Origin of the sequence: Oxobacter pfennigii (assembly GCF_001317355.1) — a bacterium.
Lineage (GTDB): Bacteria > Bacillota > Clostridia > Clostridiales > Oxobacteraceae > Oxobacter > Oxobacter pfennigii.
On record NZ_LKET01000014.1, the window covers coordinates 115,343 to 156,803 of the forward strand.

General features: G+C 39.0%; 39 protein-coding genes and 1 riboswitch (1 of these 40 only partly in view). Of the genes, 11 read left to right on the plus strand and 28 right to left on the minus strand.

Features of this window, described 5'->3' with window-relative positions; all coding sequences use genetic code 11:
• The 12 genes from OXPF_RS01435 to OXPF_RS01490 form a co-directional block, all read right to left on the minus strand.
• On the minus strand, positions 1-861 hold the 5' portion of the coding sequence (locus OXPF_RS01435) for a trans-sulfuration enzyme family protein (protein WP_054873433.1). It extends 291 nt beyond the left edge of the window; 861 of the gene's 1,152 nt are visible here — the first part of the coding sequence; the start codon lies at positions 859-861; its stop codon lies beyond the left edge, outside the window.
• 144 nt (positions 862-1,005) lie between these two features.
• Positions 1,006-1,120, minus strand: a riboswitch (SAM riboswitch).
• Between the two features lie 153 nt (positions 1,121-1,273).
• Positions 1,274-1,720: an RrF2 family transcriptional regulator gene (locus OXPF_RS01440; protein WP_054873434.1), complete on the minus strand. Its 447-nt coding sequence runs from the start codon at positions 1,718-1,720 to the stop codon at positions 1,274-1,276.
• Positions 1,721-1,875: 155 nt separating this feature from the next.
• Entirely contained in the window at positions 1,876-2,754 is an 879-nt protein-coding gene (gene nifH, locus OXPF_RS01445) for a nitrogenase iron protein (RefSeq protein WP_054873435.1), read from the minus strand.
• Position 2,755: 1 nt separating this feature from the next.
• The gene (locus OXPF_RS01450; RefSeq protein ID WP_054873436.1) at positions 2,756-3,124 is read right to left on the minus strand and encodes a NifB/NifX family molybdenum-iron cluster-binding protein; all 369 of its coding nucleotides are present in this window, start codon (positions 3,122-3,124) and stop codon (positions 2,756-2,758) included.
• Positions 3,125-3,239: 115 nt separating this feature from the next.
• On the minus strand, positions 3,240-4,337 hold the full coding sequence (locus OXPF_RS01455; protein WP_054873437.1) for an ABC transporter substrate-binding protein: 1,098 nt from the start codon (positions 4,335-4,337) through the stop codon (positions 3,240-3,242).
• 29 nt (positions 4,338-4,366) lie between these two features.
• Positions 4,367-5,158, minus strand: a complete 792-nt coding sequence (locus tag OXPF_RS01460) for an ABC transporter ATP-binding protein (RefSeq protein ID WP_054873438.1) — start codon at positions 5,156-5,158, stop codon at positions 4,367-4,369.
• Positions 5,152-6,156 carry an ABC transporter permease gene (locus OXPF_RS01465; RefSeq protein ID WP_083479638.1) on the minus strand — a complete coding sequence of 335 codons (1,005 nt, stop codon included), beginning with the start codon at positions 6,154-6,156 and terminating at the stop codon, positions 5,152-5,154. Before OXPF_RS01465 ends, OXPF_RS01460 begins: the two co-directional genes overlap by 7 nt.
• Positions 6,157-6,173: 17 nt before the next feature.
• Positions 6,174-7,700, minus strand: coding sequence for a nitrogenase component 1 (locus tag OXPF_RS01470; protein ID WP_054873439.1), 1,527 nt, complete (start codon positions 7,698-7,700; stop codon positions 6,174-6,176).
• Positions 7,701-7,711: 11 nt separating this feature from the next.
• Positions 7,712-9,052 (minus strand): nitrogenase component 1, encoded by a 1,341-nt coding sequence (locus OXPF_RS01475; RefSeq protein WP_054873440.1) that lies wholly within the window; start codon positions 9,050-9,052, stop codon positions 7,712-7,714.
• Between the two features lie 40 nt (positions 9,053-9,092).
• Positions 9,093-9,986, minus strand: coding sequence for a radical SAM protein (locus OXPF_RS01480; RefSeq protein ID WP_054873441.1), 894 nt, complete (start codon positions 9,984-9,986; stop codon positions 9,093-9,095).
• Positions 9,987-10,004: 18 nt separating this feature from the next.
• Entirely contained in the window at positions 10,005-10,952 is a 948-nt protein-coding gene (cysK, locus tag OXPF_RS01485) for a cysteine synthase A (RefSeq protein WP_054873442.1), read from the minus strand.
• A gap of 299 nt (positions 10,953-11,251) precedes the next feature.
• Entirely contained in the window at positions 11,252-11,575 is a 324-nt protein-coding gene (locus OXPF_RS01490; protein ID WP_054873443.1) for a hypothetical protein, read from the minus strand.
• A 310-nt stretch (positions 11,576-11,885) separates the two neighbouring features.
• Between OXPF_RS01490 and OXPF_RS01495 the strand changes: the two genes are divergently transcribed.
• The gene (locus tag OXPF_RS01495; RefSeq protein WP_083479639.1) at positions 11,886-12,704 is read left to right on the plus strand and encodes a helix-turn-helix domain-containing protein; all 819 of its coding nucleotides are present in this window, start codon (positions 11,886-11,888) and stop codon (positions 12,702-12,704) included.
• Between the two features lie 128 nt (positions 12,705-12,832).
• Here OXPF_RS01495 and OXPF_RS01500 read toward each other — a convergent pair whose 3' ends face one another.
• A complete protein-coding gene (locus OXPF_RS01500) occupies positions 12,833-13,174 on the minus strand; it encodes a helix-turn-helix domain-containing protein (protein WP_083479640.1) in 342 nt (113 codons plus the stop codon).
• A gap of 175 nt (positions 13,175-13,349) precedes the next feature.
• Between OXPF_RS01500 and OXPF_RS23575 the strand changes: the two genes are divergently transcribed.
• Together OXPF_RS23575 and OXPF_RS22945 are read left to right on the plus strand one after the other, a co-directional pair.
• On the plus strand, positions 13,350-13,523 hold the full coding sequence (locus OXPF_RS23575) for an aspartyl-phosphate phosphatase Spo0E family protein (RefSeq protein WP_423230551.1): 174 nt from the start codon (positions 13,350-13,352) through the stop codon (positions 13,521-13,523).
• Positions 13,516-14,019: a CBO0543 family protein gene (locus OXPF_RS22945; protein WP_341441725.1), complete on the plus strand. Its 504-nt coding sequence runs from the start codon at positions 13,516-13,518 to the stop codon at positions 14,017-14,019. The genes OXPF_RS23575 and OXPF_RS22945 overlap by 8 nt, the downstream gene beginning before the upstream one ends.
• Before the next feature lie 199 nt (positions 14,020-14,218).
• Here the strand turns inward: OXPF_RS22945 and OXPF_RS01510 are convergent, their stop codons facing one another.
• The 5 genes from OXPF_RS01510 to OXPF_RS01530 all read right to left on the minus strand — a co-directional run bounded on the left by OXPF_RS01510 (position 14,219) and on the right by OXPF_RS01530 (position 20,055).
• The gene (locus tag OXPF_RS01510; RefSeq protein WP_054873445.1) at positions 14,219-16,510 is read right to left on the minus strand and encodes a xanthine dehydrogenase family protein molybdopterin-binding subunit; all 2,292 of its coding nucleotides are present in this window, start codon (positions 16,508-16,510) and stop codon (positions 14,219-14,221) included.
• Positions 16,494-16,961, minus strand: a complete 468-nt coding sequence (locus OXPF_RS01515) for a (2Fe-2S)-binding protein (RefSeq protein WP_054873446.1) — start codon at positions 16,959-16,961, stop codon at positions 16,494-16,496. The genes OXPF_RS01510 and OXPF_RS01515 overlap by 17 nt, the downstream gene beginning before the upstream one ends.
• Positions 16,952-17,749, minus strand: coding sequence for an FAD binding domain-containing protein (locus tag OXPF_RS01520; protein WP_054873447.1), 798 nt, complete (start codon positions 17,747-17,749; stop codon positions 16,952-16,954). Before OXPF_RS01520 ends, OXPF_RS01515 begins: the two co-directional genes overlap by 10 nt.
• Positions 17,750-18,003: 254 nt before the next feature.
• Complete coding sequence (locus tag OXPF_RS01525; RefSeq protein ID WP_054873448.1) at positions 18,004-18,810, minus strand: TIGR00266 family protein; 807 nt, start codon at positions 18,808-18,810, stop codon at positions 18,004-18,006.
• A 180-nt stretch (positions 18,811-18,990) separates the two neighbouring features.
• The gene (locus OXPF_RS01530; protein ID WP_054873449.1) at positions 18,991-20,055 is read right to left on the minus strand and encodes a hypothetical protein; all 1,065 of its coding nucleotides are present in this window, start codon (positions 20,053-20,055) and stop codon (positions 18,991-18,993) included.
• A 273-nt stretch (positions 20,056-20,328) separates the two neighbouring features.
• Here OXPF_RS01530 and OXPF_RS01535 point away from each other — a divergent pair, with 273 nt between their 5' ends.
• The gene (locus OXPF_RS01535) at positions 20,329-21,360 is read left to right on the plus strand and encodes a DUF3231 family protein (protein ID WP_054873450.1); all 1,032 of its coding nucleotides are present in this window, start codon (positions 20,329-20,331) and stop codon (positions 21,358-21,360) included.
• A 52-nt stretch (positions 21,361-21,412) separates the two neighbouring features.
• Here OXPF_RS01535 and OXPF_RS01540 read toward each other — a convergent pair whose 3' ends face one another.
• From OXPF_RS01540 to OXPF_RS01555, 4 genes are all read right to left on the minus strand, one after another.
• Positions 21,413-22,789 (minus strand): uroporphyrinogen decarboxylase family protein, encoded by a 1,377-nt coding sequence (locus OXPF_RS01540; protein ID WP_054873451.1) that lies wholly within the window; start codon positions 22,787-22,789, stop codon positions 21,413-21,415.
• A 46-nt stretch (positions 22,790-22,835) separates the two neighbouring features.
• Entirely contained in the window at positions 22,836-24,164 is a 1,329-nt protein-coding gene (locus OXPF_RS01545; protein WP_054873452.1) for an MFS transporter, read from the minus strand.
• A gap of 52 nt (positions 24,165-24,216) precedes the next feature.
• Positions 24,217-25,530, minus strand: a complete 1,314-nt coding sequence (locus tag OXPF_RS01550) for an MFS transporter (RefSeq protein ID WP_054873453.1) — start codon at positions 25,528-25,530, stop codon at positions 24,217-24,219.
• A gap of 98 nt (positions 25,531-25,628) precedes the next feature.
• A complete protein-coding gene (locus tag OXPF_RS01555; RefSeq protein ID WP_054873454.1) occupies positions 25,629-26,462 on the minus strand; it encodes a MerR family transcriptional regulator in 834 nt (277 codons plus the stop codon).
• Positions 26,463-26,863: 401 nt separating this feature from the next.
• Between OXPF_RS01555 and OXPF_RS01560 the strand changes: the two genes are divergently transcribed.
• The gene (locus OXPF_RS01560) at positions 26,864-28,117 is read left to right on the plus strand and encodes an MFS transporter (protein ID WP_054873455.1); all 1,254 of its coding nucleotides are present in this window, start codon (positions 26,864-26,866) and stop codon (positions 28,115-28,117) included.
• Positions 28,118-28,171: 54 nt separating this feature from the next.
• Here OXPF_RS01560 and OXPF_RS01565 read toward each other — a convergent pair whose 3' ends face one another.
• The 5 genes from OXPF_RS01565 to OXPF_RS01585 all read right to left on the minus strand — a co-directional run bounded on the left by OXPF_RS01565 (position 28,172) and on the right by OXPF_RS01585 (position 34,480).
• Positions 28,172-29,557 (minus strand): MFS transporter, encoded by a 1,386-nt coding sequence (locus OXPF_RS01565; RefSeq protein ID WP_054873456.1) that lies wholly within the window; start codon positions 29,555-29,557, stop codon positions 28,172-28,174.
• A 161-nt stretch (positions 29,558-29,718) separates the two neighbouring features.
• A complete protein-coding gene (locus tag OXPF_RS01570; RefSeq protein ID WP_242854292.1) occupies positions 29,719-30,807 on the minus strand; it encodes a uroporphyrinogen decarboxylase family protein in 1,089 nt (362 codons plus the stop codon).
• Between the two features lie 172 nt (positions 30,808-30,979).
• Positions 30,980-31,606, minus strand: coding sequence for a corrinoid protein (locus OXPF_RS01575; protein WP_054873458.1), 627 nt, complete (start codon positions 31,604-31,606; stop codon positions 30,980-30,982).
• Between the two features lie 43 nt (positions 31,607-31,649).
• Positions 31,650-32,702: a uroporphyrinogen decarboxylase family protein gene (locus OXPF_RS01580; protein ID WP_054873459.1), complete on the minus strand. Its 1,053-nt coding sequence runs from the start codon at positions 32,700-32,702 to the stop codon at positions 31,650-31,652.
• A 332-nt stretch (positions 32,703-33,034) separates the two neighbouring features.
• A complete protein-coding gene (locus tag OXPF_RS01585; protein ID WP_054873460.1) occupies positions 33,035-34,480 on the minus strand; it encodes a PucR family transcriptional regulator in 1,446 nt (481 codons plus the stop codon).
• A 415-nt stretch (positions 34,481-34,895) separates the two neighbouring features.
• Between OXPF_RS01585 and OXPF_RS01590 the strand changes: the two genes are divergently transcribed.
• Genes OXPF_RS01590 through OXPF_RS01610 form a run of 5 tightly spaced genes read left to right on the plus strand, consistent with a single transcriptional unit; the run spans position 34,896 to position 40,591 of the window.
• Positions 34,896-36,824 carry a peptidase U32 family protein gene (locus OXPF_RS01590; RefSeq protein WP_054873461.1) on the plus strand — a complete coding sequence of 643 codons (1,929 nt, stop codon included), beginning with the start codon at positions 34,896-34,898 and terminating at the stop codon, positions 36,822-36,824.
• Between the two features lie 12 nt (positions 36,825-36,836).
• Complete coding sequence (locus OXPF_RS01595) at positions 36,837-38,108, plus strand: aspartate aminotransferase family protein (protein WP_054873462.1); 1,272 nt, start codon at positions 36,837-36,839, stop codon at positions 38,106-38,108.
• Positions 38,109-38,136: 28 nt separating this feature from the next.
• Entirely contained in the window at positions 38,137-39,084 is a 948-nt protein-coding gene (locus OXPF_RS01600) for an ABC transporter substrate-binding protein (protein ID WP_054873463.1), read from the plus strand.
• A 14-nt stretch (positions 39,085-39,098) separates the two neighbouring features.
• Positions 39,099-39,854: an ABC transporter ATP-binding protein gene (locus OXPF_RS01605; RefSeq protein WP_054873464.1), complete on the plus strand. Its 756-nt coding sequence runs from the start codon at positions 39,099-39,101 to the stop codon at positions 39,852-39,854.
• Positions 39,851-40,591, plus strand: coding sequence for an ABC transporter permease (locus OXPF_RS01610; RefSeq protein ID WP_054873465.1), 741 nt, complete (start codon positions 39,851-39,853; stop codon positions 40,589-40,591). Before OXPF_RS01605 ends, OXPF_RS01610 begins: the two co-directional genes overlap by 4 nt.
• Before the next feature lie 39 nt (positions 40,592-40,630).
• On the opposite strand, the gene OXPF_RS01615 is transcribed toward OXPF_RS01610, so the two are convergent.
• Positions 40,631-41,035 (minus strand): VOC family protein, encoded by a 405-nt coding sequence (locus tag OXPF_RS01615; RefSeq protein ID WP_054873466.1) that lies wholly within the window; start codon positions 41,033-41,035, stop codon positions 40,631-40,633.
• Positions 41,036-41,249: 214 nt separating this feature from the next.
• Between OXPF_RS01615 and OXPF_RS01620 the strand changes: the two genes are divergently transcribed.
• A partial coding sequence (locus OXPF_RS01620) for a DNRLRE domain-containing protein (RefSeq protein WP_152967671.1) occupies positions 41,250-41,461 on the plus strand: 212 nt, incomplete at its 3' end.

A 41,461-nucleotide genomic window follows, 5' to 3' on the forward strand; every position in this document is an offset into this window, starting at 1 on the left:
TTCATCATGCCATGGCAATCCAACATAATAAACCTTCTCTACTTCATTATTTTCATGCAGCCATTTTGCTATCTCAAGGGCATTATTCTGCTGTTTATCCATCCTTATCGCAAGAGTTTTTATCCCCCTTAGTATAAGCCAGCTGTCGAAAGGAGACAAAACAGCTCCGGTGGATTTTTGTATAAACCTGAACCTTTCAATCAGTTCTTCATCATTTACAACAATTAATCCCGCCAGCGTATCATTATGCCCTCCAAGATATTTAGTACCGCTGTGTACTACTATATCAACTCCAAAGTTTAAAGGTTTCTGATAATATGGCGTTAAAAATGTATTATCTACTATGGTCAGTATGCCTTTCTGCTTTGCAGTTTTTACAACTTCCGCTATATCAGTAACCTTCATCATTGGGTTTGATGGGGTTTCAATTAAAATCGCCTTTGTATTATTTTTTATTCCTTGTATCATCGTTTCTAAATTACTGGTATTCAGATATGAAGTTTCTATTCCATACTTCTTGTATATTTCTTCAAATAGCCTGTAAGTACCTCCATAGAGATCATCAGATATAATAATATGATCACCTGCAGAAAATATGGTAGCTATTGCTGTTATAGCAGCCATCCCTGTTGAGAATGCCAAGCCTTCTTTACCCGACTCAAGCTTTGCGATTGTTTTTTCCAATTCTTCTCTTGTCGGGTTTTGAAGCCTTGAATAATCATATCCCGTACTCTGATTCAAACCAGGATGCCTGAATGTAGCACTCTGATAAATGGGAAAACTTATGGCTCCTGTTTTTTCATCATATCCTTTATATCCATGTACAACTTGCGTATCAATACAATAATAATCCTCTTTCATAGTAAACTCCTCCTGCATATTTGTAATTTTATTTCAATCATTGATATTCTTTTATAGTTTTTATTGGATAAAATTAAAAACCTCCTTCACCAATAATTATGGACGAAAGAGGTTAATAAATTTCCACCATTTTGTTACTATCCTCTCTCATCTTCCACTTAAATTAATCAAGCGTAGGAATTGGCACCTTTTCAGATAAATGAATCTGAAGGTTGCCGAGGCTTCATCGGGCCAGTCCCTCTGCCTCTCTTGATGAGAATTGTTCAAGTATTTAATTTTTCTAATGTTATCATTATAAATATAATGTGTCAAGCAGAATTAACTATAATACTGTTCTATATAAATTCGCAATGAAACTTTTTGCATTGATTAATAACTGATGCGCAGCCCAAAACACATTACATATACACAACTAAATGAAAAACATATATCCTTGATCTGTTCTATATTTTTCTATCTCATCTGCTAAATCATACAAAGTTATTCCTTGCAATGCAGTTTTAACCGCATCATCCAGAGGATCGAAAACTGATCGCCGTAAAGCTGTTTCAATTTCAGGAAATCCAGGCGAAACAGTCTCTTCCGTTCTTTCAAAAAGAGTAAGTTCCACTGCTGTCAGAATATCATAAACAGTTATTTCCTGAGGCACCCGGGAAAGCTGATACCCTCCCTGGGCTCCTTTTACAGAATTGACCAAGCCTCCTCTTTTCAGCAGTGAGAAAACCTGTTCCAAATATATTTTGGATATCCCTAACCTTTCTGAAATACTAATTATCGTAATATATTCACCGTTGTTATATAATTGAGCCATGTTTATCAAAGCGATAATCGCATAACGTCCCTTTACAGATATCCTCATATGTTAAATCTCCATTTCATACTTATACTTTATCTATTTGATAATATTTGAAAAAAATATCCTTGTCAATAGTATAGCCACCATGGAAAATTCTAAAAACCCAATCCCCATAGTCAGGAATTTATTTTTTCATATATGAAATGATAGATAGTGCATTATATATTGCTTGAAAGCTCGGGTCTTATAACTCCTGTTTCCAGAGCTAAAAGATAATCCGCCCATTTTGAAGCCCAATCCCTCAGTTCCTGTACTCCTAAAGGTTCCGGTGATTTTGAATCTGTGTGGTTTGCGATTTTATTTGCAAGGCTTAAATAAACCTTAGCCTGTTCTGAACCCGGTGCTGCTTCAATGGTGGTTTTCCCCTGAAGCTCACATTGAGTAACCGTGACTGAACGGGGTATATATTCCACAACCTGGGTTTTAGTCTGGGTGATAAAATCATCGACTATTTCCCTTGCATAAGGAGCGTTAATGGAATTTGCAATAACACCGCCAAGCAGTGCACCGCCTGAATTGGAATATTTTTTTATACCTTTGAAAAGGTTGTTTGCAGCATAAATAGCCATAAAATCAGCAGATGAAACGGTAAATACATGCTCGGCTATTCCTTCCCGTATTGGTACGGCAAATCCTCCGCATACGACGTCTCCCAATACATCATATATGACAAAATCAAGATCCAGCTCTTCAAATATACGCTGCTGTTTAAAAAGTTCCACTGCAGTTATAATACCCCGTCCTGCGCATCCTACACCGGGAGCAGGACCGCCGGCTTCAACACAATAAACACCGTTAAAGCCCTCATGTATTACGTCATGGGCATTTACCGTACTTTTTTCTCTTAAGGTATCAAGTACTGTGGGTATATAAGTGCCGCCCCTTAAGGTATTGGTAGAATCGCTTTTAGGGTCGCATCCGAATTGCATTACTTTATATCCCATTTTAGAAAGGGCAGCTGACAAATTTGAAGTAGTGGTGGATTTACCTATACCGCCTTTACCGTAGATTGCAATCTGAGTAATTTTTTTTGACATGTCATTTTTCCTCCATATAAGAATGATTTGTTTTGATAAAGTAATTTGTTAGTTTTGTTAAAGCATTTTCAATATAATCAGGCTGCTCGAAAACTGATATTTTGTTTATTTCCAGGGCTCTTTTCACGCCCATTCCGACCCTTGCAACCAGCACTGCCGTACAGTCTGAAAGCGCATTTATAACATATGAAAGTTCTTCATTCTTATGTTCCCCATTTGCGCAAAGAGGTGTAACAATACGTCTTTCTATATACTCTCTGGAGCCATCGGATTTGATATCGATGATAAAAAAATCCTTTGCCCGTCCAAAATGTTCATTTATCACTTTTCCGTCTGTACTGGCAACTGCCACACGCCATTTTCCGCCCATGAGAACCGCCTCCATAGAGTTAATATTTTAAATTAAATTTGATGCGCCACCCGATTTTTCTATGGACGGCGCATCTAATTCAGTAAAGGAGGTATATTGTAAAGTCAGATATTATTTATTTATATTCTTCAGGTATGCCGTCCAGTGCTGTAAAGCTGTTTTTATGAAGATTATCCACATCAACACCTGCATCAAGCATTCCTACTTCCTGAAGTTGTTTTGCAGTTATACCGAAAGCATCATATGCACCGCTTACTGAAGGAATATAATTAAATGTCTTTAACACTTTTGCATTTACTTCAGCATCTCCGGCTACCCATTTATTATCTACCTGTATTTTAGCTGCTTCATCCTGATTTTCCTGTACCCATGCGCTGGCCTTCTGCATAGCTCTGGTATATTTTGCGGCTATATCAGGATAATCAGTTACAATATTTTCCCGTACAAATGCTGAGCAGCAGTATTGATCCTTATATGGTGCATCAAGGGCTGAATCAAAGACTACATTCAGGTCATATTCATTGGCAGCGATTGTAGCTGTGGGATCATTCATGGCAATGGCATCAACTGCTCCGTTTTCAAGTGCGATTGGTAAATCTGTGGTGCTGTATACTACGAATTCTACTTCGGAATTCTGAACGCCGACACCAATTCCATTATCAGCCAATACGCGCTTTGTGAATATAATGGGGCTGCTGGTCATGCTTGGAACTCCTACTTTCTTTCCCTTGAAATCAGCCGGGCTTGTAATTCCTGAATCCTTTTTAGCCAGTACCTTGTCGCATCCGGTGTGCAATCCTGTAGTAATTTTTACCGGTAATCCGTTTGAAAGGGGCTGAACCAAGCTGGCAAGAAGACTGAAACCGGCATCAACCTGATTGGCTGTTACCGCATCAAAAATTGTTCCGGGGGCTAGCTTGGTAAGTTCAACCTTTAAGCCCTCTTCCTCAAAATAACCCTTTTCATATGCCATATGCAAAGGGGCTTCGCACAGACTTCCGCCATAACCTATTCTTAATACAAAATCCTTACTCTGGTCGGCTTCAACTGTGGGAGCAGGTGTACTGCTGCCTGGTGTGGCAGTTGAACCAGAAGGGGTCTGGTTTGAAGAACAGCCGGCAAGAACTGTCATCACCAAAGTGATGGCAAAGAGGGGTATAAGCAGCAACCTTCCTCTTTTTCTTTTAGTCACAGAGCTTTTCTTTGTAATCATTTTCATTCTCCTCTTCTTTTTATAATAATTTAAAGGTAATATTGTATTTCTTCTGTTTTTCCCGCAAAATTGAGAATTTTTAATATCTTAGCTCTTAAGTTTAAAAAGTCAGGTAAGTCCCTTCCGCGGGGCCGGCTTATATCTACCTGGATTATACTTTCGATTTTAGCGGGCCTTGGTGTCATAACAAATATCCTGTCGCTTAAATAAATGGCTTCATCTACATCATGGGTTACCATTACAGTAGTAGTTCCCCTCTCCTGCCATATCTTTATAAGCTCATCCTGCATATTCATCCTGGTGAAGGCATCCAGCGCTCCAAAAGGCTCATCCAAGAGCAATACCTTGGGATGATTGACTAAGGCCCTTGCAAGGGCTGCTCTTTGAGCCATACCCCCCGATAACTGGTGAGGATAGGATTTTTCAAAGCCTTCCAGGCCTACAAGCCGTATAAAATCCAATACTTCATTTTCCTTATCCTTGTATATGTTCCTGACTTTTAAACCAAAAGCTACGTTTTCATAAACATTAAGCCATGGAAAGAGAGTAGGATCCTGAAACACAAGACCTCGCTCATAACTTGGTTGCGTAATGGGTACATTATCCAATGTGAATTCCCCTTTATCCGGTTGGGTAAGGCCTGCAAGGAGCCTTAAAAATGTGGATTTTCCACATCCGGATGGCCCTATAAGGGAAATGAATTCTCCGGCTTTTATATCCACTGCAACATCCTGCAATGCTACCACCGGCTGTCCGTCCTGCTGAAGGAAGGTTTTTCGAATATTTTTTGCTTTTATGCTGCCATTCAGTTGTTCTACCATTTAATAACCCCCTTCTGCCATCCTAATACTCTGTCACGGACTTTAAACATTAAGGTTATGATAAACGAGAAAGTAAAAGCTATTACCATTAGACCTGCATAAACATTGGCATATGAGAGCATTTCCCTCTGCCAGTTTATATACCAGCCTATACCGAATTTTACTCCCAGCATTTCTGCTGTCATTAAAGTAATGAAGGAGGAGCAAGTACCGTTGAAGATGCCTATAAAAATACTTGGCATGGCATCGGGCAGTGCAATCTTGAAAATTTTCTGCAAGGTACTTGCTCCAAGAGTACTGGACACTTCAAAGTAAGCATTTTTTACATTTGATATTCCAGAGCTGGTTAATACCGTTGTAGGAAACCACACAGCAAGAGCTATTAAAAATACGCTGGCCTGAAAGGAATTTGCAAAAGATACCAACGCAATAGGCACCCAGGCTGTTGAGGGTATAGGTCCTAAGATCTTAATAAGGGGGTTTACCCAATAACTCCAGCCCTTGCTCCAGCCTACAAGTATTCCTGTAGTTATACCTATGGTTGCTCCTAAAATATATCCCAGGCCTAAAAGCCTTCCGGAATAAGCAAGGCATTTCAATATGAATTGCCATTCTTCCATAAAGACCTTTAATATTCTGTCAGGATTTGGAAAATATATTGCAGGAAGCAGCATAAGCTTCAAGGTTACGAAATTCAATATATTTAAAAGTGCTATCACTGTTGTTATAAACCAGGATTTATAGGCATATTTTTCTCTTACCTTTTCATTAAACAGCGATAAAAGAGCCAGACCCAAAGTTATCCCAATTGTAATAATTAAGGCTATAGTAAAATAAGGCAGCGGCTTTTGAGTATAACGTGGGCTGTTTGGCATCAGAAGGTGAACTAAAAGCGCCAACAAAGCGCTGAAAGTCGGGAGCAATGTCTTAATATTAAACACTATAGCCGGGTTCTCCCTGGATGTCACCGCAATGCCGGTATTACTGATGTCAGACATAATACTTCCTCCTTTCTTTATACTGCGTCCTGGCTTTTGATATAAGTGAATGGATCCTTTTCATACCATTCCTTTTTATATGGAAGCAAGGTGTTCTCTGCAAGCTTTTTATTGAACTGGCTGTTCCTCACTATCCTGTTCAGCCTTCTTGCCACTTCGAATGTTCCCGAATAACCCAGGTAATTGTACCCTGGTCCGAAAAGGGGCAAAATTGGAAGGCCGTATTTAGCTGAAATATTGTTTCCGCCGGTATGGGTGATAAAAACATCGGGTTTCAAAAGATTGATTAAATTTGATTGTTCAAAGGGCTGGTTTGTTGCCACATCTATAACCACATCTTCTACATCTTCTAATGCTTCGAATATGGGTTCTATAAATTTATCAAAGTGATGGGCTTTAAAGCCTACAACCTCCATTCCAAGATCCTGTATTATTTCGGCTGTTGCCACAATACGAACCTCTCCTCCGGCTAGGAATACTTTTTTCCGGGAAAGTATCTTGCGATAAGGTTCAAGACTTTTATCAAGAAGCTCATTTTCATCTTTTATCAATAGATGTGCTTCTTTTTCAAGACCAAAATATTCTGCGATTTTTAAAATCCAGCGGTCTGTATTTTTTCTGCCTATGGGAATAGTATCTATAAGGAAAGGTATATCGTATTTTTCCTTTAAATGTTCAACGAAATAGTCATCATGGGTACCGCAAATACTTACATTTAACGAAGTTTCCAGTGAATACTCAAAATCTTCGGGTTTTGCATAGCAAGGAATAAAGTTAACATTTAATCCTATGGCATTTAACAGTCTTTGAAGCTCCAGTTCATCTGCTCTGCTCATGGATGAAACATTCAAAATATTTACATTGCGGCTTATCCTGTACTGCTCCTTTAGCTTTTCAAAGTCAGGTTCGGCAATATATTCACGCCTTTCGGGCTTTCTTATATAATTTTTAAGAATTCCATGATATACTGCGTCATAAGCTGTTGCCATTACCTTTGTCTTAAAACCTTCGCAATGTATGGGTACAATAATTGATGCAGTCTGAGTTTGAAGGTCTGCCAGTATGCTGTCTATATCATCACCTATTAATGCAGGTACGCAGCCATTAGCTACGATGATTGTATCCGGCCGGAATTCTTTGTCTGCATAAAGAACCGCTTCTCTTAGCTTTCTTTCTCCTCCACCTATTACATCGGCTTCATCCAGATTAGTGTTAAGCCATACAACTCCGTCTGCCTTGGGATCCCTTAATTGCTTGAAGGATTTGTTAACTCCCACATTGCTTATGCTGCAGGCTCCGCAGCCTATAGGCGAGTGCATTATAATAACGGCGTTGCGTAATGTGTTCAAAATTGCCAAACTCAATGTAAACTGACATCCCTGAGTTTGGGAAAAGCGCCTTCCTGCAAGGTTCAAGCATCCGGTTTCTGAGAAGCAACCGCCTTTTGAACATTTAATCATTTCATCAACTGTTCCGCCAAAGGCAATGTTGGCCTTCAATCTGTCTTCACGGGCCGGTGCTGATTTTGCGTTTAAATAATTCATACAAGTCCCTCCTATCTACCTGCAACAATAATACTTAATAAATCTTCAGTTATACTCAATGCCCCGTTAAATCCTGCATAAGTCCGGTTTAATACAACCCTGTTTGTAACGGGATAAGATAATGTCAAAAGAGGAAATCCAAACTCTGCCGATAAATCTCTCTCAAATACGCTTCCCACTACCACTGCAGGATTAAAAGCATCGTAATAGCGGTCATTTCTGTTTTGAGGCCAAATTTGCGCTATATATTTTTTAACCGATGATGCATCAGTATCAAATTTTACAACGGGTGAAATCCCAGACTCCAGATTTTCAAAACGCTTTAAAAGCTTTTGCTTTTGATTGTCATCCAGAAAATCTGTTATAACAACAAGCTCGGGAATCCACCCCAATTCATCTGATAAAAAACGGGTAACTGCCGGAGCATAATTCCCATCACTGACTACAACGGCATACCGCTGCAGATCTATGTCATTATAAATGTCTGCAATTCTTTCAAGGTAATTATAATAAACTGATTTTTCTTCCTTTATCACAGACTGTGTTAAGGATTCATCCAAGTCCAAGGCTTTAGATACATTGTTTAAGAAAGCCTCCGTTGCAATTGCTCCAATAGGAAATTCTGTTGTAATATAAGGAACATTGTGTACTTCTTCAAATTCTCTTGCCACACTTTCCCCATATACATCAGATACCACTATATTCAAGCTGGCTTGACCGGAATTTTTAATATCGTCAAGGGTTTCACCCTCTCCGAAAAAAGTGTTTACTTTAAGACCTAATTTTGAAAGGAGTCTTTTAATTTCTCTTAAATTTCCCTCCCAGAATACATCCTGTGCCGGAACAATACCCAATACATTTACCGACTTAGGTACTTTTACACTGGTTTTAAAAACATATTTTTTAACCAATGCACTTAATACAAGTTCATATCCTGTAAAGGAATTCCCTCGGAAACTTGGAGTATGAACTGCAATTACTAATTTTTCCGAATCTAAAAATTCAGAGGCAACAGAATCTAAATCATCACCTATCATCTCAACCATACAGCCAGTAAGTATGAGATATATATCTCCGTCCATGATTTCAAGGGTGGTGGCTATTTGTTCACGCAGCCTATCTTCCCCGCCGAAAACAATGTCTCTCTCCACCACATTGGTGCTTGATAAAGAAAGCCCTCCACAATATCCTCCGCCTAAATACCCGGCACCGGGATTAATGGCATTATGCAGATTGTGGCCGCAGCCTGCCGAAGCGTGAATAACAGGTATAGCCCTGGGTATTGCCCTTAAAGTAGCAAGAGCACCGCCTAATGCACAGGCATACCGCGGTCTGTCAACAAATTTGCTCAATTTTTCTCTCCTCCATTAAATAAAATAATCAATTGCTTCTTTAACCATGTGAAAAAGTTTGTTCCAGTCCTCCGTACTCATAGAGAAGGCCGGATAAATCTCCCTTTCCCGGTATGCCGCAGGCATCTGCCCGGCAGTGCTGGCAATGCCGGAATACCGGCAGGTATTCTTCAGCATCTATACGCGCTTTGTTGAGTTCACCGCAATCGGGTGAAGATACACAATCCATCTCATATTGAGGAATCAAAGGAATAATATTAACTATTGAAGCTCCCAATCCTTGGACAGTCTTTGCTATCTCTTTTATATGAAAATGGTTTATTCCAGGAATGAGCACAATATTTATTTTGATCATGGCTCCCAATTCAGCCATTTTTCTTATACCTGCTTTTTGTGCATTGATCAGCATATTCATAGCTTCTATCCCCTCATAAACTTTTCCATCAATTAATACATAAGAGCAAATTTTCTCCAAAACATAAGGGTCCACAGCATTAACTGTAACCGTAACGGTTTTGACTCCCGCATTCCATATATCCTCTGCATATCTTTCTAGCAAAAGACCATTGGTGCTTAAACAATTTATAAGCTCCGGATGGCGTTCATGAATAAGATTGAAAGTCTTTATGGCATGCGGCGTTGCCAGAGTATCACCAGGACCTGCTATACCTGCAACGGTAATTTCGGGGCAAAGCTTTAATGATTTATCCACTATCCCAATTGCTTTTTCAGGTGAAAGCAATTCTCTCGTAACCCCGGGGCGCTGTTCAAATTTATTAAAGCTCCTCTTGCAAAATTTGCATTGTATATTACAAACAGGGCTCACGGGAAGATGCACCCTGCCGCTTGTCATATTGGCCCCGCCGCTGAAGCAGGGATGGCGGTTGGATATATTTTCGAAGCGTTTATCAATTTCAATATCAAAGCATGCCATAATCTAACCTTCTTTACACTAGAATTTTCTTTCCAAACTATTGAATAATGGCGTAGATAAATATCTCTCCCCTGTATCGGGAAGCAGAACCACAATAATTTTGCCTTCAAATTCCGGCCGCTTAGCAATCTGAGTAGCTGCAAAAGCAGCGGCACCAGAAGAGATACCAACAAGAATCCCTTCAATTTGCGCCAGAGCCTGGGAAGTTTCATATGCTTCCTCTGTCCTGACCTTGTATACTTCATCATAAATTTCAGTATTTAAAACTGTTGGAACAAAACCTGCGCCTATTCCCTGGATTCCGTGGGAACCGGGAGCTGAACCTGAAAGTACCGCAGAATCAAAGGGCTCTACTGCTATAATTTTTATATTGGGATTTTTTTCTTTGAGTGCTTCACCAACACCGGTAAGTGTACCGCCTGTGCCTACACCTGCTATAAAGGCTGCAATTTCTCCGTTTGTATCACTCCATATTTCTTCAGCAGTTGTTTCCCTGTGAATTTTTGGGTTGACCGGATTATTGAACTGCTGGGGAATAAAAGAATTAGGTATTTGAGATGAAAGCTCTTCAGCCTTTCTTATTGCACCTTTCATCCCGTCTTTTCCGGGAGTAAGCACCAATTCAGCATTGAGAGCTTTTAGAAGATTGCGCCTTTCTATACTCATGGTTTCCGGCATGGTTAAAATCAATCGATAACCTTTGGAAGCCGCCACAAAGGCCAGTCCGACACCGGTGTTGCCGCTGGTAGGCTCGATGATAACCGTGTCTTTGTTGATTATTCCTCTATCTTCAGCGTCCTTTATCATAGCATAAGCTATCCTGTCCTTGACGCTGCCCAAGGGATTGAAATATTCAAGTTTGGCTACAAGCCGTCCCTTTATGCTCTGTTTCTTGTTATAATCCGTTAATTCCAATAATGGCGTGTTACCTATCAGATCAGTCAATTTGGATGCTATTCCTGCCATTAATTTTTCCCCCAATCCATTAAATATTATTTTATATATATGTTTAGTATGTTTTGATTTATATTGTATTATATTCTGCTATGAAGATGATGTCAACAATTATTGCATACTTTTCTTATATTTTTTATATGTTTTCAATTTTGAAAAAATTATAACGAAACGCAAAAAATCCTCTTGCCATTTTAAAGAGGATTTTTACGTTTTTTAAAAATATAACCCTATATAATTATTTATGAGAAATAAAATTGTCAAAACTGCAAAATATGTGGTATTTGAAAGCTTTAAAGAAAAGATATAGCTTATGTCCTCCATAGCCTTTCTATTTTTTTCATAGCCTCATCCCGTAGTTTGGTATGAACATTGCTAATCCTGATGCCATCAATCAATCCTTGGCGGTATAATATTTTTTCTGCTATTAAATCCCGCTCACCCCTGGTATCTTCCAGTTCTTCTAATATTTCATGATATTCAACAGGTAATTCTTTATAAATCTCTTTAAGCATTTTTAAGATCGATACAGTAAATTCTTTATATCTTCTGTTGTTTTTTGCAGTATCATTTTGAATGTCATGTACTCTATTATCTGTCGTTTCAATTAAGAACCTGTAAAAATTCCTTACCATAACACTAACCTCCTTTTTATAGCATCAACTTGTGTTTATATAAGTACGGCAGATGCATTTGTTTAAAGCTATTTCATGCAATTAAATCCATATTTCATTTAACAATAGATTTGATTTTTACACTAAAATTCAGGAGAAAATATGTTATACGAACCGTTTATGTATACTTCCAATACATACAAATTATTTATTCATCGGCTTTAAAGTAATATATTAATGGTTTCAAATTAATTATAAGTTTGCTATGCAAACATGTCAATAAAAATATTTGCAAATTTTTAAATTTAGGTTTACAATGTAAACAGAGGTGATGTATATGAGCACCATTGGAGAAAGAGTTAAAGAAATAAGGACTGATTACAATTTGACTTTAGACAAGTTCGGTAAGGAAACTGGTTTAAAAAAATCAGGCCTTTCACTTGTTGAAAAAAATGAAAGGTCATTAACGGAGCCTGTACTAAAAAATATAGTAGAAAGGTTCTGCGTTAATGAACAATGGCTTAAAGACGGTATTGGTGAGAAATATAGCATTGAAAAGAAAAATAAAAAAAATATTTTGCAAAATGAGCTAATTATGTCAACATTTCAATTGAAAAAAGACATTACAGAGCTTTTTAACAAAATGAAGGGGTTTGACGACGATGAAGTTCAAAGAATCCAGGATTCCCTGGAAATGCTCGCCCGGATATTCAGCTGCCCTGTAGATAAAAATTTACGTTCGGGTTTTTTAACCTGCATGTTTGATTTGCTACTTAATCTTAAACAGTTTGTGGATTTGCTGTTATCCTATGGCATAGATACCGGCACTTTTCAGGAAGCAATTACAAAATATATCAATGCTTTTAATAATTCATTAGTTAAATTTGCTGAATTATTTATACATGATTTTCAATCATATGATTTTAAGACACCACTAACATATAGTGACATGCATAACAATAAGAGAATAGTTGAAGGAGATGAACTGGAATTTTTAACGTTATATAATTCAATGCCTGAAGCTGAAAAAGACAATCTAAGAGCCTATTTAAGGATACGCGATGATATAAATTCAATTGCTTTCGAAAGACAATCAGACCCTTTAGAAACTGTTACGGCTCCAGAACACTACGAAACAGAACCAGAATAAAATGGCTATTTAAAGATAGTGGTTGCTTTCAAGTCAGTACAGGGAATCAAATTTTAAGATTAACTTATACATTTGAAAATCCTATTCCTTAAGCCTTAAAAATAACACAAGCCTTTTGGTTGTCACCATCAGGCTTGATCTTTTTTGCATTTCCAATCGTATAAGGTTTCTGCAAAGCTAATAAATTCCTTTAAACTCTCTGCACTTAAACAGTTCATCTTATTCATTAAAACAGACAACTTACTGTCAGTTGAAGGCCGCAAGTCTCTGAATAAATCTTCCAATGTAATTTCAAGTGCAATTGTGACTTTTTCCAAGCTTTCAATTGTTGCACTTGCTTGACCACGTTCAATTTCCCCCATAAAAGATCGGCTCACTGTAGCCCTATCGGCTAATTCTTCCTGGCTCCAGCCGCGTCCATTCCGTAAATCTCTAATCCTGTTGCCAACAATTTTCTTAATGTCTCCCATCATTTCACCCCGCTTATACACAAAATACATTGTATAACATAATGTTTCAACCCTGTATAGAGGTTTATAAATGAGATATTTACATTCTATAGCTGTTGACACTATTAAATATTTTCCTTATACTTGTATTAAAGTGTCTGTATTTTTCTAAAGATAAATGGAAGGAATCGTAAATATGATTACTATTACCGAGAAAGCAGATACACTAAAGCGTCAATTAAATTCTCTCATAAACGACAAAAATTTAACTAATCCCTTGATACTAGAAATAAGCCGGGAATTAGACAAAATTATAGTAGAGATTTACAATTCCAATAATCAGGAAGGTGAAATTCTTCGACGTGACTAACATACAATTCATAGGGATTTATAAAGATATAAGCAAAGAGTCTTTTGTATTAGCATTATCATGGATTATAACTTCAGGACTTCTATTATTCTTTGTTTCTAAAACCAAAATCCGGCATGCCTGGTTAATTTTTTTATTTAAACAATTTATAACATGGATATTTGGATTACTGGTTGTAGAATTTGGTTTGATAGAATATCCTGTCCGGATTTTCGAACACGCAAGCAAAACAAGTTTTTCGTTCGAATACTTCGTATATCCTGCAATCTGCGTTATATTCAATCTTCATTATCCTGAAAAGAAGAATTGGCGGAGACAATTAATGCATTATTCCTATTATTGTACGGCAATAACAGTAATTGAGGTGCTTATTGAAAAAAATACAGACCTTATTGCCTATATACATTGGTCGTGGTCTTTAACATGGATAACCCTATTCATAACATTTTTTGCCTCGCAAGAATTTTATATTTGGTTTTTTAAACCTAAAAATTAAAAAAGCCCCACATTGGGCGGCTGGACTTCTCTCTGGGCTTATCATCTTGTACCCGGATGTTTTTTATAAACAATACATGTTGTGGTAGTATCAATAATGCAGCCATTCTTTCATATAAGTTCCTAGGTTTATTAATATGCCTGTAAACAATAAATCAGTGAGAATCTAAACATAAAGAGTTAGATTCTCACTGATTTATCTATTTGATCTTAGTAAGACTATCTGCCATTCCTGTAAATACCTTTTCGGGAGTAATGGGAAGGCTTCTTATATTAACGCCCACAGCATTATAAACTGCCGCTGCTATGGCAGGCGGCGGTGTATTAATTACAACTTCACCTATGGATTTAGCGCCAAAGGGCCCGGTGGGCTCATAGCTTTCCTCAAAAGCCACCCTAACACTGTTTATATCCTTCCTGTTAGGAATTTTATACTGCATGAAGGAATCCGTGTCCATTTTGCCTTTGAAATTATATTTGACATCTTCGTACATGGCCATGCCTATTCCCTGAACCAGGCCTCCTTCAGCCTGTATTCTTGCAAGCTTTGGATTAATTACCGTTCCGCAGTCAATTACTGCCGCATAATCAATCAAATCCACTTTGCCCGTTTCCTTGTCCACTTCAACTTCGGCAAAGCCTGCAACAAATGGGGGAGGAGAAATGGGACTGCCGTAAGTGCCGCTGCCCATTAACTGCTTTGAATCCGGTCCGACTATGACTCTTTCTGCAATGCTTTTAATAGTTATAAATTCTTCCTTACCAATTACCCTTACAGCATCATTCTCAAAATCCACCTCGCCAACAGTCACACCTAACAATTTTGCCCCGGCTTCCTTTATCTTTGAAACAAGATCTTCTGAGGCTCTTACAGCAGCCATTCCTGTAACATAAGTTGTGCTGGATGCGTAGGATCCCGGATCAAAAGGAGATATGTCGGTATCGGCAGAATGTACTGTTATATTTTCCATTGAGGTATCCAATATTTCCGCTGCCATCTGTGAAAGGATGGTGTCACTGCCCGTACCCATATCTGTTGCCCCTGTAAAAAGGGTATAATTCCCGTCATCGTTAAGTCTTATTTCAACGGTTGCCGTATCCACATTGGCTATACCCGAGCCCTGCATGGTGACAGCCATGCCAACTGCCCGCACAACGTTTGGTGATACTTCCCGGGATGGAAATTTCTCATTCCAGCCTATCATTTTCTTACCTTCCTCAATGCATTTATCCAGTGAGGAGCTTAATAAGATTTCATCGTAGGCTATATTTTTTTCTCCCGCCTTCATAATATTCTTAAGCCTTATTTCAGTTGGGTCCATATTAAGCTTTGCTGAGAGCTCGTTTATAGCGCTCTCCAATGCAAAAGCTCCCTGGGTTGCGCCATATCCCCTTAATGCTCCTGCCGGCATTTTATTGGTATAAACCACATAACCTGAAAATCTTGCGGCAGCGGTTTTATTATATAAAGGAAGAGTCTTTTCTCCCGAAACAGAAAAAGTGGTGGGAGCATGCTCTCCGTAAGCACCCTGGTCTGACAATCCTTCAATATCTATTACCTTTATGGTACCGTCCTTCATGGCTCCAAGCCTGACTTTGAGCCTCATGGCATGTCTGCTGGTTGTGGCAGAAAAAGTCTCTTTTCTGTCGTATATTATAATAGCCGGCTTTCCTGTCTTCATGGTAACAAGGCTTGGAAAAATTTCAACCGAAGCCGTTTGCTTTCCTCCAAAACCTCCGCCTATCCTCGGTTTTATAACCCTTATTTTGCTGGCAGGAATACCCAAAGCTCTTGAAACATGCCTTTTTACATGGAAGGGTATTTGGGTTGATGACACTATGACCATCCTTCCTGCATAATCATAGCAGCTGTAAGCCCTGTAGGTTTCCATCATGGCGTGGGCCTGAGCTTGTGTATAATAGGTATTTTCTATTACTATATCACATTTTTTCAGTTCCTCTTCCACATTGCCAAATGTTGCATTTGTGGAACACACTATGTTCCTTTCCTTCTCCATACCGATTTCAAAATTGCAATGTACATCATCCTCGGTATGGACTATTGCCTCATTATCCATGGATTCCTCAAAGTTAAGGACGGGTTTTAACACCTCGTATTTAACCTTAATAAGCCTTAAAGCCTTTAGGGCTGTTCTCTCATCTGCGGCTGCCACAATGGCAACCTCATCCCCAACATACCTTACAACTGAATCCAGTATGAGCCTGTCATAGGGAGATAGCTCGGGATAAGTTTGTCCTGCCAGGGTAAACCTTACATTGGGCACATCTTTGTATGTCAGTATGCATTCTACACCTTCAATTGCTTCGGCGGCTTTAGTATCAATGGATATTATTTTTGCATAAGCATGGGGGCTTCTTAATATCTTTATAACCAGCGCATCCTTCGGTGCCATATCCTCAGTATATACGGGCTTTCCTGTTGCAAGGGCCATACCGTCTATTTTTGTATAGCCTTTACCTACTGCCTTCATTTTGCCCCACCTCCAGGTACTTTTTTACCGCTCTTAGCTGACCCATATATCCTGTGCATCTGCATAAGTTTCCGGATAAATAATGCTTTATCTCATCATCAGTGGGATTTTCAAGCTCCTTTTTCATAGCTATGACGGTCATGACAAAGCCGGGGCTGCAGAATCCGCACTGTTCAGCACCTTCATTGGTAAAAATTTCAGCAAACTCCGCTGCTTCCTTTTGAAGGCCCTCAATAGTCACTATATCCTTTTTATCTGCCCTGAAAGTTAACAATGAACATGACAATGCTGGCTTCCCATTTATCCACACAGTACACAATCCGCAGCAGGAAGTATTACAGCCTCTTTTAACGCTTAAGTATCCAAGCTTTCTTAATGTGTCCAATAAAAATTCGTCGGCTTTTATATCAAGGCTATGCTTTTTGCCGTTTATGTTAAGCTCTATCTGCATTGAAGTACCTCCTTAACTGTCCTTTTTACAAGCACCTTGCTTAAAGCCCTTCTGTATTCTTCAGTTGCTCTCATATTGCTTCCATATGTCAGTTCCTCCGATGCAATTCCCGCTGCTTCATCAATGAGCTTTTCATCTAATTCTTTATTTAATAAAAGAGCTGAAGCCTTATCTGCAATCTTTGCACCTTGGGGTCTGGCGCCTAATACAATTCTCCAATTGTCATCCAAGCAGGATACCGCTGCGTTTAATATAGGGTAATCGCTTGAAGAGTTTCTAAAGCTTGTATATACCGCTATTCTTCCCTTCTTTTTAATGTATATTTTAGATAGTATATCCTTCTCATAGGACTTTGAAAGAAATTCCTCAAAAAGCATCCTTCCTCCCTTATATAATTCAACTTCCGCATCCAAGGATAAAAGGGCTGTATTAAAATCCGAAAAACCGTATTTTGAAAACACTGTAGCTCCTGCAGTTGCTATATTTCTTAATTGTATTCCTATTATATTTTTTACCGACTCCCTTAAAATCCCGTTGAAATAGCTATTTAAAAGGGAGCTTGTCTCAATTTCTCTTAAGGTTGTCGATGCTCCTATCTCAATAAAGTTTTCATCTTCCTTTATATAGCTTAAATCAAGACTTGAAAGATCCACGCCCGTTTCAATTCTCTTATTACTTAATTTAAGAAATGCGCATCCGCCCAGCATTGTATTATTTTTTTTAGATACAAGTATTTCATAGGCTTCCTTAAGGGTTTCAGGCTGGACTACATTATTAATTGTAAACACTGTACGCTCCTCCTTTTGCTCACAAATAAGGATAAACAATCTGTATTTTTTCAAATCGTTTATCCTTATAATTTCCCGCTTCAATTTATCTTCATGGCTATCATATCATAATTGCATATACCTGTCGAATATTTTGTATTGTTTTATAGTGCCAATGTCCAATAAAATTCACCAGTGAAAACCTCCTAAGTATGTGTGAAAAATAACCTATTAAGAACCTGCTGGCTTATAATAGGTTATTCTAATATGTTTCATTAATCCCTGCCTAAGAAATTTTTGAATCCGCCCAGGCTACCTAATGGATTGGTATCGCTGCTACCTTTGCCGTTTTTTTTAGCTGATGCATATAAGCGATTTGCAAAACGGCTGAAGGGCAATGACTGAAGCCAAACGTGTCCGGGACCTGTCAAAGTGGCTAAGAATAATCCTTCGCCTCCGAAAATGGCGCTTTGAATATTCCCGGCAAAAGTCACATCATAATTTACACCGGCAGTCATAGCAACCAGGCACCCTGTATCCAGCTTCATGGTTTCTCCTGCCTGCAGCTCTTTTGATATGATGGTGCCTCCTGCATGAAGAAACGCCAGGCCGTCACCTACAAGACGCTGCATTATAAATCCCTCTCCGCCGAAAAAACCAGCTCCAATATTTTTCTGGAAAGCTATTTCAACGGCAATGCCTTTGGCCGCGCAAAGGAATGCATCCCTCTGGCAGATTATCTGCCCGTTATACTCGCTCAAGTCCAATGATATAATTTTCCCGGGATATGGAGCTGCAAAAGCCAAGGATTTCTTTCCGCCACTGGTATTGGTAAAGGTAGTCATAAAAAGGCTTTCACCAGCCAGCACCCTTTTTCCGGCCCCCAGCATCTTATCCATAATGCCTTTTCCCTTATCTTGATCCGATCCGTCCCCAAAAACTGTATCCATTTGTATGGTGCTGTCCATAAACATCATGGCGCCTGCTTCTGCAACTATTGTCTCACCTGCATCAAGTCCAATTTCAACAAATTGCATATCATCTCCATGTATTTGATAATCAACTTCATGAGCTTTACGCATCAACAATTACCTCCCTTATTTTGGGCATTATTAATTTTATTATATATATAATTATTGTGTACAGTATAGTTAAAATTGCTTAACAATCTGATAAAAAATTGCTTTCTTAAAATTAATATGATTTTTCCTTTAAATTTATTTGTAAATTAACTGCATAAAAATAGCCCATAAAGGGCTATTTTACCAGCTGTATTTATATGTTTTGCCGTCATAAGTTACATAGTAATTTTTATTATCGGCATCTTCGGCTCTTCCTGTGATTTTTGCATTTTCATAATCTGTATCTTCTATTTCATCTCTTATTTTATCTTCCACGGCTGCCATCAGATCTTCTATCCTTTTTTTGCTGGTATTAGTATCAAAGTCAGTTAATTTCTCAAAATCATCGGCATCATCAAAATCAAGGTATATTTTATAGCTCAGGCCGGTTTTATTACCGCTTAAAGTAATGGACACTCCTATATCATCTTTAAGGTAATTGTCCCTTCTGCTTTTAAAATAAGTGTTTAGGTAGGCCTCGACATCCGAAATTAACATATCATTTTCCATGGCAAGGAGTTTTTCTAAGACGCTATTTTTCTGATAAACAGTCAATATATTAGCCTTGACCATGGAATCCAGTATTTTTTCTATAGAAACCTTGTCTTTATCCTTTGCATTCTTACTTGCTTCCATAATAGCTTCGCATATGGCTTTTTCATGCTCAGGCGTTATCACGCCATATTTAATCAAGCTGCTGAATGGATTGAGATAATGCTTTGAATTTGTTTTTTTAGCCTGGCCATAAGGCAGATTATACTGCTGATTGTTCCAGGTACTGATTATCAGATTCTTCTGGGCAATTGTTATTACGTCATCGTCCACCAGGATCTCTAATATATCCTCTACAGAGCTTCTCTTTTCTTCTTCCAATGCTTTTTCAATTTTACTCTTTTGAGAATTTGTTAATATCCCTGAATCCACAAGTTTTTTAAGTACATCAGGCAAGGTATTCTTCTGATTATTGTATGGGTAGTAATTAAACCAGTTGAACATTCCATTCCCGTAATACCATTTGTTCCATCCGTGAAAGCCGTTCCAGTTAAACCAGAAAGCATTGCCCTTATTGTAGTTGTTAAAATGATTTATGAAGGGGCTTCCTTTGTAGGTCTGCTTAAAACCCTTCTGCTTGGCAAAAGCATTAGATGAGAATAAAAATACACATAGGGCAACAGCTGTTATAAGGGTTATCTTCCCTTTTTTCATATACATTCCACCTCCCATTAATTCTTAAATTTTATTTTTCATCTTTAGTGGATTTGTACAGCTTGTGTTTCATATATACTATACGGGTGGAACTATAAATAAAGCATGGTAGAATGTAACAAAAGTGTTACTAAAGTGTAAACCAATAATGAACTGCGGTTGGGTTTTTAAATGTACTTGTAAAAGTCACAAAAGATTAAAACTTTTATGTATAGTCGCTCTATATTTCAAACATCCTAATTTATAGAGAAGCTGTACAAAGGAGGAAAATCCTTGGATAATGTCAGTCATGATACCAAGAACATAAATCTTACATCCGTTGAAGTCGGAGCGTTATGGAATACCTACATGGTGGAATCACTGGTGCATCACACATATGCTTATTTTCTTAAGCATGTTGATGATCCTGATATTAAGAAATTTTTAAAGCATTCACATGATACTACCAGAGAGCACCTTAAACTTTTAGAAGCACTTTTCAAAGAAGAAAAGCTTCCGGTTCCCAGAGGCATTACTTCTGAGGACATCAATCCCGATGCGCCAAGATTGTTTACTGATAAATACTATATTTACTTTGAGGAGCATATGTCAAGATTTGCATTGACAAGTTACAGCCAGGCTTATGCCCAATGTTCCCGTCTTGATATAAGAGAATTATTCAAAACCCAGTTCGTTGAATTACTGATTTTAGTAAATCAGTGGGTAACTGAAGTTGCATTATCCAAGGGAGTATATATAAGGCCCCCTTATGTACCTCTGCCAAAGGAAGTTGACTTTGTAAAAAGGCAGAATTTCTTTTCGGGTTTCTTTGGTGAAAAAAGATCGTTGACTGTTCTTGAGATTACCCATCTTTTTAATAATGCAGACACAAACTCCATAGGAACTACGCAAATGACTGCATACAGCCAGGTGGCAAAATCTAAAGATATACGGGATTATTTTATAAAAGGAAGGGATTTAGCAAAAACTTTTTATAAAAACTTCGTAGATGTTCTAATCTCCGAAAATATTCCTATTCCCCCCAGCCACAACAGTGAAATAACAGACAGTATAGAATCTCCTTTTTCTGACAGGCTGATGCTGTTTCACGTTAATTTACTAAGTTCTGCCGGTTTAAGCTCCTATGGTATGGCTATTACAGGAAGTCCCAGGAACGATTTATCAGCCCTTTACGGCAAGGCTGCAATTGAATCGGCAGCCTATGCAAAGGAAGGTGCCAGCCTTATGATTGAAAAAGGCTGGATGGAACAGACGCCTACAGCCCCTGACAGGGATGAACTTGCTAAGCTTGTTAAAAGCCATTAAAAAATATATCCCCGGGTTTTTACAACCAGGGGATATATTTTTTAATAGTTAATCAAATCAGAAGATTCATATAGAATTTAAACATTTCATCATCCAGAGATTCGAAATTGGCCTTTGCAAATTCGGGAGTATACGGATATTTTTCTTTGAATTCTTCCCAATTAAAGATGTATTTTGATACAACAGGTGTGGGCTCAAATTTGAAGCCTTCACTGTTTAATGGAGTGCCGAAGCTTTCTCCTGCATTTTCGTATACCGCATAGTCCCGGATGAATTCCGAGAGGGCGATATAATTTTCCATATTGATATCGTTAAGTACAATGGCACCTTTATCAAAACCAAATAAATATCCGCCGCCCGGCATCATTATATCCAGAAGCTCTTTAGCCTTGTCAATGCACTGTTGCTTAGTTCCGCTCTTAAGAAGGTTAAGAGGATACAGGCCTCCGATTATGAATTTCTTGCCCAACTTGTCCTTAATAGTTTGGGGGTCACCGTATTCAAAACGCAGAATTGTTCCTGCCGGTAGCTCTGTTAAAATATCCAGGTACCTCATCCAATCATGCTCGCAGAAGGCGCTGACACGGGCTCCGACTGCAGCCAGCTGCTCTAACATCCTTTTATATGTCGGCAGCCATACTTCAACAAAATCCTTTTCTCTCATGTATGTGGGCATATGGAGCGGAGTGGATACGCTTCCCTGAGGAGCAGGATTTGCAGGCATTGCAAATTTAAGCATCAAGGGATACAATGCTTCGCAGGCCTCAGCAACTTTATTTCTGTTTCTTCTTATATCCTTTGATATTCCGGAGAAGCTTCTTAATTGGTCGGCTAAAAAATCATAGGGTGCTGCGCTGAAACCCCCTGAACCTCTGGGAGGACCGGGGTAATACCCTTTTTTCGCAATCAAGCCTTGAAGTGTTGCAGCTACAGCAGCACTGTCCCTCCTTAAAGAAGCTTGAGCCATTGGTATTACTCCTGCAGCCTTTGCGGTATTATCGGAATTCAACGCCTTATATTGTCTGGGAATTACCCTCTCTAAGAGGCAGGCATAAGCATCTTCTATCAGGTAATCATAATCCTCTTCCATCATACCTACAACTTCAGGATGCTGCATAAAGCCGCTTCCGCTCATTACAAAGGACTGGGATTCCAGAATGGAATAAAAAGAAGGAATTCTGCTTGCGACTGACATTCCGGGTACAGGGCACACGTCGGAATATATTTCATCGCATACTTTTTCAGATACTTCGGCTAATTGTGAGAAATCATATTGTATATCGAATATATTTAAATTACCATATTGAGCCAGCATATTGTTGGACATTCTAAAAGCGTCCACCGGCAGCCTCTTGGGGATTTTGTTATTGTAGAAATCATCATAAAGTGAAATTCTCTCCTGCTGTAATTTTTTTACTTCGCTATCCATAATCATCCTCCATTTTATAAATATTTTAAAGCACTTAACCTTATATTTATTGGCTTGCAGCTGCGTTCTTTAATTCCTCAGCAGTTTTCTTCTTGGTGACAAAAAATCCTACAAGTGAAAATGCTGTTGCAATCATACGCAATGCAACTGCTAGCACTATAGCCCAGTAATATCCGCCGGTTGCATCCTTTATAAATGCACCAAAGAAGGGTCCTAATGTAAGCCCTAAACCAACGGAAAATGAATTCAATGTGGTCATTATTTTACCTATGTTCTTTCTGCCGAAAACCCAGGGTACTGCCGCATAATGAACCGTTCCTTCACCGCCCATGGCTAAATTAAAGAGGAAGCCTGATACCACCAGATTTATTGGGCTTGTATACCCCATGAAGAATATAGCCATAAAAGCGCCTGAGGTGAAATACATCAAAGGAAGCGTTATAAAGGGGCCTCCCAATTTATCAGTAAGATAACCCCACATTAATTTACCGAAAAGGCCTGTAAAAGCCACTATAGATAAATATCTGGGAACCATTGTGGATACTATGACATCCTGGGCCATGCCGCCCTTTGTAAGGCCTTCCATTATTATCAAGGATGCGTTTGCCGTAAACAGCCTGTTTGCAAAGGCAGAGCAAATAAATCCCCCGAAAAGAATCCAGAACCTGCTGTCGCGTATGGCTTCTGTGAAGGTATACTGCTTTTGCTCAACAGCCTTTCCCGGTGTTCTCGATTTAGGCACCCATCCTGCCGGTTTCCAGTCCGGTGATGGAGTTTTCCAGAATAATACCCCTACAAACACCATCATTATAAATCCTAAAAAGCCCAATAGGAGAAAAATTGCTTTTGTGAAGCCCATGGATTTGATTAGTGATGCTGCTAATGGAGATGTAAACATAAGCCCCAGACTCATGCCCGCACTGGCAATTCCCAGTGCCGTTCCCGTTTTATCCGGGAACCACTTTGCAACGGTGCTTGTGTAAGACCCGCTGAACATACCCGAGCCAAAACCTGTTAAAAAGCTCCCTACATACCAGAAATACATGGCTGTATTCCAGGAGCTCTGAGTGAACATTCCCGTCAAAACCAAAAATCCTGACAGGGCAGTTACCGATGCTAAAGCAAAGGGAATCTTCGGGCCGTATTTGTCTAAAAAGAATCCGGCTACAGGCGGTCCCATTATCATGGAGCCAATACCTATAAAGGTTGCTGAAACTACTATACCTGCAACAGTCTCTAATTTAAAATAAGTTTGAATGTGAGGATAAAACAAAGTCCACAAGCCTGTCGTTGAGAAACATGCAGCAATTACAAAGGCTGAAATGGGATAAAACCACCTCTTGTCCTCGCCGATTCCTTTAGTTAAAAAAGACACATTTAATACCTCCCTGTAAAATATAGCAATAATTGATTAACTGGGATCGTTTTTAAGCTGTCTTTTTTGCTGCAGCGTCCATTTTTCTTGTTACAAAGAAACCTGTCGTTGCAAATGATGCCGCTATCATACGTAAAACTACGGCAACCACCAGCGCCCAGAAGTATCCTCCCAATGCATCTCTAATGGAAGCACCTGCAACTCCTCCTACAGTAATTCCAATACCGACAGAGAAAGAATTTATTGTATTCATTATTTTACCTATATGCCTTCTGCCAAAAATACTTGGAACGGCAGCATAATGCAATACCGGCTCTCCGGCAAGAGTGAAGCTCAGTATTGCCGCAACGGCGAATATGAATGAAGAGCTTGTATAACCCATATAAAATACCCATATCATAACGCCGGATATGAAATAAACAATGGGCAGAGTTCTGAAAGGCCCGCCCATCTTATCCATCAGCCAGCCCCAGGTAAATCTTCCTATTAAGCCTCCGAAGGCATTTATTGAAAGATAAGTAGGTACTACCATTGCTAAAATGTCAGCCCTCTCCATGCCTGCTTTTGTCAAACCTTCGATTATAATCATGCTGGCATTTTGTCCGAACAATGTATTGGCAAAGGCCGAGCATAAAAATCCTCCGTATAGTATCCAGAACCTCTTGTCACGGACAGCCTCGGGAAGTGTAAATTGCTTTTGCTCCTCAACTACTTTTCCCGTTGTGGGAGATTTAGGTATCCATCCTGCAGGCTTCCAATCGTTATCGGGCATCTTCCAGAATATACATCCCAATGCAAACCAGAAAAGTCCCAGAAGACCTAATATAATGAATACAGTTCCCGAGAAGCCGCTGCTGGCTATAAAAGATGCGGTAAGAGGAGACATGAAAATAGTGCCTGTACCACCGCCGGCAACAGCAATTCCCATTGCAGTACCCACTCTGTCGGGAAACCATTTGGCTACGGTGGATGTATATGTGCCGCCAAAGAGTCCGCCGCCAAAGCCGCAGAAGAAACCTCCTATATACCAAAGAGGCAAAGCGTTTGACCAGCTTGGTTGCTTTAATACTGTGGATACAATTGCATATCCGGTAAAATAGAATACTGCCGCCAAAGCCAGCGGAATTTTTGGGCCATATTTGTCCAAAATATAGCCGGCCACCGGAGGACCCACAACCATGGTGCCTAATCCGGTAAATGTGGAGATAAGGACTATAGTCGCAACATTTTCAAGCTTGAAATGAGTCTGTACGTGGGGATAAAACATACTCCACAATCCCCCCGCCATGAATGCTGCCATGAAAAAAGCCGAAATAGGGTAAAACCACCTTTTGTTTTCACCTACACCCTTAAGTAAAAATGACATAGTAACCCTCCCTCAAAATTAATAGGTATCAAAAAAATAATAAACCTTCCAGTAGCTGGAAGGTCAATATACAATTACGATTATCATTTAATTAGCATTTATTTTTTCTTAACTGCTACTGAAAACTTTGTTAGATATCCGCCTGAAACGGTATTGTTCATTATATTAGCTACACCCTGTATAGAAGTGTCACTATCTGCAATAAATCCGTCCTTTTCTATATGGTCTAAAAGCATGTCAAAATATTTAAAGGAAGAGCTTCGGCTGTCATTGAAAAAAATCTCGGCATAGGTTCCTCGAGGCTGCGTGGTCATGACGCTTTTATCCTTTGAATTGAAGTCATTTACCCATATATATGCCCCATTATATCTATCGTAAATTCTCTGCTGAAAATCTGATTTTGACATAGATAGCACCGCTTTTTGCAGTAAAATATTTTTTACCTGGGAGATTTCTTCAAGTTTTTTAAGCGCTATCTGATAATCTACTCTGCTTTTTATATCCATATTCACACGAATTATCTGCCGGCTTTGATATTCGGTATATTTGACCTTTTCCAATTCATTTATTGATGCTGCCTTCTTAAAATCGCTGATATACATATTCAAAAATTTCCGCATTTTAATAAGCTCTTTTATTTTATAATTTAATGTCTCTTTATGGTTTTCCAATTGATTAGAAAAACCGGATAAGTCTGCATCCTTGTATTTTTCTATAATTTCCTTGCTGGACACGCCGATTATCTTAAGCTGCTTTATTAAATTAAGCCTAGGAAACTGCCTTGTGGAATAGTAACGATATCCGGACTTTTTATCTTTTACGTTGGGAGGGAATAATCCTATTTCATCCCAATAGCGTAAGGTTTTGACGGGTATGTTATGTAATTCTGCCACTTCACTTATTGTGAGTCTGTCATTTACCCAATTATCCATATTATTACACCCTTTCTATACGGATTAATTGTTAAGCAATGATAATATTACGCAATAATTACATAAAAAGCCTATTAAGATCTGAATAAAATTAGTGTGAAGGATTGTGAATGGAAATTTCGATTTAAGGCTCACTCATAAGCCTTATACCTCATTATTAATAAACTCATTAAGAATATTTTACATGATTTTTACATTAATTTAAAGCATGTACAAGCATATCTTATTTTATTTATATCTTATAGAGATGATGCGCTCAATATAAAGAGCTACTATTTCTGCTTGCTATGACTGATGCACTGAAAAATATGTCAACAGGATTTATATAGACTTTTTAAATTGAAGTGATATTATTGAAATAGTTGTTTATTAGCTAAACTGTTTCGGGAGAGTGATATCCGGTGGACACCAATGCTGTAACAACAAAATTCAAAAAGGCTTTTCCTGCTTTAACTCATAGGAACTTTCAGTATTACTGGTTCGGACAATGCATTTCCATGATCGGCACCTGGATGCAAAGAACTGCACAGCTGTGGCTGGTTTACACATTAACCAGTTCACCCTTGTTACTTGGTCTAATCGGCGTGGGGCAGTTTGCCCCTGTACTGCTGTTTACTCTTTTCGCCGGAGTTTTGGTTGACAGATACTCTAAGAAGAAAGTAATCATTATTGCCCAGATTGCGCTTATGGTTCAAGCCTTCCTTCTGTCCCTTCTGGTGTGGAGCGGACATGTACGGTACTGGCATGTGTTTGTCCTTGCTTTAATTTCCGGAATGGCAAATACCGTAGATATGCCGGCCCGCCAATCGTTTATTATTGAACTTGTGGGGCGTTCTGATTTGACCAACGCCATATCTTTAAACTCAAGTGTTATGAACCTGGCCAGGATTATCGGCCCGGCAGTGTCAGCTATACTGATGGATCGTTATGGAGCAGCTCTTTGTTTTTTATTAAATGGTTTGAGCTTCATACCGGTAATTTTCGGTCTTGCCATGACTAAGCCCATAGTCAGCAATATTAAAGCCGTCCCCAAGAAAATGCTGGCCGACATTTGGGACGGACTTAACTATATATTTACCCGGCCTATATTGCTTATGCCTGTTTTAGCCGTACTCTTTGTAGGAACTTTTTCAATGAATACCAATATAATATTCCCTGTCTTTTCGGATCAGGTACTGCACCAGGGAGTACGCGGATATGGGCTGCTGCTGTCTGCCATGGGTACCGGTTCTTTAATCTCCGCCCTTGTGCTGGCTGCCCGGGCCCAGGTCCGTTCCTCCCCTCAGCGTAAAACCATATATATCAGCGCTTTCTCAATTGCCTTTTTCCAGATTTCAACGTCCTTTATTAAAAGCCTGCCCCTGGCGCTTTTTAATGTACTTCTCCTGGGTGCTGTTAACATAGTGTTCATGAACTCGGCAAATTCCATGATACAACTTAATTCCAGCGATGAATACCGTGGCCGTGCCATGAGTGTTTACACCCTGTGCTTTGCCGGAACCACTCCTTTAGGAAACTTATTTGCCGGCAGTATTATGCAGAAATTCGGCTCTTCCATGGGCTTACTCATGTGCGGTATTGCCACTGGTTTTCCCATGCTCATTTTGCTTTATCACTTCTATAAAAGTGAAAAAAAAGAAGTAACAGCAAAATAGCATGGCTAAAATCCATTACCTCTTTTTTATCCAGATTTTGATCTAACTTATCCTTTATGCCTGAGCTGCAGCTTTGCGGGCATCTATTTCAGCTTGTAATTCCTGAACCTTATCCCTTGTCAATTTGTAACCTATATAAATGAGGGAACCGCTTAGTAAAAGAGCAACCCCGGGAATAAGCAGGAAAGCAGCCAAAATACCGTTTTTTAAGGTTTCAGTGGCCTGTTCAGGGCTGATTGCAGCTGAGAACCCAACCATGGCAAGAACCGCAGGAACCAGGGTGCCACGGGCTATATACGAGAGTTTTAAAGCAAAGGTCATAGACGCCATGATGAAGGGAGATGTGTTCTTTCCCGTCTTCCATTCTGAATAAACAATACAGTCAGTGTAGAGGGCTATAACAGCTGTATTTACGAGACCACCACAGAAACGGGCGACAAGTATACAAGCAAAGAAGGCATACATGTTACGGGCAACAAAGAAGCCGATTGTGAAAGCAAGTCCCATACCGATAATGCCCAGGACTGCGGATATTTTTGTCGATAGTTTTTTTGCGGCGTAACCGGCACAGGCAGCGCCTATTGTAAGCATGACAGCTCCCAGGAAAAGATATAGGGGCATCAAAGCCATGTCTTTCAGAATATAGGTGAAGTAATAGGCAGCGGCCGCACTGGACACGAAGCCCGACATATACTTGAAGAAATCCGCTATCAGCAATACAATGAGGGGAGGATTTCCGGCTGCGGAACGAAGCATATCCATGACAGTAACCTTTTGAGCTTTTGTTTGTACAGCACTATCACCTGTTTCTTCATAACCTTTCGTGAAAGCAAAGGTAAACCAGGTTGTAACTGCATAAAAAATTGAAACTATTCCGGCAACAATTGTATATCCGATTACTTCATCTTTAAGCGCAGCAGAAAAAAACATGATGAGAGGCAGGGCTACATATGAAGAAACAATACCGCCTGCTGCTGCCCATGTTCCACGTACAGATGCCAGCTTTGCTCTTTCATCCGGACCACTTGCTAAAACTGTAATCAAATTGACATGAGCCAGCCAGGGGAATGTACGAGCTGCATTTGTAAGACAAAGTGATGCAGCGACGATTACAACACCGACTTCTTTCGGACCGATACTGGTAAACATCGTTATGAAAGTTATTACTACCAGAACGGGCATAAATACTAACCATGAGCGGTTTCGTCCCCATTTCATGGGTTTCGTGCCGGTGATGATTCCGCCATATACAGGCTGCATAAGGGCATCAACTATGGCAGAAACAGTTGTGGCAATACCGATGCTGACCAGTGAAAACTTAGCTACATTGGTCATAAAGAACATCAGGTAGGTAACTTCCATTCCTCCTGTCATAATGCTGAAACCAAAATCGGAGATACCGTAAAACCATTGAATCGTCTTACTTAATGGTTTTTTCATTATAAATTCCTCCTATTAATGTTAGGGGACACACCTTCTTTTTAGGGCCAGGCTCTGGGGTAGGCGAAGGAATATACCCCTCTAAAATACTTTAAGAACTGATTATTCATGCAGTTGTAAAGCATAGTTCACATCTATCTGTTCAATGGAGGCCGGGAGTTTTAATAAAAACTGTGTCCTAATTCATAGACTGCATCAAGGAGTACGGCGTTTTTCCTTATGGTAACCGGATCATCAACGGGACCGGTAAATTGTCCGGCAAAAACATATCCGCCTCCAGGTCCATAAGTGTTAATGGATTTCCTTGCTGACTCATAGATTTCTTCATCTGTAACATCAGGAGCTAAAAGTCTTCCGCGGCCGTCCCATCCGCCCATTATTACCAGTTTATTGTTGAATTTCTTCTTGATGCCCACCAGGTCGTTGATTGTCTGAGCAGGATCCCATCCCCTGACACCTATATTAAACAAGTCTTCCATGACATCCTCACACCTTCCGCAGTTATGCATGGTTATCGGAAGTCCCCTGTCACGGCCAAATTTTGCATGCTTGTCATATAGGGGAAGAAGCATGTCAACATACATCTCCCGGGAAAAGAAAGGCTGCAGTTCAGAGGCAGTATCATCTGTCAAGGACACAATGTCAGGTTTATAGAGGTCAATTAGTTTTTCTGCTATTGTGAGGTAAAAGTCAGCCAGGTAATTCATGAGTTCTTTCACTTCTTCCGGCTCTTCATACATGGCACATAAGCCTTCATTAAACCCCATAAAGGACATCACTGTCTGGAAGTAGCCGAAATGCGTGCCGAAATGGATAGCTGTTTTGGAGCGGTCTATGTTGAGCAATTCCAAATCTTTCTTAGCCATTGCTTCCCAGTCGATATTTGAAATATCCGGCGCTTTAATTACATCTCTCCACTTTCTTATGTCAGTAAGTATGAATTCACCTGGGGCAGGCAGCATCATATTGCCTGTCTCATAGGTAGGCACCCACCTGACACCCCAAATATCTGTTCCCCCGTCGGGTTTGCGGTGTTCATTCAAGAAACCCGGTCTTACTGCCATATTGATGGGGGAATCTACTTTTTTAGATAAAACACCGTAATTATACTGGGGAATCCATTCGGGTATTTCTCCATTTAATATTTTTAAATAATTTTCTTTTTCTGTTAACATATAATTTCCTTCCTTTCTGAATTTGTTAATTAAAATAGTTTTGTCAAGACCGTCCTTTAAAGGCAGTCTTGACACTTAAATATTCTATGATGCCGCACCTTTTCTTAAGGATTTAGTTTCTTCTTGGATGTGGTTTTTTAATGATGACATATTTTTCCTCCTTTCATGGATTTTTTTCCTTTAACATATCTATCAATATGTTCATTCCATTCTGTCAGAGGTTAGTCAATCATTTAAGCCATTTTTCTTATGCCAGCTCTTTGGCTTTAATGGCGGCTCCGCCTGCATCCCTCGCATAGGCATCCGCGCCTATGGATGCGGCAAACTCCGGAGTAATGGGTGCTCCTCCCACCAGGACTTTAAAGCCAGTCAGACCGCTGTTTTTTACAGCCTCAACGGTTTCTTTCATGGCAGGCATAGTTGTGGTCAGAAGTCCGGATAGTGCCACCACTTTAACATCAGGATTGGAATTTATTGTTTCAAGAAATTTTTCTTTTGAAACGTCAACTCCGAGATCTATTACATCGAAGCCTGCACTGCCTATCATAAGTGCTACTAGGTTCTTACCGATATCATGCAAGTCTCCCGCAACAGTTCCTATGATGCATTTTCCCAATGACGGTGCTCCGCTGCCTGAAAGTATGGGTTTAAGTACTTCAACGCCTTTTTGCATGGCTTTTCCTGCAACAAGCATTTCTGGGACAAATATTTCTCCTGCTGAAAATTTGTCACCTACTACTCCCATGGCATCTACCATAGCGGAAAGTATGTCTTGAGCATCCTGTCCTTCGTCTAAAGCTTCCTGTACCAGGCCAGTTACCAATTTTGTCTTGCCGGCTGCTACACTTGATTTTATATCATCAATTTTTGACATTTATATATCCTCCTTTATTTGTACCTTTATAAAGAAATTTGAATTATTTATAAAACTTTTTCCCATATGTGTTTACTTCATCCTGCATCCATAGGTTGACCTGTTTGGCATGCTCACGCCATGCAGCCCGCCCTAAATACATACCGCAGAAGGCATATCCGCCTCCGGGAGCCAGCTTATCAAGAGCTTCCCTTACGCATGAGCGTATTTCTTCTTCGCCTACATTAGCGGGATCTTTGGGCACAAAATCAAAACCTCCGCATACAACCAGCTTTCCCTTGTATTTTTCCTTTATGGCCAGCAAGTCATTTCCTGTCTGGGCAGGATCCCAATATACCACTCCGAAATCCATCATGTCTTCTAACTGGTCTTCACACCGTCCACAGTTATGGAACTGTACCGGGATTCCCCTGTTGACTGCATACTTTGACATTCTTGCATATATGGGCTTGAATATATCCCTGTATATTTCCATGGAGAAAAAGGGCTGATATTTATTGCATGAATCATCCAGCAAATAAAAGATGTCGGGCTTGTAGTATTCAACTACCTTTTCGCATATGGGTTCATAAAAATCGCATATCCAGTTTAAGAATTCCTTTACTGTTTCCGGTTCTTCCACCAGGGCACACAATGCTCCGGTAAATCCCATGTGGGCAACCAGATGCTGGAAGGGGCCAAATCCACCGCCGGATAAAACGGCTGTAGTTTTCCTGTTTATCCTCGCGGAATCTTTTTTAGCCATAGCCTCCCAGTCAATAGAATTAACGTCTACTTGTGGTTTCTTTACAACCTTATGCCATTGTGTTATGTCGTCAAGCTGAAAGTCCCAGGTTCTTGGTATAAACTGATAGCCTGTCTCCTCATTGGCTATATAAGGCACGCCCCACATATCGGTATACTCCAGAACTTCAGGTTTTCCGTCAGGTCCCATGGGCGGTCTTGTTCCGCTAATTTCCGGCGCGCTGGGATTGCACATAAGTGCCGGAACGCTGTCATCGATGGCTCCCCAAATGCCTCCCATTGTCCACCATGGCACATACTCCGGCATTTCCCCCCGGCCTAACCTCAGATAATTTTCCTTGGCAGATAGCATATTTATCCCTCCTAAATTTAATTGGCGACAGAGGCTTGAATTATCTTTCAGACTAAATAACGAATTAAAAGAACTTTTTCTCGAGACTTGCTAGGATTAAGGCAAAATAAGATAGGACTGTTTAGCAAAAAAGTTGTAAGAAATAAGTTAAAAGGATGCATTTTTCAATGAAGCCCCAAGAAAAACAAGAGTTGATAATTCTTAAGCTTTCATCGCAATACTTAATTTTATAATATCATCATTAGCAAATTTAGGTAAATATACAATAAAACCCAAATTTTATATGAAAATATGTGCTGCCAGCACATATGCCAATATGCTTTCAGGCCATGCTATTTAGACAGGAAAAAAAGCATCCTTATGGATGTCAGTATGTATTCCCTTGTGTATTTATCTCCGATATCATAGGCCATGTTAGCTATGATTTTATTGACACGGTAGGATAAGGTGTTTTTATGCATGAAAAGGTTTTTTGATGCCTGAAGCAAAGAACGCTCACAAGCCAAATACTCTCCTAATGTTAAAAGCGAATCGTTATTTGCGCTTGGATTGCTGTTCCATATTTCCAAAACATCAGGGTGACATGCATAATACTTTTCATCATTGTCCTTAGATGAAAGTATATAATCCAGTGCATGCTTGTAAAAAGTAAAGAACCGCGCTTCAGGATTTTTTTGGTAACCGTATTTTATAGCAAAATGAGCTTGTTTCACATATAAAGTCAGTTTGTTGAGGCTGTCAAATTGCAGACTGGTGCCAAAAATAGTCTCCAGGTTAAATATATAGGAGCTTCTTATTTTAGGTATGATTTCTTTAAAGAACATTTTGCTTTCGTTAAATAAAAGTACAAAATGGTCTTCCAGCCCAAAGGAGGGGGTGAAGTGAAGGTTGCTATTCAAATATTCCTGAATTAAGAGCATCGCATTTTTAGGTATATTGGGCTTTTTAAATGCTATGATACACATTCGATATTTATGGTTCTTTTTCCAGTTCATATACATGAGGAATTGATCTATTTCATCCTGGCTTACAGTTTGACCTTGTATCAGCTTAAGTATATTGTTGTTTATAAATATTTTTTTATCTTCCCGGTTTATCCTATAAAGCACCCTTCCCATGATGTTGCACATATACTGCATAAGATGTATATCACCTTGGGTTAGCTTGCGCCAGTATTCTAAAACAGTAATCCGGCCATATACAACATTGTTATATCGAACCAGGGACATTAGTACACTTGCACGATCCCCGGTAGGGGGATTAACACAATACAGCGGCTTATTAACAGGCTCTGCTTCCAATTTTTTAACTATATCCTCGAAAATATTATAGTTTGTAACGGACAGATATCCATATTCTGAAAGATGCTTCCATTCCGGATTCAAATCATAATCCACCTGGCCGCTCATAGCTAAAAGCTTATTGTTGCTGTCAACGAATACCAGAGGCGAACGAAAAATATCCCAGCTCTCATCGATTATATTCTGAAAATTTTGAACCTCCATATTTCTGTAAAGCATCTCATCCCAGTCGGAATACTTATCAAAAATATTTTGTATCAACTCCAGTGCGTCTTCCTTATCTATATTTTTTATACGTATATAATTGTTTTCTCCCTCACCCATGAGCAAGGCATCTTGTCCATTTTGTACCAGTACAAGACAGTCTTTTTTAAGCTCAAAATGCACGCTTTTATAGCGCCTTGCAGACTCATTTATATTAAATTCCGCATCTTTGCCTTCCAGCTGGTTGGCCACCATCCACATGCTTATTTTCATGACCGCCCACTCCTCTCATTAATATAATTGAACTGCATTTACAAAATCTTCTTTATTTATATATTACATTTTTTGCCATCAAATTGGAATATTTTAAACTTTTCAAATGTTAAATTTTTGAGGTTTTTTCAGTGTCCTAAATTTTGAATATACGCAAGTGCATTATATATAGCTTCCTTTAATATCATTTCCTTTTATACAAGCTTCTGTTAATACAAGTTCTTGTTTATGCAAGTTCCCATTTATGTGAGTTTTCGTTTATGTATTTATGTTTATATTTAGGCTAAACCTATGATTATACACAGAAATAAATAATATTTATAATGCCATTTTATTATTGTTTTGTTTGTGTTAATATTCATTTAGGTGAATTATCTCAAAAATGAAACAATTATGCTGTTATCGAGGTGAAAATATGACGAAATTTTTCAATGGAAAACCAATTGAACTACTGGCCCCTGCGGGCACAATGGATACCTTCAGACAAATGGTTAAAGCAAATTGCGATGCAATTTACCTTGGCGGCAAATCATTGAACATGAGGATGATGAGAAAGGGCTTCAACCTCTCTGACGAAGAAATACTTGAAGCTGTGTATTTGGCCCATAACAATGATAAAAAAATATATATAACCGTTAATAATATGCTGAACGAATATGAAATAGATGAAGCAACTGAATACCTTCATTTTTTAAGCAATGCCAAGATTGACGGTATAATCGTACAGGACTTTGCTGTTTTGCAGATATGCAGGGAACACAACCTAAAAAATTTTGAAATACATTCCTCAGTAATGATGAATGTACACAATATTGAATTTGTAAAAAAGCTTAAAGAGTTCGGGGTGACAAGGGTAGTACTGTCAAGAGAGATGGATTTGAAATCCGTTAAATACCTTCAAAGCCAGACAGGTATCGAAACTGAATATTTTGTTCATGGAGACATGTGCATAGTAAACGGGGCAAATTGCTATTACAGCTCCATAGTTTTAGGCAACAGCTCCAACAGGGGAAGGTGCTTTAAACCCTGCCGCTGGGCTTATAAGTTAAAGAAGGACGGTTCTTTATACTCAACAGAATACCCCCTTGCAGCAAAGGATATGTACATGTATGAGAACATACCCGAGCTTATTGAAGCAAATGTCACTTCTTTTAAAGTTGAAGGCCGCATGAGGGAAACGGACTTTATCATCAACCTTGTAAACACCTACGGTGATGCCATAGACAGATATATAGACAACCCCTTGAATTATGACAGAAAAAAACAGGCTACGGAGTTATTTGAGCACAGAAAGCGCGACTTTACAACTGCTTATGCATTTAGCAAACCCGGATTGGATTTTATCAATACCCGGTACGAAGGCACCGGGAAGTTTTACTCTACGGGCAAAGTATTTTCTTCTCCTACTGAAGAGCCTGAAATTGCAAACAGCACCATTGATGATGTAAGAGAAGAATTGGATAAATTCTCAGACCATAAAGCTTCAAATCAAAGGCTGTCTGTCAAAGTCAACAATTATGAGCAGGCTAAGCTTTGCATAGAACTTGGGGTTGACCGCATTTACCTTGCCTGTGAAGTTCTTGCCCCCAATACATTTATGACTTCAGAACAGCTTGAACATCTGGTAAGTATTAAAAACAACATCCAGATTTATCTCGATCTTCCCCAGATGATGAATGAGCTCCATTTTGATGTCATGGATCAATACCTTGAAAAATACGGTCATCTTTTTGATGGCCTGCTGGTTTCCAATTTAGGCTCCATAAAAAAATATGCCGGCAAATATCCTGTAATAACAAACTTCAGTTCAAACATATACAACCACAAAGCATTGGAGTTTTATGAAAATCAGGGTGTAAAAGAGGCTACGGCATCAATTGAAATAAAACGTAATGAGCTTTCAAAATTCTTAAGCATGGCAAAAATTCCTCTGGAATTAATAGTTCACGGGCCTTTAAAGGTTATGTACCTTGATCATAACCTGTATGATAATGCCTCTGCTTTTGAAGCTTTTGAAAAAAGCGATAATAAATATGTAGACAACAGCATTCTGGTATTAGTTACCGATAAAGGTGAAAACCCGGTATATATAGACCAATACGGAAGAAACCATTTATTTACTTCCAAGGAGCTTTGCCTCATGCCTGTTTTGGATGCACTGGATTATGAATGCATAAAAAGGCTGCGCATAGAAGGCCAGACTTACACCATTGAGGAATTAAGGAGTATAATTGATATATATAAAAAGGCTATAAAGGATAAGAGCCAATGCCGTGTTTTATTCAATGAAATGAAGTCAAAAAGGGCGGGCTTTACTTTAGGAGCCTTAAACTTTACGATATAAGGAGTTGAAAACATGAGTTACATAGGACCGGAAAATATACTATCCATTAGGCAGCAGTACTTCTTTCCTGCGACTTCCCATTTCTATAAAAACCCTCCTCAGATAGTGAAGGGTTTTATGCAGTATCTTTACGACCAGGATAATAAGAAATATACGGACTTTTACGGCGGTGTATCCGTAATGAACTGTGGCCACTCAAACCCTGAAATAATTAATGAAACTGCAGAACAGTTAAAGGACTTGCAGCATACCACCACATTATTTTTTACCCAGCCTATGGCTTTATTGGCTGAGGAACTGGCAAAAATACTTCCTGGAGATATTAAGAGGACTTTTTTTTGCGTTACAGGCTCTGAGGCTAACGAAGGAGCCATGGCGCTAGCTAGGCTTCATACCAAGAAGAATGGATTTATAGCATTAAACGGCGGCCTTCATGGCAGAACCCATTTAACATTGAGCGTCACCGGCATCCCCATGTGGAGGCTGGATGATAACCTGATGAAGGATAATATTTTCTTTATTGACAGGCCTTACTCTCCCGATGAAAGCTATGAAAAAGCCATGGAGAAATCGTTAGAGCAGCTGAAAAAGGTTTTAGAAGAGCATGGTAACAATATTGCCGCAATGATTTTAGAGCCAATACAGGGCAACGGCGGAATCATTATGTATCCTTTAAATTATTTAAAGGAAGTTAAAAGACTTTTGGAAAAGCATGGTGTATTGTTAATCATCGATGAAGTGCAGACAGGTTATGGCCGCACAGGCAAAATGTTTTGCATAGAGCATTATGATGTGGTGCCGGATATAATTGTTACTGCCAAAGCACTGGGAAACGGAATCCCTATTTCCACATTTTCAACTACCGATGAAATTGCTCAATCATTTAACAAGCCTTCGGCTTCTACCTTTGGGGGAAATCCCGTGGCTGCTACTACAGCATTAAACGTGTTAAAATACATAAAAAGCCACGACCTTATCAGCAGAGCTGAAAAATTAGGTAAAATTTTAAAGCAGCAATTAGAGGAAATACCCTCTCCTTATATACAGGAAGTAAGAGGGATTGGATTGATGATAGGCGTTCAGATTCATGCTGTTGATGAAAACCAGCCTTCTCATGCAATAACGGATGTGATTTTGGAGGAAATGAAGGATTTAGGCTTCTTAATCGGTAAAAACGGTCTCGACAGAGATGTTTTGGCTTTCCAGCCGCCTCTTGTTGTTACAGAGGAAGATATAAACGAAGTCGTTGCTGCTTTAAAAAAAGTATTGGCAAAATTATCATAAAAAAACTGAATAGGATGGAGAATAAAGAATGAAATTTAAGAGATTATTTGCATTACTGACTGCTTCAATTATTTCTGTATCCATGATCGCTTGTTCACCTTCGAATACTGGTGAAAGTACAGATAAAAAAACCTTGAATTTCGGAGCCATGTCGTCAGTTGACGTTATTCCTATGGTTATCGCAAATGAAAAGGGGTTTTATAAAGAGGAAGGCCTGGATATCAATCTTCAGATATTCAAAAGCGCCCAGGACAGAGATGCGGCATTTCAGGCAGGAAGCCTTGACGGAATAATAGGCGATGAAGTTGCTATATGCCTGTATCAAAATGCTGATTTTGATGTTAAAATACTTGGAAATACAGACGGTGATTTTATGCTGGTGGCAGGAGCTCAGTCAGGTATAAAATCCATGAAGGATATAAAGGGGAAAAAAGTAGCCATTTCCGAAAAAACTGTAATAGAAAATACACTTGATGTGCTGCTTGAAAAGAATTCCCTTACTCCGGAGGATGTTGTAAAAACTGTAATCCCGGCTATGCCCACAAGGCTTGAAATGCTAAGAACTAACAATGTGGATGCTGCATTGCTTCCCGAGCCTTTTTCAACCCTTGCCATAAAGGATGGGGGTATTTTGCTCGGAAGTGCCGGCAGCCTTTCAACCTTTCCTTCAGTTACGGCTTTTACACAGCAGGCCATAGACGCAAAGTCGGATGAAATCAAAGCCTTTTACCGTGCTTATGATAAAGCGGTGGATTATATAAACAATACTCCTGTGTCGGAATTTGAGGACATCATAATAAAAGCAGTAGGATATCCCGAGGATATGAAAGGCCAGATAGTTCTTCCGAAGTTGAGGAAGAATACCCTTCCTGCCGAGAGCGAAATCCAGGCTGTAATAGACTGGGCAAAGAAAAAGGGCATCATCCAAAAGGATTTGAATCCAAAAGACATGACCTATGATATAAATGTAAAGTAGCCTTTGGAGGACTTATGCTTGAAATAAATAATCTTTCCGTAACTTACAATTCCAATAAAAATAAGGTAAAGGCATTAGGTCCCGTAAGCATGGAAATTAAAGAAGGGGAAATATATGCGATAATCGGCCCTTCGGGCTGCGGTAAATCCACTTTACTTAATGTACTTAGCGGAATTATTCAAAATTATGAAGGAAAAGTATTATTAAACAATGAGGTATTAAACCCAAAGCGGCACAGCATTGGGTTTATACCTCAAAACTTTGGACTTTTCCCATGGAAAACCGTCGAAAAAAACTATATGCTTTCCCTTGATATAAAAAAGAAGGCCATTGACCGTAATATTGCCGACAGGATTGACTATGTGCTGGATAAATTAAATATCCAGTCATTAAAGGACAGGTATCCCAATGAGTTAAGCGGGGGGCAAAAGCAAAGGGTATCTATTGCCCGTTCTTTTATAATGAACCCGGATCTGCTTTTAATGGACGAACCCTTTTCGGCACTGGATGCCTTAACAAGGGAGGAAGCCCAAGAGCTTTTTATCGGCTTATGGAATCAATATAAAATTACAACTCTGTTTGTAACCCATAGTATTGAAGAAGCTATTTTTATGGGCAAGAAGATAGTTATTATATCCCATTGTCCGGGTACCATAGTAAAAACAATAGACAATCCCCTTTTTAACACAGAAGATTTAAGGGAAAAGGAAGACTACCTGAAATTATCATCATATTTAAGAGGTATTATTAAAAAAGGATGGACGCTATGAAGAAGGCAATAAAAAAAATCAGTATATTTTTACAGGGATTTTTGATGATAAATATCTTATGGTACTTGTTAGCTTATGTTGTAAAATTAAGAGTTCTTCCTTCTCCCATAGAAGTATATTTAAATATTGGGCAATACAGTGAAAATCTTTATGCCAACGTTTTAGCCAGCCTTTACAGAGTGGCAGCAGGAATTGGCATTTCACTGATACTTGGTGTCTCCATAGGCTTACTTATGGCGTATTCAAGGCTGTGGAATAAAATTTTAAATCCTTTTGTATATTTTTCATACCCTGTTCCTAAAACAGCCCTGCTTCCCATAATAATGCTTTTATTTGGTTTGGGTGATGTTTCTAAAATCATGATAATTGTTTTGATATTGGTATTTCAGATTATTGTATCTGTAAGAGATGCGGTACTTAATATCCCCTCGGATACATACGGACCCATAAAAAGCCTGGGAGCTTCAATTTTTCAAAGATTTGCCCATGTAACCATACCAGCAATATTGCCGGAGCTTTTAACCAGCATCCGCTTATCCATAGGAACCGCCCTTTCAATATTGTTTTTTGCAGAAGGTTACGGCACCCAGAAAGGTATAGGCTATTTCATATTGGATGCCTGGGTCAGAATTGATTACAAGGGAATGTATTTAGGAATAATAGTTTTAAGTATCTTAGGCTTTATGCTGTTTATTGCAATTGATATTTTAGAAGAAACATTGTGCAAATGGAAATAATATTAAAAAGCTAAATCCAAAGAGGACTTAGCTTTTTAATTATGAATTATTCCATATGTAATTAACATCTTCAAATAGGCAAAATGGATGACCTGCCGGGTCAAAAAATACCCTTACTTCCGATAAAAACTGTTCTGGCGCTAGGACGGCACCGCATTTTATTGCGTATTCACAGGCTTTATCCAAATCATCGACTAAAAAATCCATATGAAGCATTTTTTGTTGACTCTTCTTATCCTCCGGCCACACCGGTTTAACATAAAGAGGCTCTGATTGAAAGGACAGTCCTGTTCCGCCTGATGGATCCCTCATCAATACCCAGTCTTCTTCGACTACAGTTTTCTCCCAGCCTAGAAGCTTTGAATAAAAATCCGACAATTCTTTTGCGTCTCCGCAATCCAATACAATGGTTCTAAGCTTTATCTTGATATTGCTTTTATCCATTTTTTTCACCTCTTTGTTTATATCTGCATTTTTTCATAAATAAAAAATATAGTCAATATGTTCAATTCCTTTTATTCGATTTATATTTAAATCATCATTGTAGAAACTTGTATATATTAATCAACAAAATATACAAGTTAGCATATAGATAAAGTGAGCAATGACTATATGTACCATTATATGACAGTTAGTTTTATGTAAAGGAGGAAACTGAATGCCAATTATCTCTATCACACCTACTGATGATGTTTATATAGCAGAATATTTTCCTACCAGCAATTTCGCCGGCGTACCTGTGCTATTTATCGGTGAATATTTGCAATTCGATGGCCTTCCAGATGCTTACAGAAGCCTTCTGAAATTTGATTTAACCGGAGCTATACCTCCTGGCAATACTCTAATCAGCGCGACATTAAATCTTTATGT

Coding starts and splice junctions, on each gene's coding strand:
- OXPF_RS01440 (WP_054873434.1), bottom strand. CDS start 1,720: ATGAGGATATCTGTAAAGGGACGTTATGCGATTATCGCTTTGATAAAC.
- nifH (WP_054873435.1), bottom strand. CDS start 2,754: ATGTCAAAAAAAATTACTCAGATTGCAATCTACGGTAAAGGCGGTATA.
- OXPF_RS01450 (WP_054873436.1), bottom strand. CDS start 3,124: ATGGGCGGAAAATGGCGTGTGGCAGTTGCCAGTACAGACGGAAAAGTG.
- OXPF_RS01455 (WP_054873437.1), bottom strand. CDS start 4,337: ATGATTACAAAGAAAAGCTCTGTGACTAAAAGAAAAAGAGGAAGGTTG.
- OXPF_RS01460 (WP_054873438.1), bottom strand. CDS start 5,158: ATGGTAGAACAACTGAATGGCAGCATAAAAGCAAAAAATATTCGAAAA.
- OXPF_RS01465 (WP_083479638.1), bottom strand. CDS start 6,156: ATGTCTGACATCAGTAATACCGGCATTGCGGTGACATCCAGGGAGAAC.
- OXPF_RS01470 (WP_054873439.1), bottom strand. CDS start 7,700: ATGAATTATTTAAACGCAAAATCAGCACCGGCCCGTGAAGACAGATTG.
- OXPF_RS01480 (WP_054873441.1), bottom strand. CDS start 9,986: ATGGCATGCTTTGATATTGAAATTGATAAACGCTTCGAAAATATATCC.
- cysK (WP_054873442.1), bottom strand. CDS start 10,952: ATGGCAGGAATAGCATCCAAATTGACTGATCTGATAGGTAACACGCCA.
- OXPF_RS01490 (WP_054873443.1), bottom strand. CDS start 11,575: ATGGTAAGGAATTTTTACAGGTTCTTAATTGAAACGACAGATAATAGA.
- OXPF_RS01495 (WP_083479639.1), top strand. CDS start 11,886: ATGTATATGAGCACCATTGGAGAAAGAGTTAAAGAAATAAGGACTGAT.
- OXPF_RS01500 (WP_083479640.1), bottom strand. CDS start 13,174: ATGGGAGACATTAAGAAAATTGTTGGCAACAGGATTAGAGATTTACGG.
- OXPF_RS23575 (WP_423230551.1), top strand. CDS start 13,350: ATGATTACTATTACCGAGAAAGCAGATACACTAAAGCGTCAATTAAAT.
- OXPF_RS01510 (WP_054873445.1), bottom strand. CDS start 16,510: ATGAAGGCAGTAGGTAAAGGCTATACAAAAATAGACGGTATGGCCCTT.
- OXPF_RS01515 (WP_054873446.1), bottom strand. CDS start 16,961: ATGCAGATAGAGCTTAACATAAACGGCAAAAAGCATAGCCTTGATATA.
- OXPF_RS01525 (WP_054873448.1), bottom strand. CDS start 18,810: ATGCGTAAAGCTCATGAAGTTGATTATCAAATACATGGAGATGATATG.
- OXPF_RS01530 (WP_054873449.1), bottom strand. CDS start 20,055: ATGAAAAAAGGGAAGATAACCCTTATAACAGCTGTTGCCCTATGTGTA.
- OXPF_RS01540 (WP_054873451.1), bottom strand. CDS start 22,789: ATGGATAGCGAAGTAAAAAAATTACAGCAGGAGAGAATTTCACTTTAT.
- OXPF_RS01550 (WP_054873453.1), bottom strand. CDS start 25,530: ATGTCATTTTTACTTAAGGGTGTAGGTGAAAACAAAAGGTGGTTTTAC.
- OXPF_RS01555 (WP_054873454.1), bottom strand. CDS start 26,462: ATGGATAATTGGGTAAATGACAGACTCACAATAAGTGAAGTGGCAGAA.
- OXPF_RS01565 (WP_054873456.1), bottom strand. CDS start 29,557: ATGAAAAAACCATTAAGTAAGACGATTCAATGGTTTTACGGTATCTCC.
- OXPF_RS01575 (WP_054873458.1), bottom strand. CDS start 31,606: ATGTCAAAAATTGATGATATAAAATCAAGTGTAGCAGCCGGCAAGACA.
- OXPF_RS01580 (WP_054873459.1), bottom strand. CDS start 32,702: ATGCTATCTGCCAAGGAAAATTATCTGAGGTTAGGCCGGGGGGAAATG.
- OXPF_RS01585 (WP_054873460.1), bottom strand. CDS start 34,480: ATGAAAATAAGCATGTGGATGGTGGCCAACCAGCTGGAAGGCAAAGAT.
- OXPF_RS01590 (WP_054873461.1), top strand. CDS start 34,896: ATGACGAAATTTTTCAATGGAAAACCAATTGAACTACTGGCCCCTGCG.
- OXPF_RS01595 (WP_054873462.1), top strand. CDS start 36,837: ATGAGTTACATAGGACCGGAAAATATACTATCCATTAGGCAGCAGTAC.
- OXPF_RS01600 (WP_054873463.1), top strand. CDS start 38,137: ATGAAATTTAAGAGATTATTTGCATTACTGACTGCTTCAATTATTTCT.
- OXPF_RS01605 (WP_054873464.1), top strand. CDS start 39,099: ATGCTTGAAATAAATAATCTTTCCGTAACTTACAATTCCAATAAAAAT.
- OXPF_RS01610 (WP_054873465.1), top strand. CDS start 39,851: ATGAAGAAGGCAATAAAAAAAATCAGTATATTTTTACAGGGATTTTTG.
- OXPF_RS01615 (WP_054873466.1), bottom strand. CDS start 41,035: ATGGATAAAAGCAATATCAAGATAAAGCTTAGAACCATTGTATTGGAT.